The organism is Alkaliphilus metalliredigens QYMF (assembly GCF_000016985.1).
GTDB lineage: Bacteria > Bacillota > Clostridia > Peptostreptococcales > Natronincolaceae > Alkaliphilus_A > Alkaliphilus_A metalliredigens.
On sequence record NC_009633.1, the window covers coordinates 2479577 to 2536230 of the forward strand.

73 protein-coding genes, 1 pseudogene and 1 other annotated feature (2 of these 75 running past the window's edge) are annotated in these 56654 nt (G+C 35.2%); of the genes and pseudogenes, 67 read left to right on the forward strand and 7 right to left on the reverse strand.

Annotated features, from left to right (window positions below; translation table 11 throughout):
• The 23 genes from AMET_RS11960 to AMET_RS12070 form a co-directional block, all read left to right on the forward strand.
• Positions 1-317: the 3' portion of a phage tail sheath C-terminal domain-containing protein gene (locus tag AMET_RS11960; RefSeq protein ID WP_012063549.1), read on the forward strand. 739 nt of this gene lie to the left of the window's left edge; only the last 317 of its 1056 coding nucleotides appear in the window; the start codon falls outside the window, past its left edge; it ends in the stop codon at positions 315-317.
• A 15-nt stretch (positions 318-332) separates the two neighbouring features.
• Entirely contained in the window at positions 333-776 is a 444-nt protein-coding gene (locus AMET_RS11965) for a phage tail tube protein (protein ID WP_012063550.1), read from the forward strand.
• A gap of 2 nt (positions 777-778) precedes the next feature.
• Positions 779-1186: a phage tail assembly chaperone gene (locus AMET_RS11970; RefSeq protein WP_012063551.1), complete on the forward strand. Its 408-nt coding sequence runs from the start codon at positions 779-781 to the stop codon at positions 1184-1186.
• A gap of 186 nt (positions 1187-1372) precedes the next feature.
• Positions 1373-1870 carry a hypothetical protein gene (locus AMET_RS11975; RefSeq protein ID WP_012063552.1) on the forward strand — a complete coding sequence of 166 codons (498 nt, stop codon included), beginning with the start codon at positions 1373-1375 and terminating at the stop codon, positions 1868-1870.
• A 95-nt stretch (positions 1871-1965) separates the two neighbouring features.
• Positions 1966-2889: an HNH endonuclease gene (locus AMET_RS24370; RefSeq protein ID WP_012063553.1), complete on the forward strand. Its 924-nt coding sequence runs from the start codon at positions 1966-1968 to the stop codon at positions 2887-2889.
• Between the two features lie 227 nt (positions 2890-3116).
• Positions 3117-4556, forward strand: a complete 1440-nt coding sequence (locus tag AMET_RS11990) for a phage tail tape measure protein (protein ID WP_012063554.1) — start codon at positions 3117-3119, stop codon at positions 4554-4556.
• Positions 4557-4566: 10 nt separating this feature from the next.
• Entirely contained in the window at positions 4567-4983 is a 417-nt protein-coding gene (locus AMET_RS11995; RefSeq protein WP_012063555.1) for a hypothetical protein, read from the forward strand.
• 34 nt (positions 4984-5017) lie between these two features.
• Complete coding sequence (locus tag AMET_RS12000; RefSeq protein ID WP_157047245.1) at positions 5018-5971, forward strand: XkdQ/YqbQ family protein; 954 nt, start codon at positions 5018-5020, stop codon at positions 5969-5971.
• On the forward strand, positions 5972-6361 hold the full coding sequence (locus AMET_RS12005) for a DUF2577 domain-containing protein (protein WP_012063557.1): 390 nt from the start codon (positions 5972-5974) through the stop codon (positions 6359-6361).
• Positions 6361-6801 carry a DUF2634 domain-containing protein gene (locus AMET_RS12010; protein WP_012063558.1) on the forward strand — a complete coding sequence of 147 codons (441 nt, stop codon included), beginning with the start codon at positions 6361-6363 and terminating at the stop codon, positions 6799-6801. The genes AMET_RS12005 and AMET_RS12010 overlap by 1 nt, the downstream gene beginning before the upstream one ends.
• Positions 6794-7861: a baseplate J/gp47 family protein gene (locus AMET_RS12015; protein ID WP_012063559.1), complete on the forward strand. Its 1068-nt coding sequence runs from the start codon at positions 6794-6796 to the stop codon at positions 7859-7861. Before AMET_RS12010 ends, AMET_RS12015 begins: the two co-directional genes overlap by 8 nt.
• Positions 7854-8387, forward strand: a complete 534-nt coding sequence (locus tag AMET_RS12020) for a YmfQ family protein (protein WP_012063560.1) — start codon at positions 7854-7856, stop codon at positions 8385-8387. Before AMET_RS12015 ends, AMET_RS12020 begins: the two co-directional genes overlap by 8 nt.
• Complete coding sequence (locus AMET_RS12025) at positions 8387-8659, forward strand: hypothetical protein (RefSeq protein ID WP_012063561.1); 273 nt, start codon at positions 8387-8389, stop codon at positions 8657-8659. The genes AMET_RS12020 and AMET_RS12025 overlap by 1 nt, the downstream gene beginning before the upstream one ends.
• Positions 8659-9288, forward strand: a complete 630-nt coding sequence (locus AMET_RS12030; protein WP_012063562.1) for a hypothetical protein — start codon at positions 8659-8661, stop codon at positions 9286-9288. Before AMET_RS12025 ends, AMET_RS12030 begins: the two co-directional genes overlap by 1 nt.
• Before the next feature lie 12 nt (positions 9289-9300).
• Positions 9301-9696, forward strand: coding sequence for a hypothetical protein (locus AMET_RS12035; RefSeq protein WP_012063563.1), 396 nt, complete (start codon positions 9301-9303; stop codon positions 9694-9696).
• The gene (locus tag AMET_RS12040; protein WP_012063564.1) at positions 9689-9868 is read left to right on the forward strand and encodes a hypothetical protein; all 180 of its coding nucleotides are present in this window, start codon (positions 9689-9691) and stop codon (positions 9866-9868) included. The genes AMET_RS12035 and AMET_RS12040 overlap by 8 nt, the downstream gene beginning before the upstream one ends.
• Before the next feature lie 12 nt (positions 9869-9880).
• On the forward strand, positions 9881-10006 hold the full coding sequence (locus AMET_RS25805; protein WP_157047246.1) for an XkdX family protein: 126 nt from the start codon (positions 9881-9883) through the stop codon (positions 10004-10006).
• A 46-nt stretch (positions 10007-10052) separates the two neighbouring features.
• Positions 10053-10496, forward strand: coding sequence for a phage holin family protein (locus AMET_RS12045; RefSeq protein WP_012063566.1), 444 nt, complete (start codon positions 10053-10055; stop codon positions 10494-10496).
• The gene (locus AMET_RS12050; protein WP_012063567.1) at positions 10493-11215 is read left to right on the forward strand and encodes an N-acetylmuramoyl-L-alanine amidase family protein; all 723 of its coding nucleotides are present in this window, start codon (positions 10493-10495) and stop codon (positions 11213-11215) included. Before AMET_RS12045 ends, AMET_RS12050 begins: the two co-directional genes overlap by 4 nt.
• 176 nt (positions 11216-11391) lie before the next feature.
• On the forward strand, positions 11392-11640 hold the full coding sequence (locus tag AMET_RS12055; RefSeq protein WP_012063568.1) for a DUF5659 domain-containing protein: 249 nt from the start codon (positions 11392-11394) through the stop codon (positions 11638-11640).
• 67 nt (positions 11641-11707) lie between these two features.
• Positions 11708-12469, forward strand: coding sequence for a DNA adenine methylase (locus AMET_RS12060; protein WP_012063569.1), 762 nt, complete (start codon positions 11708-11710; stop codon positions 12467-12469).
• 136 nt (positions 12470-12605) lie between these two features.
• Positions 12606-13241: a hypothetical protein gene (locus AMET_RS12065; RefSeq protein WP_157047247.1), complete on the forward strand. Its 636-nt coding sequence runs from the start codon at positions 12606-12608 to the stop codon at positions 13239-13241.
• A gap of 332 nt (positions 13242-13573) precedes the next feature.
• Positions 13574-14347, forward strand: coding sequence for a hypothetical protein (locus AMET_RS12070; RefSeq protein ID WP_012063571.1), 774 nt, complete (start codon positions 13574-13576; stop codon positions 14345-14347).
• 81 nt (positions 14348-14428) lie between these two features.
• Here the strand turns inward: AMET_RS12070 and AMET_RS12075 are convergent, their stop codons facing one another.
• Both AMET_RS12075 and AMET_RS25055 read right to left on the reverse strand, forming a co-directional pair.
• The gene (locus tag AMET_RS12075) at positions 14429-14785 is read right to left on the reverse strand and encodes a DUF2512 family protein (RefSeq protein ID WP_012063572.1); all 357 of its coding nucleotides are present in this window, start codon (positions 14783-14785) and stop codon (positions 14429-14431) included.
• Positions 14786-14882: 97 nt separating this feature from the next.
• A complete protein-coding gene (locus AMET_RS25055) occupies positions 14883-15047 on the reverse strand; it encodes an aspartyl-phosphate phosphatase Spo0E family protein (protein ID WP_198135339.1) in 165 nt (54 codons plus the stop codon).
• Between the two features lie 312 nt (positions 15048-15359).
• Between AMET_RS25055 and ltaE the strand changes: the two genes are divergently transcribed.
• From ltaE to AMET_RS12090, 3 genes are all read left to right on the forward strand, one after another.
• Complete coding sequence (ltaE, locus tag AMET_RS12080; protein ID WP_012063574.1) at positions 15360-16406, forward strand: low-specificity L-threonine aldolase; 1047 nt, start codon at positions 15360-15362, stop codon at positions 16404-16406.
• Positions 16407-16432: 26 nt separating this feature from the next.
• Positions 16433-17701 carry a replication-associated recombination protein A gene (locus AMET_RS12085; RefSeq protein ID WP_012063575.1) on the forward strand — a complete coding sequence of 423 codons (1269 nt, stop codon included), beginning with the start codon at positions 16433-16435 and terminating at the stop codon, positions 17699-17701.
• Positions 17702-17846: 145 nt separating this feature from the next.
• Positions 17847-18149, forward strand: a complete 303-nt coding sequence (locus tag AMET_RS12090) for a DUF3343 domain-containing protein (RefSeq protein ID WP_041720746.1) — start codon at positions 17847-17849, stop codon at positions 18147-18149.
• Here the strand turns inward: AMET_RS12090 and AMET_RS12095 are convergent.
• Entirely contained in the window at positions 18142-19752 is a 1611-nt protein-coding gene (locus AMET_RS12095; RefSeq protein WP_012063577.1) for a hypothetical protein, read from the reverse strand. The two genes, AMET_RS12090 and AMET_RS12095, sit on opposite strands and share 8 nt — an antisense overlap.
• Positions 19753-19956: 204 nt before the next feature.
• Between AMET_RS12095 and AMET_RS12100 the strand changes: the two genes are divergently transcribed.
• Positions 19957-20622 (forward strand): hypothetical protein, encoded by a 666-nt coding sequence (locus AMET_RS12100; RefSeq protein WP_242661284.1) that lies wholly within the window; start codon positions 19957-19959, stop codon positions 20620-20622.
• Between the two features lie 98 nt (positions 20623-20720).
• On the opposite strand, the gene AMET_RS12105 is transcribed toward AMET_RS12100, so the two are convergent.
• Positions 20721-21521, reverse strand: a complete 801-nt coding sequence (locus tag AMET_RS12105; RefSeq protein ID WP_012063579.1) for a CAP domain-containing protein — start codon at positions 21519-21521, stop codon at positions 20721-20723.
• A 334-nt stretch (positions 21522-21855) separates the two neighbouring features.
• Here AMET_RS12105 and AMET_RS12110 point away from each other — a divergent pair, with 334 nt between their 5' ends.
• The 13 genes from AMET_RS12110 to AMET_RS12165 all read left to right on the forward strand — a co-directional run bounded on the left by AMET_RS12110 (position 21856) and on the right by AMET_RS12165 (position 34527).
• Entirely contained in the window at positions 21856-22692 is an 837-nt protein-coding gene (locus tag AMET_RS12110; RefSeq protein ID WP_012063580.1) for an SDR family oxidoreductase, read from the forward strand.
• A 163-nt stretch (positions 22693-22855) separates the two neighbouring features.
• A complete protein-coding gene (locus AMET_RS12115; protein ID WP_012063581.1) occupies positions 22856-23305 on the forward strand; it encodes an RrF2 family transcriptional regulator in 450 nt (149 codons plus the stop codon).
• Between the two features lie 40 nt (positions 23306-23345).
• A complete protein-coding gene (nifS, locus tag AMET_RS12120; RefSeq protein WP_012063582.1) occupies positions 23346-24533 on the forward strand; it encodes a cysteine desulfurase NifS in 1188 nt (395 codons plus the stop codon).
• Positions 24526-24966 (forward strand): Fe-S cluster assembly scaffold protein NifU, encoded by a 441-nt coding sequence (gene nifU, locus AMET_RS12125; RefSeq protein WP_012063583.1) that lies wholly within the window; start codon positions 24526-24528, stop codon positions 24964-24966. The genes nifS and nifU overlap by 8 nt, the downstream gene beginning before the upstream one ends.
• A gap of 29 nt (positions 24967-24995) precedes the next feature.
• The gene (locus tag AMET_RS12130; protein ID WP_041720749.1) at positions 24996-25628 is read left to right on the forward strand and encodes a PRC-barrel domain-containing protein; all 633 of its coding nucleotides are present in this window, start codon (positions 24996-24998) and stop codon (positions 25626-25628) included.
• 37 nt (positions 25629-25665) lie between these two features.
• The gene (locus tag AMET_RS25375) at positions 25666-25836 is read left to right on the forward strand and encodes a hypothetical protein (protein ID WP_085938808.1); all 171 of its coding nucleotides are present in this window, start codon (positions 25666-25668) and stop codon (positions 25834-25836) included.
• Positions 25837-25946: 110 nt separating this feature from the next.
• Positions 25947-27182: an AI-2E family transporter gene (locus tag AMET_RS12135; protein ID WP_012063586.1), complete on the forward strand. Its 1236-nt coding sequence runs from the start codon at positions 25947-25949 to the stop codon at positions 27180-27182.
• Positions 27183-27229: 47 nt separating this feature from the next.
• Positions 27230-27453 (forward strand) — a binding site (T-box leader).
• A 63-nt stretch (positions 27454-27516) separates the two neighbouring features.
• A complete protein-coding gene (gene alaS, locus AMET_RS12140) occupies positions 27517-30159 on the forward strand; it encodes an alanine--tRNA ligase (protein ID WP_041720751.1) in 2643 nt (880 codons plus the stop codon).
• A gap of 114 nt (positions 30160-30273) precedes the next feature.
• A complete protein-coding gene (locus tag AMET_RS12145; protein WP_012063588.1) occupies positions 30274-30531 on the forward strand; it encodes an IreB family regulatory phosphoprotein in 258 nt (85 codons plus the stop codon).
• Between the two features lie 6 nt (positions 30532-30537).
• The gene (locus AMET_RS12150; RefSeq protein WP_408626375.1) at positions 30538-32721 is read left to right on the forward strand and encodes a hypothetical protein; all 2184 of its coding nucleotides are present in this window, start codon (positions 30538-30540) and stop codon (positions 32719-32721) included.
• A gap of 43 nt (positions 32722-32764) precedes the next feature.
• Positions 32765-33715, forward strand: coding sequence for an aldo/keto reductase (locus AMET_RS12155; RefSeq protein WP_012063590.1), 951 nt, complete (start codon positions 32765-32767; stop codon positions 33713-33715).
• A gap of 10 nt (positions 33716-33725) precedes the next feature.
• On the forward strand, positions 33726-34142 hold the full coding sequence (ruvX, locus tag AMET_RS12160; RefSeq protein ID WP_012063591.1) for a Holliday junction resolvase RuvX: 417 nt from the start codon (positions 33726-33728) through the stop codon (positions 34140-34142).
• Positions 34143-34260: 118 nt separating this feature from the next.
• On the forward strand, positions 34261-34527 hold the full coding sequence (locus tag AMET_RS12165; protein WP_012063592.1) for a DUF1292 domain-containing protein: 267 nt from the start codon (positions 34261-34263) through the stop codon (positions 34525-34527).
• Between the two features lie 16 nt (positions 34528-34543).
• Here the strand turns inward: AMET_RS12165 and AMET_RS12170 are convergent, their stop codons facing one another.
• Positions 34544-34996, reverse strand: a complete 453-nt coding sequence (locus tag AMET_RS12170; protein ID WP_012063593.1) for a hypothetical protein — start codon at positions 34994-34996, stop codon at positions 34544-34546.
• A gap of 97 nt (positions 34997-35093) precedes the next feature.
• On the opposite strand from AMET_RS12170, the gene sfsA reads away from it, so the two are divergent.
• The 10 genes from sfsA to AMET_RS12220 all read left to right on the forward strand — a co-directional run bounded on the left by sfsA (position 35094) and on the right by AMET_RS12220 (position 44311).
• A complete protein-coding gene (gene sfsA, locus AMET_RS12175) occupies positions 35094-35792 on the forward strand; it encodes a DNA/RNA nuclease SfsA (protein ID WP_012063594.1) in 699 nt (232 codons plus the stop codon).
• A gap of 102 nt (positions 35793-35894) precedes the next feature.
• Positions 35895-36329 carry a Fur family transcriptional regulator gene (locus AMET_RS12180; RefSeq protein WP_012063595.1) on the forward strand — a complete coding sequence of 145 codons (435 nt, stop codon included), beginning with the start codon at positions 35895-35897 and terminating at the stop codon, positions 36327-36329.
• 231 nt (positions 36330-36560) lie between these two features.
• Positions 36561-38225 carry a ribonuclease J gene (locus AMET_RS12185; RefSeq protein ID WP_012063596.1) on the forward strand — a complete coding sequence of 555 codons (1665 nt, stop codon included), beginning with the start codon at positions 36561-36563 and terminating at the stop codon, positions 38223-38225.
• 95 nt (positions 38226-38320) lie between these two features.
• A complete protein-coding gene (locus AMET_RS12190) occupies positions 38321-38626 on the forward strand; it encodes a LysO family transporter (protein WP_012063597.1) in 306 nt (101 codons plus the stop codon).
• On the forward strand, positions 38616-39209 hold the full coding sequence (locus tag AMET_RS12195; RefSeq protein WP_012063598.1) for a lysine exporter LysO family protein: 594 nt from the start codon (positions 38616-38618) through the stop codon (positions 39207-39209). Before AMET_RS12190 ends, AMET_RS12195 begins: the two co-directional genes overlap by 11 nt.
• A 240-nt stretch (positions 39210-39449) precedes the next feature.
• Complete coding sequence (locus tag AMET_RS12200; protein ID WP_012063599.1) at positions 39450-40097, forward strand: O-methyltransferase; 648 nt, start codon at positions 39450-39452, stop codon at positions 40095-40097.
• 14 nt (positions 40098-40111) lie between these two features.
• The gene (locus AMET_RS12205; RefSeq protein ID WP_012063600.1) at positions 40112-41353 is read left to right on the forward strand and encodes a peptidase U32 family protein; all 1242 of its coding nucleotides are present in this window, start codon (positions 40112-40114) and stop codon (positions 41351-41353) included.
• On the forward strand, positions 41346-41972 hold the full coding sequence (udk, locus tag AMET_RS12210; protein WP_012063601.1) for a uridine kinase: 627 nt from the start codon (positions 41346-41348) through the stop codon (positions 41970-41972). The genes AMET_RS12205 and udk overlap by 8 nt, the downstream gene beginning before the upstream one ends.
• 72 nt (positions 41973-42044) lie before the next feature.
• On the forward strand, positions 42045-43730 hold the full coding sequence (locus tag AMET_RS12215) for a peptidoglycan D,D-transpeptidase FtsI family protein (RefSeq protein WP_012063602.1): 1686 nt from the start codon (positions 42045-42047) through the stop codon (positions 43728-43730).
• A gap of 131 nt (positions 43731-43861) precedes the next feature.
• Complete coding sequence (locus tag AMET_RS12220; protein ID WP_012063603.1) at positions 43862-44311, forward strand: sigma factor; 450 nt, start codon at positions 43862-43864, stop codon at positions 44309-44311.
• On the opposite strand, the gene AMET_RS12225 is transcribed toward AMET_RS12220, so the two are convergent.
• Positions 44221-45807, reverse strand: coding sequence for a recombinase family protein (locus AMET_RS12225; protein ID WP_012063604.1), 1587 nt, complete (start codon positions 45805-45807; stop codon positions 44221-44223). The two genes, AMET_RS12220 and AMET_RS12225, sit on opposite strands and share 91 nt — an antisense overlap.
• Before the next feature lie 149 nt (positions 45808-45956).
• On the opposite strand from AMET_RS12225, the gene AMET_RS12230 reads away from it, so the two are divergent.
• Entirely contained in the window at positions 45957-46196 is a 240-nt protein-coding gene (locus tag AMET_RS12230) for a hypothetical protein (protein WP_041720755.1), read from the forward strand.
• A gap of 343 nt (positions 46197-46539) precedes the next feature.
• Positions 46540-46719, forward strand: a complete 180-nt coding sequence (locus AMET_RS12235; RefSeq protein ID WP_041720757.1) for a hypothetical protein — start codon at positions 46540-46542, stop codon at positions 46717-46719.
• Positions 46720-46806: 87 nt separating this feature from the next.
• Here AMET_RS12235 and AMET_RS12240 read toward each other — a convergent pair whose 3' ends face one another.
• Positions 46807-47019 carry a helix-turn-helix domain-containing protein gene (locus AMET_RS12240; RefSeq protein WP_012063607.1) on the reverse strand — a complete coding sequence of 71 codons (213 nt, stop codon included), beginning with the start codon at positions 47017-47019 and terminating at the stop codon, positions 46807-46809.
• Positions 47020-47348: 329 nt separating this feature from the next.
• On the opposite strand from AMET_RS12240, the pseudogene AMET_RS12245 reads away from it, so the two are divergent.
• From AMET_RS12245 to spoIIIAB, 15 genes and pseudogenes are all read left to right on the forward strand, one after another.
• Positions 47349-47681, forward strand: a pseudogene (locus AMET_RS12245) (DinB/UmuC family translesion DNA polymerase); the annotation flags it as partial.
• Positions 47682-47841: 160 nt separating this feature from the next.
• Positions 47842-48213: a sigma-70 family RNA polymerase sigma factor gene (locus tag AMET_RS12250; protein WP_330368765.1), complete on the forward strand. Its 372-nt coding sequence runs from the start codon at positions 47842-47844 to the stop codon at positions 48211-48213.
• Between the two features lie 362 nt (positions 48214-48575).
• The gene (locus tag AMET_RS12255) at positions 48576-49013 is read left to right on the forward strand and encodes a hypothetical protein (protein ID WP_012063609.1); all 438 of its coding nucleotides are present in this window, start codon (positions 48576-48578) and stop codon (positions 49011-49013) included.
• Between the two features lie 108 nt (positions 49014-49121).
• Positions 49122-49625 carry a YqeG family HAD IIIA-type phosphatase gene (locus tag AMET_RS12260; protein ID WP_012063610.1) on the forward strand — a complete coding sequence of 168 codons (504 nt, stop codon included), beginning with the start codon at positions 49122-49124 and terminating at the stop codon, positions 49623-49625.
• Positions 49626-50163: 538 nt separating this feature from the next.
• Positions 50164-50598 (forward strand): pilus assembly FimT family protein, encoded by a 435-nt coding sequence (locus AMET_RS12265; protein ID WP_012063611.1) that lies wholly within the window; start codon positions 50164-50166, stop codon positions 50596-50598.
• A 16-nt stretch (positions 50599-50614) separates the two neighbouring features.
• Complete coding sequence (locus tag AMET_RS12270) at positions 50615-50998, forward strand: type IV pilus modification PilV family protein (protein WP_012063612.1); 384 nt, start codon at positions 50615-50617, stop codon at positions 50996-50998.
• 59 nt (positions 50999-51057) lie between these two features.
• Complete coding sequence (locus AMET_RS12275) at positions 51058-51585, forward strand: PilW family protein (protein WP_012063613.1); 528 nt, start codon at positions 51058-51060, stop codon at positions 51583-51585.
• 35 nt (positions 51586-51620) lie between these two features.
• A complete protein-coding gene (locus AMET_RS12280) occupies positions 51621-52205 on the forward strand; it encodes a hypothetical protein (protein WP_157047249.1) in 585 nt (194 codons plus the stop codon).
• Between the two features lie 80 nt (positions 52206-52285).
• On the forward strand, positions 52286-52552 hold the full coding sequence (locus AMET_RS12285; RefSeq protein WP_012063615.1) for a late competence development ComFB family protein: 267 nt from the start codon (positions 52286-52288) through the stop codon (positions 52550-52552).
• A 210-nt stretch (positions 52553-52762) separates the two neighbouring features.
• A complete protein-coding gene (locus AMET_RS12290; protein ID WP_012063616.1) occupies positions 52763-52948 on the forward strand; it encodes a hypothetical protein in 186 nt (61 codons plus the stop codon).
• Positions 52949-52975: 27 nt separating this feature from the next.
• Positions 52976-54043, forward strand: coding sequence for a M24 family metallopeptidase (locus AMET_RS12295; RefSeq protein WP_012063617.1), 1068 nt, complete (start codon positions 52976-52978; stop codon positions 54041-54043).
• Positions 54044-54078: 35 nt separating this feature from the next.
• Positions 54079-54636 (forward strand): elongation factor P, encoded by a 558-nt coding sequence (efp, locus tag AMET_RS12300; protein WP_012063618.1) that lies wholly within the window; start codon positions 54079-54081, stop codon positions 54634-54636.
• 56 nt (positions 54637-54692) lie between these two features.
• Positions 54693-55115 carry a CD1247 N-terminal domain-containing protein gene (locus AMET_RS12305; RefSeq protein ID WP_012063619.1) on the forward strand — a complete coding sequence of 141 codons (423 nt, stop codon included), beginning with the start codon at positions 54693-54695 and terminating at the stop codon, positions 55113-55115.
• A gap of 117 nt (positions 55116-55232) precedes the next feature.
• Positions 55233-56273: a stage III sporulation protein AA gene (spoIIIAA, locus tag AMET_RS12310; protein WP_012063620.1), complete on the forward strand. Its 1041-nt coding sequence runs from the start codon at positions 55233-55235 to the stop codon at positions 56271-56273.
• Positions 56274-56654 carry the 5' portion of a stage III sporulation protein SpoIIIAB gene (gene spoIIIAB, locus AMET_RS12315; RefSeq protein WP_012063621.1) on the forward strand. 141 nt of this gene lie beyond the right edge of the window, so only the first 381 of its 522 coding nucleotides appear in the window; its start codon is at positions 56274-56276; the stop codon falls past the right edge of the window.

The following is a 56654-nucleotide window of genomic DNA, read 5'->3' on the forward strand; positions in this document are numbered from 1 at the left end:
ATATAAGAGATACCTTTAACAATAATTATATCGGAAAGGTCAATAACATCTATGACAATCAAGTGCTATTCTTTACATCTGTTAATGCTTATTTTAAAGGACTTGCTGGAGACGAAATATTTGACCGTAATTTCCAAAATAAAGCGGATGTAGATGTAGAAGCCCAAAGATTAGCATGGGAAGGAATTGGGACCGATGTTAGCCAGTTAAGTGATCAAGAAGTAAAAGAAAAGTCATTTAGAAGCAATGTATATGCCAAGGCTAATGTCAAAATAGTAGATGCTATGGAAGATTTAGACTTTAGTATAGCCATTTAAGAAGGGATGATATAGATGGGTAAGAGCAAGATACCAAGCAATAAACAGATTAACGGTACCTTTGGAGCATTGTGGTTAGATGGAGAGAAACTAGCTGACGTAGATAGCTTTGAAAGCAAAATCAACATCAATTATGAGGATGTCAACATGGCAGAGGATTTAGCTACTCATAAAAAGATGACTGGGTGGGCTGGAGAAGGAACGTTAGCTCTAAAGAAAGTATATTCCACTGGTGCAAGCTTAATTGGTCAAAAGCTGAAGGAAGGCATTATGCCAGTATTCACAATGGTAAGTAAACTACAAGATCCAGATGCATATGGAGCAGAGCGTGTTTCTATGGAGGAAGTGACTTTTAATGAATTTACTCTTGCTAAGTTTGCTCAAAAAGAACTTCAAACAGAAGAACTACCATTTGCATTTGCAGATTTTGAATTAATCGATCTTATTGGAAGGAGATAAACATGGCTAAAAAACCAGTTATAAAAAAACTAACGCTAAACGATTTGATGCAGCAAAGAGAAAAGTATGAGGTGAAACAAGATACAAAAGAAGAGGTGCTTTTAAGGAGAGGTGACGACCAGGTAACAATAACAATTAAAAAGCCGACTCGATCACTTTGCTTGGAATGTATCACCTTATCTCAAGATGAAAATCGTCAAGAACAGGCAGATATTAATATGGTTTATAATATCGTAGTGGAACCCAACCTGAAGGATACGAATCTACACAAAGCTTATGGCTGTATAGAACCTATTGAAATTGTAGAGAAGATATTCGAAACTGGAGAAATTGCTCAAATATCTGGATATGGTATGGAATTGGCTGGGTATGGTAATGAAATGAAAGCGATCAAAGATATAAAAAACTAATAAGTAGTGATGGAGAGTTATATTTTATTCATCACTACTTACAAAAGGGTTTTGAAATAGACCATTTAATCAATCTTTCATGGGTTGAGCGACGATTTATGATGGCCAGTATGGAAATATATAAAGAAGAATTACAGGCAGGGTTGCAAATATGATCCTGTCTTATTCTTATAGGTAGGTGAAACTATGGCTGCTAAAAGTATAAAGGCGATATTAACTCTTAATGATAAGAATTTTTCGTCTAACATGAAGAAGGCATCGGGTGGAGTTAATGGCTTTAATAAAAGACTGAAACATAGTGGGAACCAAGTTACGAAGTTTAGAAAGAACACAGTAAATAGCTTTAAAAGAGTGGCTAAAAGCGCTGTGGGGTTAGCGGCTGCTTATGTAGGATTTAGAGCCTTGTCTAGAGGGATAAGTAGTAGTGTTGAAGCTGCTAAGGCACAGATAGATGCAGAAACGAAGTTGATTGCAGTAATGAAAAATACAAAAGGAATGACAGAACAAAATGCGCAAAGTGTGATTAAATACGCTGGTGAATTACAGAAGGTTGGTGTAATTGGTGATGAAGTAGCCTTATCAGGTGTACAACAGTTAGCTACATATCAATTACAAGAGAAGACACTTAAAAAACTAATGCCGGGTAAACATTCTTGCCCAGCTACTGAGAAATTGGTAGCTTAAAACAGAACGTGAATTCAGGGAAAATCTAAGTTTATATTAATTTAACAAATCCTTTAGTTATAATTTTATTTCAAATAGTGTAAAGGGTGGATAAGATGCCAAAGAAAATTACTTATGATTTTGTGAAAAAGTATGTTCTTGAAAATAGTAATTGTCAGCTAATGAGTAATGACTATATTAATAATAGTTCTAAACTAGAATTTAAATGTGGATGTGGGAATATCTTCGAAACTTCTTTTGCAAAGTTTAAGGATAGAAAAAAAAGACAATGCAATGAATGTGGATTTGCTTTAAGGGGACAGTATCAAAGTAAAACTCCTGAAGAATTCAGAGAAGAAGTTCAAAATATTGTAGGAAATGAATATATAGTGCTAGGATATTATTCTGGAGCTGTAGAAAAAATTAAATTTAGGCATAATTCGTGTGGTAATGAATATCTAGCAGCACCACATGATTTTTTATCAGGCAAAAGATGCCCTAAATGCAGAAGGCCTAGATACAACACTACCACAGATGAGTTCAAAAAAATTATCAAAGAACTAACCAATGGAGAGTATGATGTGGTTGGCGAATATACGAGTTCACATACACATATAAGGTTAAAACATAATCTTTGTGGAACGGAATATAAAGTAACTCCAAATAATTTTACATCTCATGGTCGAAGATGTCCTAACTATGACTGCCATATAAGAAGAGTAGGAGGGATAAATCACCACGCTTATAATCCAGATTTAACTGATGAAGAAAGAATAAATCGCAGAGATTTAAAAGAAAATATTAAATGGCGCAAATCAGTTTATAGAAAAGATGGGTATAAGTGTGTTTCTTGTGGTGATGATCAAGGAAGAAATCTTGTAGCACATCATCTAGATGGATATAACTGGTGTGTAGAAAAGAGATTTGATGTGAAAAATGGAGTCACTTTATGTGAAATATGTCATAAGGCTTTCCACCATAATTATGGATATGGAAATAATACCAAAGAGCAATTTCAAGAATTCATAAGTAGAAATTAATATAAATATGACGATCCTGAGCCAAGTCATTGAGGAAACTCATGAAAGGTGCAGAGACTAGATAAAGTAAGCTAAGTAAAAAGACATTATCGGGTGTCTTTTTTATATGCTGAAATATCCATGAGCGCGTTCTACTCTAACAGTTAAAGCTGAGGGTAATGATATAGTCCGAACTTATAGGAAACTGTAAGAGGTATAGGATAAAGAGCCTATGCGATAACAAATTGATGAATGATCTTCTAGCCCAGCAAAAAGGGCTTAATGCAACTCAACAAGATTCAGTAAATATAGGTAATATGATTGGTAAGGTTATGAATGGTCAAGTAGGTGCATTAAGTAGAGCTGGTATTAACTTTACTAAAGCACAGGAGCAAATATTAAAATATGGTACCGAAACTGAGAAGGCTGCAACATTAGCAGAGGTACTGGAAATGAATGTAGGTGGGGTTAATAAGGCCTTAGCTGAAACAGATCAAGGTAAAATTCAAAACATGACAAATGCTTGGAGTGATTATAAAGAAGAGATCGGTAGAAGGATATTACCACTTCAAGGTAAGTTTGCAGGTTGGTTTGCTAAAAAGATACCAGGCATACAGTCGATAGTTGTTAGAGCAATAGACCGAGGAGTTATGGCTTTTGATAATGTAGGTAACAAAGTAGACTTTGTAACAGCTAAAATGAAAGGCATTAAGAAATGGGGGGTAGATGCTTGGAGTAACATTAAAGGTGTGGTAGATGAAAATGCAGGAACCTTAGAAAAAGTAACAGGTGTACTTAACCATATGGGACAAGGCATTATAGGTATTAAGGATAAATTTGTAGATGCTTTTAAAAACGAAGGTGCTAGTTGGTTTAAGGATGAAGCCCTGCCGGCTATAACACAAGGGGTATTAGGTGTTCTTGACGGTGCCACAGATCTATATAACTTTGTAACTAAAAACTGGTCTAAATTTGAACCATTAATATTAGGGGTAGCGGGAGCAATCGCAACATATAAAGTAGCCGTAATAACTACTACAGCCGTGACTAAGACTGCCACTATAGTAACCAATGGAATGGCTTTAGCACAAGGAGGTTTAAATGCAGTAATGAACATGAGTCCTATTGGTTGGCTAGCACTTGGAATAGGAGCTCTTATCACAGTAGGGATTGCTCTTTATAAAAACTGGGATACCATAAAATACAAGGCATCTGAACTAGGCAAAGGAATTAAAGATAGTTTCGCTCCTATAGGAGATTTCTTTAGTGGTCTATGGGGAGGCGTAGAGTCCGGATTTAAGGGTTTTATAAACTTCTTTATAGATGGAATAAACACAGTGGTCAGTGGAGTAAATTCTATAAAATTTGATGTCCCTGATTGGATTCCTAAGTTTGGAGGAAAGTCGTTTGGTATTAACATACCCCAAATACCCGAGTTTGCTCTAGGGACATCTTATTTTAAAGGTGGAATGGCTCGTATTAATGAGCGTGGTGGGGAAATTGTTAATCTTCCTAATGGGTCACAAGTGATTCCAGCTGATAAGTCACAACAAATAATAAATAGAGATAATTCTAAGATAGAAGTAAAAGTATATATTCAAGGAAATGTAATAGGCAATGAAGAGTATGCTGAGTATGTAGGCAATACAGTAGTCAAGAAAGTTAAGTTGGCGTTAGCTAACAGTTAGGAGGGAGCTAGTGGATATATTTTTGAGTATCAATAATAGAGAACAAGTCATTCAACTTCCCATAATACCAGAAGACTTTCAAGTTGAATTTAGCAACAACAATGAAACATTTGCTACTATATCCCAAGGAGATTTGAATCTAATTGGTAATCAAGGTCTCAAATCAATTATAATTGAGACCTTTTTTCCAAACAAAGAATATCCATATGCTAAATCTAAAGAGTTTACTGGTGACGAGTTTGTTGAGCTAATGTTTCAATGGATAGAAAGAAAAGTACCTATTCGTGTTGTAATAACAAATAATAATGGGAAAGAGGTAGTAAATCTACCGGTAACAATAGATAGTTTTAACCAGGGCTATGATAGAACTGGAGATATTGGTTATTTTCTTGGTTTAAGGCAATTTAGATTTGTTAGGGTGAATTAAGATGCATGTGGTTTCGGTATATAACCAAAATGGGATGAAGAAGAGTATCACAGCACTAGTGGGAAATTTAACTTGGACGAGCCATGAAAGTACTTTAGGTGTGCAGCTGAATTTTGACACTGCATATAACAATATAATTTATTTCCCCAAGGATTTAATTGATATTGGTGATGTTGTGGTATTAAGTAATGATGGTAATGAAGTTTTTAGAGGAATCATCGTCACAGAAGAAATAAATGGTGAGTTCTCAAGGCACTATATAGCCTTTGACTATGCTTTTTATCTTAACAAGTCAAAGGGGGTATATCAGTTTAATGGTATTCAGGCATCTAAAGCTATAGAGCAACTATTGAATGATCTTAATATACCAGTTGCTAATATAGCAAGTATTACTACAATCATAAACCATATTTATTTTGATAAAGTAATAAGTGATATTATAAAAGATATTCTCCTGCAGGCTACACAGGAAACGGGCCAAAGATATAGGCTAGAGATGAGGGCAGGCAAGTTATATATCGAAAATGAAGTTGATTTGATTGTAAATGCTACTTTTAAGCTGGCCGAAAACATTGAATCTTATAATGTAACCACTGCAATTAGCAATCTAAGCAGGAGAAGATCCATAGAGGAAATGAAGAATAGTATTATAATCATATCAGAGAATGGAGAAAGCATAAAAACTGTTGGTTCAGCAAAAGAAAGTACATCTATACAAAAATATGGTTTGTTACAAGAAGTACAAAGTGTGGATGAAAAGGATATATCACAGGCTAATCATATAGCCAGGACACTTTTAAAGGACTTAAATAAAATATTTGAAGACAACAGTGTAGAACTCATTGGAAATGACAGTGTTAGAGCTGGCAGAATAATAAACATATCTGAGCCTATCACAGGAATGAATGGGCAATACAAAATTAAGTCCTGTACTCATAATGTTAGTAATGGCATACATAAAATGTCATTGGATTTGGGGGTGTTATAGATGAATGGCATTAAAGAGTTAGCTGAAATGTTTAAAGAAAGAGAGAATAAGGCTTACATGGGTCCCCAAATAGGAAAGGTGATAACTCCTCCTCCTAATATCAAGGTATCACTGGGAGATAAAATTATATTGGAGAAGAACAGATTAATTATAGCTGCCCACGTATTATCAGGTTATACAAGGCAATTTCAAGGTCAAAGTAACGGAACGATTACTACTAAAACACCACCTAGTCCAGTGAGCTATAGTGAATACACAGTATTAGAAGATTTAAACCATGCTGGAGAAATCGTCTATACTGATACATTAAAAACTGGTGATGAAGTAATTCTATTGCCTAGTACCGATGAGCAAAAATATATTATTATAGATAAGGCGGTGAGATTATAGTGCTGCCACAAATAGCAAACTTAGAAATCGATGGTGATGATCAACAACAGACTACTCAAATAGGGAAGTCTTTTTTATTTGATTTCAATAAGGGTGAATTTGTGTTTAAGGATGGAAAGTTAGTGCCAGTAGAAGGAATTGAAGCTTTAAAAGTATGGATTGAAAAGACACTGAGAACAGAAAAGTTTAGATTTAAAGTTTATGAAGGCACGGAGTATGGTGTCACCGTTGAAGATCTAATTATTGGCCATAACTATCCTATCAGTTTTGCTGAGTCAGAGGTCAAAAGAGAGGTATCCGAAGCTCTAGGTACTCACCCGTGGATAGAACGCTTGGTGGATTGGGGCTTAGAAAGAGAAAAATCAATACTTAAGATATCCTTTAGAGTGATTTTAGTAAATGGAAATTCATTTGATCAGGTGGTGAATTACAATGTATGAAGGTAAGACAAAAGAGCAGATACATGAAGAGATGTTAGACCAGATATCTAAAAAATATGATAAAACTCCTGGAGAGTTTATTTATGATGCCACTAAGCCCCCTGCAATTAAGCTTGAAGAGGTATATAAAGATTTAGATGACGTAATTGATAAATTGGATATTGAAAATTTAAAAGGTGAAGAACTAGAAAGATTTGTATATCAAAGGACAGGTATTGGACGAAAAAAGGCTACCTATTCTATCGGGAGGGTGTTAGCAAAGGGTAATGGTAGCGTTAATGCAGGCAATCTATTTGAAACGGAAGGTGGTATACAGTTTGAAGCTGTTCAAGGGGTAATAATTAATGGTGAAGGATACGTGAACATAAAATGTGCTGTTGCTGGAGGTGTTGGAAATGTGCCAGCTAATCAAATTAAATTCATGCCTGTGACCATTTCAGGAATCAATGAAGTGGTAAATACTGAGGCAACAACAGGTGGTTTTGAAGCTGAAACAGACCAAGCACTTCTTCAAAGATATTATGAGAGAAGACAAACACCAGCCACAAGTGGGAATAAGGCTCATTATAAAAATTGGGCAAAAGAGGTTCCTGGTGTGGGCGATGCAAAAGTTTTCTCTTTGTGGAATGGCGATAATACTGTAAAGGTAATTTTAATTGATGCTGAAAAGCAACCCGCAAGTCTGGAGTTAATCGAAATGGTACAAGAGTACATTGATCCAGGTATGACAGGTTTAGGTGAAGGAGAGGCGCCAATAGGCGCATATTGCACAATAAGTAGTGCTATTGGTAAAGAAATTAATATTTCATTTACAGCTATTAAGGATCCTTCTGTATCTGATTTAGAAAGACAGCAAAGTGTAGAGAAAAACATCAATAATTATCTTAAAGAAATAGCCTTTGTAGAGAACTATGTAAGTTATGGGATTGTTGGGAGTTTGATATTACAATCAGAAGGAATTGAGGATTATAGTGACTTAGTAATTAATGATGGGAGTAGTAATATTTCAATAGGAAATGAAGAGGTAGCAATATTAGGGAGTGTGGTAATCAATGAGTAATCAAATGATTACCTATCTCCCCTTATTTATGCGAAAATCGAAGATCTATAATGAGATATTCGATGCTGAAGAACATCAATTTGAGTATGTTGAAGCAGATATTAAGGACATAAGAAAGCAATTAGATATCGATACTGCAACATGGGGATTAGCTATCTATGAAAAAGAGCTAAAGATAAAAATTGATTTATCGAAACCATTATCAGAGAGAAGATCCGTGATTAAGTCCAAGGAGAGGGGCACAGGGAAAGTTGATGCAGCTCTTATTAAAGTGGTAGCAGATGCCTATACCAATGGAGAAGTTGATGTGCTATTTAATGGGAATATAAATATAAAATTCAATGGAGTTTTGGGGATTCCTCGGAACCTAAGCGATTTAGAAAATTCGCTAGAAGAGATTAAACCAGCCCATTTAGCTTTAGCTTATACATTTGCTTATCTGTTAATTAAAGATATTCATGGAGTCATGACGTTGAATGAACTCCAACAAACAAAACTTAACAAATTTGCAGGAGGTGGTAGTTAATGGCCAGTAATACACCTAATTTAGATTTATACAAAAAGGATCCAGTTCAAGATGGAGACGATACTTTTAATATTGAGACAATGTTGAATGAGAATTGGGATAAGATTGATGAAGGAATTGGTGACGCAGCTGAAAGCAAAACAGCTATTGATGCTCATAAAGCTGCAGCCATGCCTCACAAATTCATTGGAAGTGATGGCAAGGTTTATCGATGGGGATTAGGTCAACAGGGTGGGCAATTCGGTTTTATTTATGAGGAGGTGGTTGTATAATGGCTCAATTTCTACCATTGGCAGATAAGCCAACATTAGATCAAGCGAAATTCACGATTGACGAAGTTCTTGCAATACTGAATGCCAAACTTGATGCAGATGTATCAAGCAGACAAGCAGGTGTATTTACTCAAACAATGGCAAACCGCTTGGATGCAGCAGTCTCTTCACGTCAAGCAAACTGGGGCGCAACAACCACACATAGAGATAGAATTGACGCTTCAATTTCAAGTAGAGCAAGTCAACCAAGTGTAAACACTGTTAGTAATAATGTAGGTAGTAATTCTGACTCATCTAGTGCAAGTGGAAGTGTTCATGCTAAATTGAAGGAATTAAGGTCACTGGTTTTAAATAGTAGCGGAGGAATTAAGGTTCAAAGAGGAATTGCTAGTACGCCGACGATCGACAATGACCCACACATAATAAATATCACAATTTCACCAGTAGTTCTTATCAAGTCATTTGTAGTACCTGCCACTATGATGATGGGTGTTGGTGGACCTTCTTCTGCAAATTTTTTAAAAGCTAACATGACTTTAACCTCAACAACAAATTTAAGGATAGAATTGTTTGGAGGAAATTGGTTGAGGGATAAAGTGTTTGCATGGCAAATAGTAGAATTTGAATAGGAGGAATATAAAATGAAATATTATGCAGAATTAAATAAAAACAATATATGTGTCGGCGTATCGGTACTTAAGGATACCGTGGAGTATCCTAATATGATAAAAACAGACGAGTATGACGAAACGTTACTCGGTAAAATATACAGAGGAGAAGCTACAGGTTTTACGGAATTAGACTATCTAACTTTAGAGAATGAAAATAATCTCATTATTATAAAAGCCTACAATTATTTAAATGAGTTTCAAACAGAATACGAGGGTGAAATCTTGATTGACATTGGAGGAACAACTTTAACTGAACAGATGACAAGTGGAATAATCACATTTGAATTTGAAAACACAACAGGGGAGCAAGTCACAATTCAGACTATTAATGAAAATCTTAGAAATGGGGTGCTTTTAATTGAGTAAACCAATAATTGAGAAGATAGGAAACAAAATTATCGTGAGGAAATCCCAAGAACCAGATCCACAACAACTAATGGGTCAAATGCTAGTATCCCAATCTTTGAAAATTGAGGACCTAGAAGATAAACTAGATTTAATGGGGCAAATGTTGGTGGAACTATCATTAAAAGAATAGGAGGGCGTGTTTATGGATTATAACTTTTGGAAATCAGCCTACAAATTAGGATGGGCCAAGGAGTCACAGATTCAAAGAGCATTTGAAAGAGCAATGATTACAGAAGAAGAAAAGAACCAGATATTAGACACCGAGTAGGTGTTATTTTTATGTAAAAAACCAATAAGTGAAAGGAGTAATGAATATGTCTATAAATAACATAGGAAATATTATTAAAGCAACGTTGGCAACCATAGGAGGAACACTATCATATATTTTAGGAGGGTGGGATACGGCATTGCTGACACTAATGATCATGATGGCTGTTGACTTTATAAGTGGATGGACTGTTGCTGCCGTATTCAAGAGTTCTCCTAAAACTGAAAAAGGAGCACTGGAGAGTAAAGCAGGATTAAAGGGATTACTGAGAAAGGGACAGGTGTTACTGATTGTACTGGTTGCCACTAGACTAGACATATTAATAGGGACAGGAGAATTGGTTAGAAATACAGCTATAGTAGGGTTTTGTTTAAATGAATTAGTTAGCATTGTAGAGAACACTGGTTTGATGGGGGTACCACTACCTCCTATTATTACTCATGCTATTGATATTTTAGAAAAGAAGAATGATGAGGTGAAGATACGATGAAAATAGTAATTGACAATGGTCATGGATTGAATACTCCTGGAAAGAGAACACCAATACTTCCTGATGGAACACAGATACGAGAATGGCAGTTCAACTTTCCCACAGCAAAGAAGCTAGGAGAGCTGTTAATACACAATGGATTTGACATAGTCTATGTCAGCGATACAGAAGAGGATACCCCACTAGGAACAAGAACAACTCGAGCCAATGAGGCAGGAGCCGATATTTTCGTGTCGATTCACTACAACGCCTTTCAAGGTACATGGGGTACCCATGGGGGAATTGAAACCTATCACTATCCCAATTCAAGCAATGGGCAAAGCTTAGCTCAGGAAATACAAAGAGAGTTGATTCAAGAGACAGGGTTGAGGGATAGAGGAGTGAAGTCAGCCAACTTTCAAGTTTTACGAGAAACTGCTATTCCAGCTGTGCTTTGTGAATGTGGGTTCATGGATAACTTGGAAGAAGCTAGTTTGATGTTGGATGAAGCGTATCAATGGAAATGTGCCAGAGGAATAGCGAAAGGAATATGTAGTTATTTAGGTGTTGAGTACCAGGAACTAACTGAGAACGAAAATGAAGATTCACCACAATGGGCTATTGATGCTAGAGCATGGGCCATAGAGAATGATATTTCTGATGGTAGTCGGCCCAAGGATCCAGCTACCAGAGAAGAGGTTTGGAGGATGTTGCAGAAGAATGCAGAAAGGGTGGATTAATTTCCACCTTTTTTTTTTGCTCTTTACTCCGAACGTACGTTCTGATATAATGATACCAAAATATTCTAAGAAAAGGCGATGAGAACTTTTGAAAAGGAAAATATATTAGCAGCTACTATTCCAAAATCAAAGGGAAGTCATAGTATAGAAAATACAAATGTAGGAGTGTAAGGAGCATGATGAAGGCTAACATTAAATTAACCGATAAAGATTTAATCACATACTTGGCAGCTAGAGGGTTTGAAATTGTAGATACATATAAAGAAGCAAGTAAAGATCGAAGTATTGTATTATTCAAAAATAGTAAGGAATTAGATCGAGCAATTTTAGATTATGCAAATAAAAGGGGGGATATCAATATTGCAGATTATTTAGCCACAGAAAAAAGAGTTAAGAACCTATTTTATGCTAATAAAATGAGGTAAGATATCATAATTCAACTATCAGCTGTATCTTTCATCACTTAAAAATATACTTTAAGGAGTGATGGAAATGTTAAAAAGTCCGTTATCATGGATGGGCGGTAAATATCGTCTCAGGAAACAAATCATTGAATTAATACCAGAGCATACATGTTATGTAGAGATCTTTGGTGGAGCTGCTTGGGTCCTGTTTGGAAAGGAATCTTCAAAGGTAGAGGTATACAATGATATTAATAGTGAATTGGTGAACTTCTTTAGGATATTGAAGTATCATGCAGAGGAATTCAAATCTTGGATTGAGAAGGACGTTGTAAGTAGAGAAATATTTGAAGAATACCATGAGAGTCCATCTAAATACATGACCGATATTCAAAGAGCAGTGAGATTTTTTTATCTAATTAAATACAGCTTTGCTAGTAAAGGTGATCACTTTGGATATGGAACGAACAAGGATCCTAATAAGGCAATTTTTAATACAGATTTTATCCAGGAAGTAAGAGGAAGACTAAAGCATTGTTATGTTGAGAACCTCTCCTTTGATCAATTGATAAATAAGTACGATAGGAAAGAGACTTTTTTCTTTTGTGATCCTCCTTATTATGAACTGACTCAGTATAAAGATAAGTTCTATAAAGAAGATCACCTGCACCTGGTTGAATTACTCAAAAATATAGAAGGAAAGTTTCTTGTAACTATAAATGACCATCCTGAGGTGAGGGAGTGGTATAAGGGTTTTAATATGAAAAGTACTGAAGTGAATTATTCAGTAAGCAGAAATATTGAAGGGCGGAAGAATTATAAAGAGTTGATTATAACTAACTATGGATTATAATAAATTAATTACTCAAAGTATCGGGTTGGATTAAGTTCCAGCCTGTTTTTACTTTTTGTAACATTTTGTCGAGTGATTATTGAAGGATATTGTACATTTATGGTAAATAATAGAATATATAGTGATGAGAGGAGTGATGATGGTGAAAAAAGTATTGAAATTTTTAGTAATAGGCATTGTTGCGCTAGTAATTATAGGAGCACTTTTAGGAGATGGCGAAGAAGGGACGGAGGAAATAGCTAAAGAGCCGAGTGTAGGAAGTGCTGCTATAGAAGTCGAAGAAGAGACCGAGACAGAGAAAGAACCTGAAGCTGAAGTACAAAAGGCGAGTTATTTATTAGATAGTGGTATGTATAAAATAGGAACCGAACTGCCTGCTGGGGAGTACATGTTAGTAGCAGATGGAATGGCCTACTATGAAACGACTAAAGATTCTAAAGGAACTTTTGAGAGTATACTTACAAATGATAATTTCTTTGTTAATAGATACATTACTGTGAAAGATGGAGAATATTTAAAGTTACAGAGTTGCAAACTATATGAACTTAATAATGTTCCTACGTTGGAAAAGCAAGAAATGTATAAAATAGGGTTAGACTTGGAGCCTGGAGAATATAAAGTTGCTGCAGAAGGCATGGGTTACATAGAAGTTTCAACAGATTCAAGAGGTGGATTAGAAAGTATAGTTACTAATGATAACTTTGAAGGTGAAAAATATATTACGGTTCAAGATGGGCAATACTTAAAACTTATGAGTGCTGCTTTGGAATAAATAATAAACAACATTGATACAGTTAGGGTAGCTTAATTGCTACCCTTCACCCTAGAGGATGGCTTATCATTGAAAGAGCATGCCAGTCTTAATATAGTCAACTGTGGGAACCAGTACGCTAAGCTTATAACTAAGTTACCCCAAACATAGAAAGAGGGTGTAAAACCCTTTTATCTGTATTATAATACTATTAATGAATAGACAATCTAACTATCAGTAGTTTCGTACATATAGATGAACCATGCTGCATTGCTGATACAGGTTGTTTTTTTGATGGACATATAAAAAATGTAGTAGGAGAATGTATATTTGTAGACAAGGTATATGACTCAGTGGTTTTCAACCTACAGGGAATTCAAGCTGTATCAAAGGCACCTTTTGGAAGATTACCAATAGCAAAGTGTGGACCTAGATCAAGAATCGTTGCCATTAGGGACATTAGGGCTCGAAAGTTTTTTAACCCCAAAAATATTAACGATTGTAAAAATCTGGATGTAACTCCTACTACAAATTTATCTGGTGCGGAATTTGTACTTGATGAAAGAGGAAATCCTGTCGTTGTACCTGGCCCTGCAGGACTATTACAGTATTTAATTTACACAGATACCAGTGATTGTGACGACGAAGGCTTAGGAACACCAATCTTTGGAACACAGGAAATTCAAATTACAGGGAATGTATTTGTAGAAATTGATGTAGACTTTATTGATGCTCAAGGAAATACCCAAATGGCTACATTGACAGGGTTAGTTCCTGTTAGCCAAACATTAACAAACTTCTTTGAATTATGTATGCCTTCAGTATTTGACTCTGCATTTTTACCACAATTCACAGAGTTTTGTAATATCGCATTTGAAGCTAGATTAGCGACACAAAGTATCCAAAGAGACATTGCCTTCAATCCTGCAACTGGAGAAGTGTTTATTAATCTAATTATTGCTTTATGTTTAACCTGCGAAAAGAAAATCAAAGTACCTGTACAATTATGCGTATTGAGCACAGGCTTCTGTGAGCAAGTACCAAGACCTAGACCAATTTGTGGCGAATTTCCACCATTATTCCCACCTCAAGTAAATGTACCTTTTGTCAATCCACCAGATTGTTAATGGGTGAAGACAAGATGAAATGTAAGTAATAAAGGCTCAAGACCCGATGCATCTGTATCGGGTCTTGAGCCTTATAAGTAGTTATTCTTTTTCCTCATTCTTTATTGTTTTATTGGTTTTAAGTAAAAAGATATGTTGAATGTACTCTGTAATGGTTAGAAGGGTAGCAGTTAGAATCGCTCCTGCAAAATTAAGTGGTGCGTTTATAAAAAGATATTGAACAAAATAAATCACTGCAAAGGCTCCAAGAAAATCCATGATTGTACTAATCCAGAATGTTCCTTTTCTTAAAATAAGCACTTCCATGAGATGCGCCGCAAAGGCTAAGAATAGACCTGTGATGATGGCTTGAAATGAAGTGAATCGTAAATCAAACAAATAGCTTGAAATCAAAACCGTTATGGGACACACAATGATTTTTATAATTAATCCAATCATATCTTTCGGACTCCTTTTTAGTATAGGTTTTCCAGTAACTAAATTAGTATACTTGTACAGTAGGTTAAATCATTTTTATGCGTTTAACAATATAATGCTACTCTTTGTCATTAGCATATTTAACGACTAAACTATCAAGATATTCACTTAAATCTAATACTTTAGAGTCAAGTAAATTCCCTTCTTTACTTTTGATTAATTCTTGCAATTGATGTCTAACATTTTGGATCTCAAGATTTATATAATCACTATTTTTGGACAACGTGTTCACCTCCTTTCTGAAAATTTGATATAATAAACTAATGATGTTTCAAATTTAACCTACTGTACTGTTTTATTTTAATGCATTGGGATAAAAATGAATAATGTATAGTAATATACAATAATGCAAAATAATGTAAAGTGACCATAGTTATTATGTCGAATTTATTTTTAAATTGTACTCTATGTTCAAGAGATTCCTAACAGCTTGATATGGAAGGTGATTAAAACCATACTTGCATTTCACAAATCAAATATATTTAAAAAAACATAAAAATACATTATAATAATGAAATAAGGGGAGATGAGATCTATGAAAATGATAGACTTAAGAAGTGATACAGTCACACTGCCTAGTGAAAAAATGTTACAAGCCATTCAAGTAGCACAGCTGGGTGACGACGTCTATGGAGATGATGTGACCACCAATGAATTAGAAGCACTGGCGGCAAATATAACAGGGAAAGAAGCAGGTCTTTTTGTTCCTACGGGAACAATGGGCAATCTAATAGCGGTGATGACACATACGAAACCAGGTCAAGAAATTATCTTAGAAGAAAGCTGCCATATCTATTTGTTTGAAGTGGGGGGCATTGCCAGAATTGCGGGGGTGCAAGCTAGACCGATTCAAGGGAGTGATGGGAAAATTTGCTGTGAAAAAATACAGAAGGCTATGAGAACAGAAAATATTCATTTTCCTGAAACCGGTTTAATTTGTTTGGAGAATACCCATAATATGGCCGGGGGAACAGTGGTACCATTGGAAAATATGAAGGAAATTTATGAGCTTGGACAAAGCATTGGTGTACCCATTCATTTAGATGGGGCAAGGGTGTTCAATGCCGCTACCCACCTAGGGGTCCAAGTCAAAGAGATTGCTCAATATGTGGACTCTATGATGTTCTGCTTATCAAAAGGATTAGGAGCACCCATTGGAAGTATGCTTGTGGGAAGCAATACATTCATCAGTCAAGCGAGGAAATATAGAAAGATGTTAGGTGGAGGGATGAGACAAGTGGGTGTCATCGCTGCCCCAGGCCGAATTGCCATTGAAGAAATGGTAGAAAGGCTTGAACTGGACCATAAAAATGCTAAAAAACTAGCTGAGGGATTGAATTCTATTAAGGGAGTCTCTGTAGAATTAAGTAAGGTTCACACAAACATTGTGAATGTAGATTTTTCTGAGACTGGATTGGCATGTACGGATATAGTAGAAAGTCTAAAGAAAAAGGGAATACTGGCCAATGTCCGTGGCCAACAAGAAATTAGATTTGTCACCCATAAGGATGTAACAACTGAAGAGATATCAAATACTATCAAAGTCATTAAAGAAATGATAAAAGCGATTTCAATACAATAGAAGAAAAAAGGAATTTGGTGAGAGAAATGAATAAACCACTGGCAGATCGCATGAGACCAATTAAATTGGAAGATGTAGTTGGTCAAGAGCATATATTAAGTAAAAATCAAATACTAAATAAGACTCTACAGGCTGGGCACATTACCAATATGATTTTTTATGGGCCACCTGGGGTTGGGAAGACAACCGTAGCTAATATTATTTCTAATATGACAAATAAAAAATTATACAAACTAAATGCCACCAATGCTAGTATTAAAGACATACAAAGGATCGTGGCAGAATTAGACAGCTTTATGACAATGAATGGGGTACTATTATATCTAGACGAAATTCAAAATTTCAATAAAAAACAACAACAGTCCCTATTGGAATACATAGAGAATGGCAAAATTACACTGATCGCCAGTACAACAGAAAATCCATATCATTATATTTATAATGCCATTTTAAGTCGTTCAACAGTTTTTGAATTCAAGCTATTAACGAAATCAAATGTAATAGAGGGTCTAAAGCAAGTGATTAAGCGGATTAATGATGAGGGGAAAACCCTGGTTGAATATGAAGAGGAAGCCCTAGACTATATTGCTACAGCTAGCAATGGTGATCTTAGAAGGGCTATGAATGCTTTGGAGCTAGCAATGTATGCAGCGGAATCAGAAAATAAAGAGCAGGTCTTTTTAACAATCCATATTGCCCAAGAATCAACTCAAAAAAAGGTAATTAGCTATGATAAATTTGGTGACCAGCACTATGACATTTTAAGTGCTTTTCAGAAAAGTATCAGGGGGACGGATCCCGATGCTGCAATCCACTATCTGGCAAGACTGGTGAAGGCAGGGGATTTGAACTCTATTTGTAGAAGACTTTTAGTGATTGCCTCGGAGGATATTGGTCTAGCCTATCCCACTGCCATTACCATTGTGAAAAGTTGTGTAGATGCAGCAATGCAGGTGGGATTTCCTGAAGCTCGAATCAATTTAGCACAGGCCACACTGGTTTTGGCTACAGCGCCAAAATCTAACTCGGTTATTGAAGCCATGGATCGGGCCTTAGCAGATTTAGATCAGAAGGACATCGGAGAGATCCCCACTTCTTTAAAGGACGCACACTATAAAGGGGCAAGTGATTTAGGAAGAGGGGTAACATACAAATACCCTCATCATTATGAAAACAATTATATCCAACAACAGTATTTACCTGAAAACATTAAAAATGAAAAATACTATGGCTCACAAAATAACAAGATGGAGCAAAGGATATTTTCTTACTTAGAGCAGTTGAAAAAACAATAGGCTAATTTTAAATGAATAGCCCTATGACTAACGCGCAACATGGAGATCTTAGAGAACAAGACCTCCATGTTTTTTTGTGTAAAAAATCACATCAAATTTAAAAGGGCATATATTATATAATCATATATTGTCAGGAGGAGATCAAATGTATGAAAAACTGATTCACCAAGAATATTATCTCATGGTTTTTCATTCTAAAAGCTATGTGGTACAGCTATACCAATATTTAAGGAGAAATTATGAAAATAAATTTGACCTAATTTCTACTCCATGCAGATTGAAGGCAGGATGTAGTTATTCCCTACGGTTTTACCAGCTAGATGATTTAAATATTATCAAAAATATATTAGCAGAACAGCCACAGCATTTTTCTACCACCAAAGGAGTGGTCTATTTAAGTCAAAGAGTCAATAAACGTAGAACATTTACAAAAATAGAGACTATTTAAAGAAGGTCTTGATTCGATTAAGAATACTTGGATCGTTGCAGCTATAATCACATATTTCTTCCTGTAGGGTGAGAAGGCTTTTCTTAAGCTCGATAAATTTATCTTCTATTTGACATAATTTCTTTTGACAGGTTTCTACTTCTCGTTGGAGTAGAAATTTTTCATGATCTAACTCCGTTAATTGACTTCCTACTTTCTTTAATTCATGTGATAAGGAGTCAATTGATATGGTAGAGGAATGGCTATTCATGTTCGGGGATAATTCATTGTCTAAATCACCCTTTATATTATCTATCTTATCAATTTCAACAACGATTTTATTAATATAATCTTGAACCTCTGTGATTAATTTTTTAAAGTTTTCATCAGTGGTTACATACTGCTCATGTATAGGGGGTTTGATAGCTTCTTCCGTTACCTTTTCAGGGTTTTGATTTGAATCCATATCCATATCCTCTGGAGGATCTGTATGGGTTTTCAGGGGTGGAGGATCTTGTGCCTCAGTTGATTTGAGGGTTTCAGACTTTGTGTTGGGTGGTTTTTTCTTAAATGTTTCTGTGGAGACCGGATTTTTTGTGCGAAGACCTAGTAAGATTAATTGGTTTTCAGCTTCTCCATAGATACTATTCACTGAATAATTGGACTCAGATGGATTCAGTTGACAGTATTTCATTAGTATTGGATCTTCTAATTTGTGTAGTGTGCTTTTCTCCACAGCAGACCAAGTTTCACCAAAGTCCTTGGAATAAATCTCGTTAATATGCTGATTTTGCATGCTAAAGACCATCAGCTTCTCTTCATTTTCCATTATAACCGGCGATAGGTGGTTAGCATTTCTATTTGTCAAAGTATAAAGCCTTGACCATTTAGATTTAGAACGTGAAACCTGGGGTTTTCTTTTGTACTTGATAATAAAATTATTTTCCTCCAATGAGCACCATACAATGTGAAGGGTATGATTACGATCAATTAGCATGTGAGGATGAGAATGATCCTCCTGGGAGTTCGTGATCAGCTCTCCAGAGGTCCACTTTTTATGGAGTATATTAAATTTACTAAAATAAAACTGGTAATTACTTTTATAAAATACTTTATAAAGGATATATAAATTATCGCCACTGTCTACTACAATTTGGTAGGGACTGGGATACTTTCCATGGAGATATGTGGTCATTGTAGATTTATTAATGCCTTTATCATCCCAATACATATGTTCTATAGAAGAAACCATTGCATTAAGCAAATTAGTCTTTGTACAGAATACATGGGTATACCTACCTTTAACAAAAATGGATAAGTAGCGATAAATATTAGAGCGAATGTCTAATTTTGAAATGATTCGATAATCCCAATGCTGGTTTTGATATATGTAGTATCGTAATTCACCTTCCTGTGTAATACAGATCAGGTGAATTTTATTTTGCGTATCAATATCCACTGAAAAAGTAGATATATTGGTGGCAACCATTTCATTTTGTGTGACTAACCTGTTGTCCTCTTTGTAAATATTGGAAATGATTTGCTTATTTTGATCTAAATAAAAGTAGTATAACTGATTGTCCTTATACTCAACAAGATAATGCTGCAAAGAAGTAGATCTCATTATTTCACTTCCCTTAATTAATATTTTAAAATAGGCACTAACAAGAGCTTACTTCATATTATGATAAGATCAGCACATTTATTAGTAATTATTAAGGGGGAAAATAAAATGAAAAGCAGAACACTTCATACATATTTGTAACACAATTTTGATCGCTTCATATATTAATACTGTATAGAAAGTTATCTTAGTATAGGAGGTAAAATGATGGAAAATAACTTTGATTTAAGTCCAGGGGCGACGGTATCACTAGATCACAAATTTTCTGACCTTATAGCTGAATGCATTATAGTCGATAAAGTGTATGCCCATTGCCAGCAACGGGAATGCTTTGAAGACATCAGGGTGAGTGTACCTCAATGTGGGAAACTTGAGCTTGTAGACATTACATTTAATCCAGGGGAAATCATAGATCAAACCCTGGTCATCACCCCGATTCCTCATAGGCCACATTTTAGTAGAGTAAGATTTAGAGTTTTAATCACATTTGTACTGCATGTACGAGATATTAAGACAGGAGTGATTACACCAATTGTGGGGCAACTACCAGAAATTCAGAAGGATATTGTGATATTCATTCCACAAGCCAGAGACGAGTTTGCTTTTGAAATTGTAATTGAAACAGCTTCCCAATTATTGAATCAGCCAATCCAAGATGGTGAAGAATTGGTATTTGCAGTGGGAACATTTATCATTGTTAAGGTTGTAGGAAGAGTACAATTGTTTGTGCCAGCCTTTGGATTCTGTCCAGAGCCCCCGGATTGTGAAGAGTTTGCACCTGATGCGATTTGTGATGATTTTGATCAAGAACCATTTCCAGAGTTTTTTCCACGGCAGCTCCAAGACATTCCAGAGGATGAATTATTCTAAGGATTTGACACCAAAATAATGGAGAAACTCAAAAAACTGCCAAAGGGCAGTTTTTTGAGTTTCTTATGGAACGGATTGATTAAATGTACTTTTTTCCCCTATTTGCTGATAAACATTTGTGTATAGTATCCGTTGTAGATACCAATACCAATATGAGTCAAGTTAGGGTTCAATATATTCTTGCGATGGCCTTCGGAGTTCATGAACCCATTGTGGGCTGACTGAACACTTGATGTTCTCGCTATGTTTTCTGCTGCTGCTCTATAGCTAATGCCAAAATGACGCATCATATCAAATGGAGAACCATATGTTGGTGATGTATGAGAGAAGTATTGGTTATCATGCATATCCTGTGATTTAACCCTAGCTACATAGGATAAGTCTACATCAATAACTAATGCCGTAAGACCTGCATCTTTTCTAGCTTGATTAACATATTCAACTAATTGAATTTCAGACTGTGTTAAGGAATGTCTGGCATTAGAAGTGTTTCCTACATTTATATTTGGAGTCGCCGGAGGAACTGGCTGTGGAGCCGGTTGTGGAGTTGGTTGTGGTGCTGGAGTTGGTGCTGGCGTCTCTTTTACTACTTCTTGTTGCGGAGTTGGAGTCGTGTCTTTCGTAGGTTGAATATCCTTTTCCGCTTGTTCCACAGGAGTAGGGACTGCTTTTTCAGTTGTTTCTCTATTGAAATTTTGTGGGTTGAAGGTTAGAAAGGGAAGCCTAAACCGATAGCTTGTACCATACTGTGATAATTGTTGAGTTGAGTTGACGTTAAATACAAACCTTTGACCATAAGAAGAACGATCTACTGTATAAGCACTAGCTGTTGTTGCAGATAGCAATAACGTCGCCATAACAGTTGGTATTACCAATTTTTTATAAAGTTGCTTACTCATTTACATTTCCTCCTTTAATATTTAAGGGTTGATAAGGGTTTGTCAATATAATATAGGAAGTGAGTTATAATTTCAACAAATTTCGACAATATATATGTATGTAATATATGGGTAGCTACCCATATAAAGATCCCGGAGGCTTTAGATGGACATATTGCATGATATAGCAAAGGAAAATAGTTGAATTTTCTACCCCATAGAAATCAATTTAGCATTATGTATCATAACCAGTACATTATGCACATACAATGGGTTTAATAGAGAAACCGATGATCATTATTTACAAAAATAAGAAATTGTCAAGGTTCTACTTTAACCAATGGAGGTGATCAGGGTGAAGGTTTGTATTGTAGGAGGCAAGGGAACACTAGGTCATGAATTGACTGCACAGCTTAAAGTGCTTAGCCCATTTAAAACATATTTGCTAGAAATTGAAAATGTAGATATTGAAAGCTTCGAACGTGTTAATAAGACATTGAAAGAAATTGTACCAGGAGTTGTGATTTACGCAGCCGAATTTAATGATGTAGAAGCTTGTGAATTGAGATCAGATGATGCTTTCATCGTGAATGCCCATGGGGCAGGAATGGTTGCAAGTATATGTGCTGGTATTGGAGCGAAGATGGTTTATATCAGTAGTGATTTTGTTTTTAGTGGTGAGAAATCATCATCATATAACGAGAAGGATCCACCGAAACCCATTAACATTTATGGGTGGTCTAAGTACTTTGGAGAACACGAGGTGGAAAAGAATTTGCAGAAACACTTTATTATAAGAACCGCAAGGATTTTTGGGGAAAGACAAACTAGCTTTATCAATACCGTGTTGAATTTACCCACAAGTAATTCTATATTTAAAGTAATAGGAGATCAAAGAGGATCATGTACATATACGAAAGATTTAGCCCTGGGGATTAATCGTCTATTATCTGAAAATAGCATTAAAAAATATGGTATCTATCATTTTGTAAATTCGGGTTCATGTACTTGGTATGAAATGGCGCTAAAAATTTGCAAGATAAAAAACCTCAATATAAGATTAGAAAACGTTTCGGCAGCGCAATTAAATAAAAAAGCTTTATATCCCACTAATCTTACATTAGCAAATCATTCTCCGTTTCAATTCAGGCCATGGGAAGAAGCTTTAGAAGAATATATTTTAAAGAGATAAGAAGCTGTCTTATCTCTTTTATTTTGGGCATAAATCCATGTGAATGAGGATTAAAATCACAAAAAAATTAAATTCATTGGTGAATGTTGACAAAAATACTGGGGTATAATATAATTATTATGAATTCCAACTGATTCACTTGGGATTGAAAGGGAGGAAGGATATGAAACTTTCAACTAAAGGAAGATATGGTCTTAAAGCAATGTTTGATCTGGCCATTCATCAAGGTGAGGGACCAATACCTCTTAAACATATTGCAGAAAGACAAAAGATTTCAGATCATTATTTAGAGCAGTTAATTGCAAGTTTAAGAAAGGCTGGTCTAGTGAAAAGTGTAAGAGGAGCCCAGGGAGGATATATGTTAGCAAATTCTCCTGATAAGGTTGTGGTGGGAGAAATTATTCGGGTACTGGAAGGTCCATTGGGTCCTTCGGAATGTGTACTAGAAGAAGATCCAACGGCATGTGCTCGGGCTGACTATTGTGTGACCAGAGTGATTTGGGAAAAAATTAGAGTCAGTATTAGTGATGTGATTGATAACATTACTCTGCAAGATATGGTGGATGATTATCATAAATTAAACAATAAAGACAATTACATGTTTTATATTTAATAGTTGAACATATGACAAATACAATTAAGGAGAGGATTACATGAAAGAAAATGTTTACTTAGATTATTCAGGGACGTCACCTATGAAAAAGGAAATATTAGATGAAATGCTACCTTATTTCACTTTAGACTACGGAAATCCTTCAAGTATTCATGCTTTTGGTCGCACATCAAAAAAAGCTGTAGACACAGCCAGAGATCGACTAGCTAAAACGTTGAATGCAGGTGCAAATGAGATATTTTTTACTGGTGGGGGAACTGAGGCGGATAATTGGGCAATCAAGGGTGTCGCCTATGCTTTGCAAAATAAAGGGAAACATATTATTACTTCTAAAATAGAACATCATGCGGTTTTACACGCTTGTGAGTACTTGGAAAAGCAAGGCTTTCAAGTAACTTATCTAGATGTAGATCAGTATGGTTTGATTAACTTAGAACAATTGAAACAATCAATTACAAGTGACACAATTTTAATTACAATTATGTATGCAAACAATGAAATTGGAACTGTACAATCAATTAAAGAAATTGGTCAGATTGCTAAAGAGCGAGGTGTACTTTTTCATACCGATGGGGTACAGGCATATGGAAATATACCCATTGATGTACAGGACTTAGGAATTGACTTAATGTCTATTTCAGCTCATAAATTATATGGACCCAAAGGGGTAGGTGCTCTCTATATTCGTAAAGGCACCAAAATAGATCCCCTCATACATGGTGGAGCCCAAGAGAAAAAGAGAAGAGCAGGGACTGAAAATGTACCTGGAATTGTTGGTTTTGGAAAAGCAGCACTATTAGCTTATGAAGGATTAGAGGAACATCAGTTGACTATGATTAGATTAAGAGATAAAATGATCAATGGAATAATGGAAACAATCCCATATGTAAGGTTAAATGGACATCCGAGTCAAAGATTACCGGGAAATGTAAATGTATCGATTGAATTTATTGAAGGTGAATCATTACTACTAAGCTTAGACCTGGTAGGGATTGCAGCTTCCAGTGGTTCAGCATGCACTTCTGGGTCCTTAGATCCATCTCATGTACTGATGAATATCGGACTTACCCATGAACTTGCCCATGGATCCCTAAGACTATCATTAGGGGACTTTAACACAGAAGAAGAGATTGATTATGTTTTAGAAAAATTACCACCAATTGTGACTCGATTAAGAGCGATGTCTCCGTTATATGAAAAGATAAAGGGAGGAATTGAAAATGTATAGTGAAAAGGTAATGGACCACTTTACGAATCCTAGAAATGTAGGAGAAATTGAAAATGCTGATGGTGTAGGACAGGTTGGAAATCCTAAGTGTGGCGATATTATGAAAATGTATTTAAAAATAGATAATGATATGATAACCGATGTGAAATTCAAAACATTCGGATGCGGCTCTGCCATTGCTACTTCTAGTATGGCAACTGAAATGATACAAGGGAAAACAGTAAAGGAAGTACTACAGCTTACAAATAAGGCAGTTGCTGAGGCATTAGATGGATTGCCACCTGTGAAGATGCATTGTTCTGTATTGGCTGAGCAAGCCGTTAAAGCAGCTATTTATGATTATGCTCAAAAAAACAATCTGCATTATGAAGATTTAGATGATTTCAATCCTAATGACGATCATGACCATCATGACGACATTGAGGAGGAATAAAAAGAAAATAATGATAAAATTAATTAATAATGACCAATAATGCAGGGATTCCCTGCATTATTTTTTTGACTTCGATTCAAAATAGTAATAGAACGGTGAAAAGAGGGATTGCCATGGTTAAAGGAAGCGAATTGATAGATCAGGCATTGATGAAATCAAATGGCCATTTAACTGGATATAGAGTGAAAAGGAATCTATATTTGAATCGGAAATTAGAATTAGGGGCATTTCAGCTATATAATATTGAAAATAAAAAAGAGGAAGATAAATATATTTTTTACAAAAGAATCAAAAACATAACCCAAAAAGGATTGGAAATATATTCTGAAAATGATATCATACATCATTTTCAAATGCCTACTCTAGAAAGTGCTTTAAAAAAGGTGATTCATGTAATTGGGTTTGAGATATATAACGAAAGCAAGGATTTAATGGGAGTTGTTAAAGATACGGTTATTAATAAAAAGACAGGAAAAATAATGGCTTTATTGGTGAGTGAAGGCTATTTTGATGATCTAATCAATGGATATGCCATTCTGCCTTTAAATGAAAAGATCAAACTGGAAAAACACAACATCATATTTAATAGTGAGGATATTCGTTCAATCAGCCACAATAGCGGTGGATTGAAAAAATTACTTGGTATAGAACCACCTAATTAACAAAAAATAATAATGCAACTGGAAAGGAGTGAATATAATGAATAGAAACATGATGACAGGTCTTGTTACAGGAAGTCTAATTGGAGCAACAATAGGCATGTATGCTGTCACTCAGATGAATAATGGCGATAGAAGGAGACTTATGCGTCAAAGAAATAGAATGATGAAAAAAGCGTCAAATGTTGTTAAAGGAATGAATATGTTTTAATAAAAGCAGCTTAGGCTGCTTTTATTAATAAAAATTTAATTTTATTTTCAAGAAATATATGGTAACATAGTGCCAAACACAATTAATATTAGCATGATTGGGGGTTCAATATGGGTGAAAATGCAATTGAAGTTATTTCAACAGGTTTCAGGAGTATTGCACAGGGAGGCGAATTTACTAGATTAATTTCATTTTTAACTCAATTCATTGTTTTTGCTCTACTGATCTTTTTATTATATTACTTAATCCATATCGGGAATCACTATGTTGATGATAGGCAGAAGGTTAATGTGGGTCGTAAGCAATTATTCTTTTTAGTATTGGGACTCTTCCTCTTTACTCTATTATTATTATTGTTTCAAATTAGAGTTTTGTTAATGGAAATTTTATCTCCATTTATAATTGCCATTGTCATTGCATATATATTGAATCCGCTGATTCATTACTTACAGGTCAAGGGTATTGACAGAATGTGGGGGGTCTTACTTGTCTACTTATTTATCTCCTGTATGATATTAATTCTCTCCCTAACACTAGTACCTAGAATAACAGAGGAAGTAAGGAACTTAATGGCGTTTTTACCCCAGTATAGTAATGACTCCTACGAGCATCTTCATAATCTATATCTAAGGTACAATCAGAACCTCGAAAGTTTACCAACGGAATTTGAGTCAGTAAAGGAACTACTAAGACTTAATATTGATCGTATTCAAGAGATTGTATTTGGTATTGCCAGCTCATTTACCAGCACGCTTTTAGGTTTATTTTCAAGACTTGTAAACCTAGTACTGATACCTATATTGGTTTTTTACTTTTTAAAGGATGCAAAGGGGTTTAAAAAAGCGATTATTTTATTAATCCCTAGATATCTTAGAAAGAATGTAATGCATATTGCAAAGGATGTAGACAGTGTACTTGGTGGGTTTATTCGAGGGCAACTGATTGTTGCAGGGTTTGTTGGGATTTTAACAATGATATCATTATTGGTTTTACGAGTAGAATTTGCTGTATTAGTTGGATTGATTGCAGGAATTGCAAATATTGTACCCTACTTTGGTCCTGTAGTTGGAATTGTTCCTGGTGTCTTATTTGCATTGTTGGATGGTCCAATCAAAGCAATTTGGGTGGTGGTTGTCTTTACTGTGATTCAACAAATTGAGAGCGCCATATTAGCACCTAAAATAGTAGGAAAAAGCGTGGGACTACATCCGGTATTAGTTATTTTGGCACTCCTTGTGGGAGGACGGTTTTTAGGAATTGTAGGACTATTAATTGCAGTCCCCGTTGCAGGAACCATTAAAGTACTGGGAAAACATTTAATCAGTCATGTGACTAAAATTTCTTAAATGTTGACAAAATTGATGATTTTCTATATAATTCTAATAAAAAATGACAATAAGCGATGATGAGAAGGAGTAATGTTATTCGATTCTTACAGAAAGGGAGCACTAGGCTGAGAGGCTCCTAGATAGATGATATGAAGCAGTCTCTAAGCTATAACCTTGAACAATAAGAGTAGAGGTTATCGGTTAATCCGTTATCTTAAAGGTTTTCCTGAGCGGCCGTATCAAACGGTAATTAGGGTGGTACCGCGAGAATATAACTCTCGTCCCTACTATATGATGTATGGATGGGAGTTTTTTGCATTTTTGTAGTTTAACTAAGGAGGATACGATTAAAATGAAAAAAATGGGATTAAATGAAATTAGAAAATTGTTTTTAGACTTCTATGAAGAAAAAGAGCATTATGTACAATCAAGCTATCCACTTGTACCTCATAACGACAAAAGTTTACTGTTGATTAATGCTGGCATGGCACCGTTAAAAAATTATTTTTCAGGTGTGGAAACGCCCCCTAGTAAAAGAATGGCAACGTGTCAGAAATGTATTCGTACTGGGGACATAGAAAATGTAGGGAAGACTTCTCGACATGCAACCTTTTTTGAAATGTTAGGAAGTTTTGCATTTGGAGACTATTTTAAAACGGAGTCTATCCAGTGGGGATGGGAGTTCGCAACTAAATACTTAGAAATGCCAGAGGATAAGATATGGGCCTCTGTATATGAAGAAGATGATGAAGCCTATGGGATATGGGAAAATCAAATAAAGATGCCTAAGGAAAGAATTGTGCGCTTAGGGAAAGAAGATAATTTTTGGGAAATTGGAGTGGGTCCTTGTGGTCCTTGCTCAGAACTGTACTTTGATAGAGGTGATAAATACAGCTGTGGTCATGATGATTGTAAACCGGGATGTGATTGTGATCGTTTTGTAGAGTTCTGGAATCATGTATTTACTCAATTTGATAAGGATGAAGCTGGTAATTACAACCTGCTACCCAATCCAAACATCGATACTGGGATGGGCCTTGAAAGAGTTGCCTGCATTATGCAGGATGTGGATTCAATTTTTGAAGTGGATACCATGAAACATATTTTAAATAGCGTATGTACAGCAACAAATACACAATATAATAAAGATGTTAAGACAAATATATCTCTACGAATTATTACAGATCACCTGCGTTCAATTACTTTCATGATTGGAGATGGCATTTTACCAAGTAATGAAGGAAGAGGATATGTATTAAGAAGGCTATTGAGAAGAGCGGCCAGACACGGTAAGCTATTGGGTGTGTCTAAAAGCTTTTTATATGAATTAATGGATACTGTTACAGAAACATATGGAGGGGCATATTCTGAACTTGTTGAGAAAAAAGATTATATTAAAAAAATCATTCAAGTAGAAGAGGATCGATTTCAAGAGACGATTCACCAAGGACTGGAGATTTTAAACCAGCATATTGAAGAAATGATAGGAAAATCTGAAAACATGTTGAATGGTACATATGCTTTTAAGCTTTATGATACCTATGGCTTTCCTTTGGATCTAACTAAGGAAATTTTAGAAGAAAGAGAAATGACTGTTGATGAGAGTGAATTTGAATCTGAGATGGAAAAGCAAAGAAATCGTGCAAGGAAAGCAAGATCTGGGGGAGACACCGAAGGCTGGAAGGAAGATGCATTTGACGCCCTAGATAAAAACATTCAAACGTCATTTAAAGGATATGAAACCCTAAGAGCTGAAGGGAAAGTGTTGGCGATTATTGAAGAAAATCAATCGGTTAACTTAACTTCAGCAGGAAAAGAAGTTGTGATTGTTTTAGATAAAACACCTTTCTACCCAGAAAGTGGTGGACAAATAGGGGATATAGGTCATATTTTTAAGGATGAATTTGAGGGTCAAGTATTAGATACAAAACAAGGCAAAAATCAACGTATTCATCAATACATTAAAATTCTAAGAGGAATATTACAAGTAGGTGACTCTATACAAGGAGAAGTAGATAAAGAACCAAGACATAATACTGAAAGAAATCATACTGCTACCCATCTTTTACACAAGGCATTAAAAGGAATTATAGGAGAGCATGTGGAGCAGGCAGGATCTCTTGTGACTCCTGAAAAATTAAGATTTGACTTCTCTCACTTTGAAGGGCTTTCTTCAGCAGATTTATCTAAGGTGGAATTAGAAGTGAATCAAGAGATACTGAATGCATTAAACGTTGACACTGTAGAGGCATCCTTAGAAGAAGCAAAAAAGATGGGCGCTATGGCATTGTTCGGCGAAAAGTATGGAGATGATGTACGGGTTGTCAAAACAGGGGATTATAGTGTTGAATTGTGTGGAGGAACCCATGTTAAAAATAGTAGTGAAATTGGAACATTCCTAATCTTAAGTGAGACTGGTGTTGCAGCCGGAGTCAGACGAATAGAGGCAGTAACTGGACAAGAAGCCTATCATCATATTAAGCGGGAACAAGGATTAATTCAAGACATAGAAAGCTTATTGAAAACCAAAGGTGAGCAATTAACTAAAAGGGTAGAAGAACTATTAAAAGAAACAAAGGAAAAAGACAAGGAGCTTCAACAATTAAAAAGCAAACTAGCAAACCAATCCATTGATGAAATTCTAAATCAGATTGAGGTCATTGAAGGGACAAATCTTCTTGTTCATCACTTTGGAGAACAAAGCATGGAGGACCTAAGAAATATTGGAGATTCACTTAAACAAAAAATTGGCTCTGGAGTCATTGCATTAGGAGCAGAAAGCAACGATAAAGCAAGCTTCTTTGTGACCGCTACAAAGGACGTTGTGGAAAAAGGAGTTCATTCGGGTAATATGATAAGAGAAGTAGCTAAAATTGCAGGAGGCGGCGGTGGAGGCAGACCGGATATGGCACAAGCTGGCGGAAAAAATCCTGAAAAAATCCAATCGGCCCTGTCAATTGTTAAGGGATTGTTGAAAAATCAATTAAATGGTTAAAATAATAAGGGCATGGTTTCCATGCTCTTATTGATTATTTAATTCATTGGAGATACGAGAATAATATGGTAAAATAAAACTAAATCAATCAAATCAGTTGAAAGGGGAATAGAGATGACTGAAAAAATAAATTTAACAATGAAATTCAGTTTAGATAAGGAGAAAGAAGAGCAAGCTAGAGATATTATACTAACTGTTTTTCAGGCACTACAAGAAAAAGGCTACAATCCCACAAATCAATTTGTAGGCTATATTTTATCAGGAGATCCAACTTATATTACAAATCATAATGATGCAAGAAGCTTAATTAGAAAAATAGAAAGAGATGAATTGCTAGAAGAATTACTAAAGTCATACTTAACAAACCAATAGGAGCGAGTGCACTTGAAGAGGAAAACATTTGTTGTGATTACTGTTTTCATCATACTATATATGAATATAATTTTTAGTTTTGCAAAGGTAGAAAGTCAATTCTTAGAAACTGGTTTGCCCAATCAGAAAGTAATTATGATTGTGGTCAATCGGGTGACCTATGATGATCTACAACAAATGGATTTCATCCAGGAAATGATGGAAAAAAGCTATGTTGGTTTAATGAATACCAGGGCATCGGGAAGCAATAATGAGTATAAATCATATGCTACCCTTGGAATGGGAACCCGTGGAGAAGCAACCTACTCAACTTCTTTTTTTCAAAATGCAAATGATGAGGTTGCTGCTAAGTACCAGCGTAGAACCGGAGTGTATTTAATTGATAATGGGGGTGTAATCAACCCATTTATCAATCAATTGATCCGACAAAACAATCAGGGTGAATACGGTGCCATTCCCGGACTGCTAGGAGGGCATTTAAGAGATAATGGATATAAAACAGCTGTAGTAGGCAATAGTGATACAAATGATGCTGAACTGCGATCAGCTGGTTTAATTGCCATGGATCGAAGTGGTTATATTGACTATGGAAATGTAGGCGCCTTGTTGAATATTGAGGATGATACAAGACCCTTTGGAATCAGAACCGATTTTTCAAAGCTGTTGGAAGACTTTAAAGAGGTCTATGGACAGGCTAACTTTATTGTCGTCGAAGCTGGAGAAATAACACGACTAGAAAGATACAGAGATAACTTAAATGAAAAAATGTATGTTCTACATAGACAAGCTATGTTAAATGATGTAGATGCTTTTATAGAGGATCTAATGAACTGGATAGAGGGGGATATGGCACAAGTGATGATTATCGCCCCTTATCCTTCTGATGACGCGGCCAGGAGAGGAGATCGTTTGACACCTATCATTCTTTATGATGGAGAAAATAGGGGCGTCTTATGGTCTGAGACAACCAGGAGACTTGGGATTCTAGGGAATGTAGATATCGCTTCAACGATTTTATCGTATTTTGAATTACAATCCAATGAAATGGCTGGCAAAGTCTTGATTAATCAACAACATGAAGATTCATTAGATTATATTACTGATTTAAATAGACAGGTTGTCAATACATCTCAATTTAGATACAGGGTGTTACATACTTTTGCAATTTATCAAATGATTGTATCAGTTTTGGCATTACTGTATATCATTTTTAGAGAAAAACTTTCTAGTAAGTTGAAAGCATATATTAATTTTTCCTTAGTTTCTGCAATTGTGGCACCCTTCACACTTTTGGTTTTACCCTTACTTGGTGTGTTGTCTTTAACAACTACATATCTACTGTTGATTATTATTACTTTTGCATTGGTAACTACTTTGCAGATTATTTCTAAGAAAAATCCCTTAAACATGCTGATTTATAGTACTGGATTAATTGTATTCGGACTATTATTGGATATTATACTAGGGCAAAACTTAATTAAGCAATCTTTATTTGGATATGATCCCATTATTGGTGCTAGATATTATGGAATTGGCAACGAATATATGGGAATATTGATCGGAAGTATTCTATTATTTACAACATCAATGGTTGAACGATATAAAGTTCATTCCTATAACATTATGTTGTTTTATTTAATTTCCGTAGGCATTATTGGCTTTCCCACCCTTGGGGCTAATGTGGGAGGAACAATTACTGCAGTTTTTGCCTTCTTCTTTACTTCCTTTAGACTTTCAAATCAAAGGGTTACCTTTAAGAAGTTCATTTATATTGGTATTACTGTTATAGGAGTCGTTTCTTTACTCGCAATTATTGATCTTTTTATGATAGAGAGTCAGTCTCATCTTGCTGGGGCAATTGAACAAGTTATTGCTAGAGGTCCAGCTGTTGTCATTGAGATTATTTCTAGAAAGGTCCTGATGAACATAAGGATTATGGGAGTTACTTTTTGGAGTAGAGTGCTTTTGTTATCAGTGATCATATTAGGAATTTTATTTTATAAACCAGTGGGCATGATTAAAAAAACAGCCATGGAATATCCTAATATTTCAAAAGGATGGAGTGGCATATTAATGGCCTGTGCCATTGGGTTTCTTGTCAATGACTCGGGGGTTGTGGCTGCGGCTACAAGTGTTATATTTCTCACCACATCAATGCTTTATTTAATTATGAATTTTGATCATTTTTGAAAAATCAACAGTGTGGTATGCTGATAAAATTGGAGTGGTGTTTATGGAGATGAGAGAACTTGGTGAGACACAGCTGAAGGTGTCTCGTCTTTGTTTTGGTAGTTTGACCATGGGACCCTTGCAAGCTAATTTAACCCCTAAAGACGGTGGCAATTTATTGCTTCATGGTTTTGAACGTGGTATTAATTTTATTGATACAGCTGAATTATACGAAAGCTATGCCCACATTAAAGAAGCATTAAAAGCCTTCGATAGAAAAAAAATTGTTTTATCTACAAAATCATATGCCTACTCTAAGGAGACGGCAGAGGCAAGCTTAAATAAGGCACTAAAGGAGCTTGGAACAGACTACATAGATGTTTTCATGTTACATGAGCAAGAAAGTGAACATACATTAAGGGGACATGAAGAAGCATTAAAGTACTTTTTCAAAATGAAAGATAAGGGTTTAATACGAGCAGTAGGGATCTCTACCCATACAATAGCTGCGGTGAAGTCAAGTTTACACATAAAGGAGATTGAAGTTTTGCACCCTATTGTCAATCTCAATGGCCTTGGAATACAGGACGGAACAATAGAAGAAATGCTAACATATCTTGAACAAGCCCGTCAATTAGGAAAGGGAATTTATGCAATGAAGCCTCTTGGGGGTGGTAACCTACTCAAGAACTTTGAAGAATGCTTCGATTTTGTACTAAACATACCTTATCTGGATTCCATCGCCGTGGGAATGCAAAGTATTGAAGAAATTGATATGAATTGTCTTGTTTTTAACCACAAGCCAGTTGATAAAGACCTATTAACAAAGGTGATGAATAAAAAGAGGCAATTGCGTATTGCCCATTGGTGTGAGGCATGCGGTAAATGTGTAGAGGCCTGTGGACATGGGGCATTACGGATTGAAAAGGATCAGGTAGTAGTGGATCACAGGAAATGTGTTCTCTGTGGTTACTGTTCTAAATACTGTCCGCAGTTTTGTATAAAAGTAGTATAGGAGGAAGTATATGAATAGAATAATAGGCTTGGATGTTGGGGATCGTACAATTGGGATTGCTATCAGTGATTTGATGGGATGGACAGCACAGGGAGTGGAAACCATTCAGCGGATAAGCATCAAGAAAGATTTACAAAGGCTTGAAGAACTAATTGCACAATATGAAGTTAAGAAAATTTTAGTAGGACTTCCTAAAAATATGAACGGAACCATTGGACCTCAAGGAGAAAAAGTGTTATTATTTGTAGAGCGGTTAGAAAAACGCTTTAAATTAGAGGTTGTTACTTGGGATGAAAGACTATCTACTGTGGCAGCAGAAAAGTTCTTGATTGGAGCAGATGTCAGTAGAAAAAAGCGCAAGCAAGTCATTGATAAGTTAGCTGCGGTTCATATTTTACAAGGATATTTAGATAGCATATCTAAATAAGGAGTTTTCAAGTGGTCAAGTCATAGGGAACATAAAAATGGGTATTCATGGGGTTTTAATTTTAATCTCATTCGTATATACTAAAATATAATAGATCAATTACACGAAAGGAGCGTTTATGATGGAAGAAAGAGAAAATATAGTAACATTAGTTGATGAGGAAGGTAAAGAACAGGATTTTGAGGTGATTATGACCTTAGAGGTAGAAGAAAGTGAATATGCAATTTTAGCACCTTTAAGCGAAGAAGATGAAGATGCATATGCATTTAAGATCGTCCACGAAGGTGATGATGAGTATACTTTAGTCGCAATTGAAGACGATGAAGAGTATGAAAATGTTTTGGCCGCCTATGATGCACTAACAGATGAAGACCTTTTACAATAAAAATGAGAGATGGACTTTACCAGGTCCATCTCCTTTTTTTATTGATTGTTCGACTAGATAAATAAGAAAAGAAAAGTCCGCCTATGAATATGACAATGAGCAAAATACTGCCTGTCTCCATGGTAATGCCTTTAATACCTAGCCCTAGCAAAAAGATCTGTGGTGCCAGAGAGAGAAATAAGTCTGTTCCAAATAAGTAATACAAAAATGAAATCATAAAAATAGGGATGAGGATTGTACCAACTGTAGAGAATATAAAAGAGAGAAGTCCTGCATGGTTTTTCATTCCCTTGATGAATGCAATAATCCCCACAAGAATAGAGATAACGGGATAAATTTTTGCGGGATGAAAATAACCATAGATTTCTGGTACATATTCATATGCAATGATTGAAATGGTCAGTCCAATGACAAACCCTAGAAATAGACCGTGGATTACATGATAAATAATTAGATGTGTCTTTCGCAAAGGGATCCTCCTCTACTTGCTATTAAAATATATTGGGTGAAAACAATTATTTCTATAATTAAAACTAGTATTAGTATAACAAAAGAAGGTGATATTTATGAAAATTTACATAGAAGGAGAGAAGATTAGAGGCACATTTCAAAAAAGAGTCAATCGCTTTATAGCGGAAGTAAAGGTGGGAAGCCAGTTAGTAGTCGTTCATGTGGCTAATACTGGCAGGATGAAGGAGCTTTTGACTCCTGGAGCAGAGGTATTACTGAGGCGGGTAAATGAACCACATAGGAAAACGAATTATGATTTACTGATGGTCTACCACAAGGGGATACTGGTCTCAATTGATTCTAAGCTTCCTAATCGCTTGTTATACCAAGGATTCATAAATAAAGAGATTGTTGCTTTTGATAAATTCAATGAAGTGAAACGAGAAGTAACCTATGGGAAAAGTAGACTGGACTTAGCCCTAATCAATGAAGAAAAAGAACTTGTACTAATAGAAGCTAAATGTGTCACATTAGTTAAAGAAGGTGAATTGGCTTCTTTCCCAGATGCACCAACAGAACGAGGAACACGGCATGTAAGAGAGTTAACTGAAGCTGTGAAGCAAAACATACGAGGGGCGGTATTCTTCATTGTGCAAAGAGAAGATGCAGTCAGATTCACTCCGAATAAAGAGATGGATCCACAATTTCAACAGGCGGTTACAGAAGCAAAAAAGGCAGGGGTAGAATTTTATGCTTATAACTGTATTGTCACAGAAGATTATATTGCTATCAATGATGAGTTAGAAATATTTTAGTGATATTAATTAGAAAAATTTAGAAAAACGTTGACATTTATATGAAGGTTGTCTATAATATTACTTGAAAAGAATTATTATTTGAGAAGCGAAGGTGAAGAAATGGAAAATCTAATGGATTCTTTGAAAGAAAGATTAAAAGAACGAGGGTATAAGCTGACGCCACAAAGAAGAGCAACATTAGACATCATTATGCAAACCCAAGGAAAGCATTTGAATACAGAAGAGATATATGATTTAGTAAAAGAAAAATGTCCAGAAATCGGCTTGGCTACCGTCTACAGAACGCTACAATTATTGGATGATATGAATGTCATCTCCAAATTGAATCTAGATGATGGCTGTATCAGGTATGAACTCAATACACATGAAGATGACCATCAGCATCATCACTTGATTTGCCAAAGCTGTGGAACCATCATTGAAGTAGATATAGATTTACTAGATCACTTGGAAGCGGAAATAGAAAAATGCTATAATTTTGTTATAAAAGATCATAAGGTAAAGTTTTTTGGTATTTGTTCTAAATGTGATTAACCTTGCAGAATACTGCAAGGTTTTTATATTAAAAATAGACTATTTAGGTTAAAATACATATAAGGTAGATATGAAATTAAATACATATAAGGTAGATATGAAATTAAAGACTTATTACTTCTATGTAGCGCATAAATATGGTAAAATAGTTAATGTATGTTTAGTGCGGAAAATAAAGTTTTAACTAAATAGATGACAAACAAAACATTATTGTAAAAGGAGAGAGAAATATTGGGAAGAAAACCAACCAAAATTAGAATCATACCTCTAGGAGGATTAAGCGAGATCGGGAGAAACATGACTGCAATTGAATACAAGGATGAAATATTAATTATAGACTGTGGTCTCAGTTTTCCAGAAGACGAAATGTTAGGAATTGATATCGTTATTCCAGACATTACTTTTTTAATTAAGAACAAAGAAAAGATTAAGGGGATTGTATTAACCCACGGACATGAAGATCATATTGGTGCACTACCTTATGTGCTCAAAAAAATTAATGTACCTGTATACGGAAGTCGGTTAACACTGGGCTTAGTAGAAAACAAATTAAAGGAACATAAGATTCCTGAGGTTCATTTACAAAGGGTTAATGCGGGAGACATGATTAACTTAGGTGTCTTTGATGTAGAATTTATTCAATCATGTCATAGTATTCCAGATGCATACGCTATTGCCGTGCATACTTCATTGGGTATTATCTTTCATACGGGAGACTTTAAGATTGATTATACCCCCATTGATGGTCAGTTTATTGACTTGCATAGGATTGCAGAGCTAGGTAAAAAAGGAGTACTTGTCATGTTAGCAGACAGTACGAATGTTGAGCGTGCTGGGTCAACTATGTCTGAAAAAAGCGTAGGAGCTACTTTTGAAAATATATTCAGTAAGGCCAAAAAAAGAATTATTGTAGCTACATTTGCATCAAATGTACATCGAGTACAGCAAATTATCGATGCAGCACATAAACACAGTCGAAAAGTAGTCACTTCTGGTAGAAGTATGATCAATATCATCGCTGTTGCCCAAGAGGTAGGCGCCTTAAACGTACCAGAGGGCCTAATCATTGATATTAATGAGATGGACCAATATGAAGATCATCAACTGGCAATTTTAACAACAGGAAGTCAAGGAGAGCCTATGGCAGCTCTATCAAGAATGGCAAGCTCTGAGCATAGAAAGCTTGATATTAAAGCTGGGGATTTAGTTGTATTCTCAGCGACACCGATTCCTGGAAATGAGAAATCTGTGACAAAGGTCATTAATCAGCTTTTTGAAAAGGGTGCTGAAGTGATTTATGAAAGCTTAGCAGAGGTTCATGTTTCTGGACATGCATGCCAAGAGGAATTAAAGTTGATGCATAGACTGGCTAATCCTCAATACTTTATTCCTGTTCATGGAGAGCCTAGACATTTAAGACAACATGGGAAACTAGCTGAAAAACTAGGAATGAAGAGTGAAAATGTATTTGTAATCCAAAATGGTTCTGTAGTGGAGTTCACTAAGGACCATGCTAAATTAGCAGGTTCTGTTCCTTCAGGAAGAGTGCTTGTGGATGGCTTAGGTGTAGGTGATGTGGGGAATATTGTATTACGAGATCGAAAGCATTTAGCTGAGGATGGTCTCATGGTAGTTGTCGTCACAATTTCTAAGGAAACTGGAAAAATTGCCGCAGGTCCAGATATCATTTCAAGGGGCTTCGTTTATGTACGAGAGTCTGAAGTCCTTATAGATGATGCAAAGAAAGTAGTCAGAAAAGCATTAGATGGCTGCGAGCAACAAAATATTAGAGAATGGGCAGTTTTAAAAAGTGCCATAAGAGATAGCTTAAAGGAATTACTTTACGAAAAAACCAAACGTAGACCAATGATTTTACCAGTGATAATGGAAGTTTAAACCATAGCCACTCTCTTTAGGGGGAGTGGTTTTATGATACATAGAGGTAAAAATGCGTTTATTCATAAAAATAGAAACCCAGGGGGGAGATCTAGGTGAATATTTTGTTTTACTTGATTATTTTAGTATTAGGAGCAACGGTGGGATATAAGAAGTTATTATCTGAACAATCTCTTGAAAAATTAAGTAAGTTACAAAATGTAGCGTTACTGTTTTTATTATTCATTATGGGGATTAATATTGGGCTAGATAGGGACATCATTGCTTCCTTTGGTGTAATTGGTTTTCAGGCAGTTTTATTAGCTGTTTCTTCGATTATATTCAGTGTCATTGGTGTAAGGCTTGTGTCAAAACGAATTGATGTGGGCCAGAAAGGTGAAGAGGTGGGTCATGACCATTAAAATTCTCATGGCAGTATTAGTTGGCATCTTCACTGGACGATTCTTCCTTCCACAAGAATTTACAGCATATATGGGCCTGCTAATTGATGTAGGGCTTTCCCTGCTGCTATTTTTTGTAGGCATTGATATCGGTAGACAAGGAAACTTGTATGATAAAATGAAAAAAATAGGATTCAAGGTGTTATTGATTCCAGCCATGGTTGCTGTGGGAAGCATATTAGGAGCAATGGTTGCTGGAGGATTCTTAGGAATACCTTTACAGGAGGCAGGGGCCATTGGCGCAGGATTTGGTTGGTATTCATTGTCTGCTATCGAGCTCTCCAAGCATAGTGCCCAGCTAGGTACATTGGCCTTTTTAACAAATATAACAAGAGAAGTGCTTGCCTTGCTGACAATTCCCATCATTGCAAAGTATGTTGGTATGTTAGAATCCATTGCACCAGCAGGAGCCACTGCTATGGATGTAACCCTACCCATTATTTCGGAATCAACCAATGCAAATGTTGCGGTTGTCTCCTTTATTACAGGTGTTGTACTCTCTTCATTGGTGCCTATTCTTGTGCCTTTAATCATGTCATTTTAGAAAAATAGCCAAAGATAACTGATGTATATATTTTGTTTTTTTGTCAAAAAGATCATGAAATTCATGAAACTTGTAAAAACTATCTTTTGATAATATAATATAAGTTAAGATTGTTGGGAAAGTAAAAAATGAGACTCAATTTAGTATGAGTCTTTAGCAATATACCAAAGACAAAAGTGAGCAAAATTAATACGTGGTGTTCACCACGTATTAATTTATGATTGAAGGAGTTGTTTCGTAGTGAGTCAAATTACCACTTCCCATGTTGAAGACTACATTCACCAACTACTGCCAGAGCATAGTGGATTACTAAAAGAGCTGGAAATATATGCAGAAGAGCATAGTGTACCCATTGTACATAAAGAGGTAGCTGCATTTTTGAAAGTAACAATCAAGGCCACTAAGGCCCAACGAATTTTAGAAGTAGGAACTGCCATTGCATATTCGGCAATTCTTTTTTGTCATGCCATGGGAGAAGATGGCCAAGTGACAACAATAGAGAGAAATGAAAAAATGATTGAACAGGCAAACCGTAATATTATACGATCTGGGCTAGAAAAGAATATTAGAATCATTCAGGATGATGCACAAGAGGCCTTGAAGTTTCTTGATGGCCAATATGATATTATTTTTTTAGATGGTGCCAAGGGACAGTATAAGGAATTTTTCAACGACTGTATTCGGTTACTTAAGGTAGGCGGTATTTTGATATCTGATAATATATTGTTTCACGGAATGATAGCTAATGATGAGTTAGTTCAACGGAGTAAACGAACAATTGTGAATCGGATGAGAGATTATCTACAATACATTTGCCATCATGAACAATTAGAAACCAGCATCATTCCCATAGGTGACGGCGTGACAATTAGCTATAAGAAGAAATAGTAGGAGGTACGAAAATGAACAAAGTTGAATTATTGGCACCTGCTGGAGATTTAGAGCGGTTAAAAATTGCTGTCATTTACGGAGCGGATGCTATCTATGTGGGTGGGCAGATTTTTGGCTTAAGAGCAGCCGCTAAAAACTTTACACTAGAAGAATTAAAAGAAGGGGTGGATTTTGCCCATGAACATGGTGTAAAGGTTTTTGTAACGGCTAACATTATTCCTCATAATGAAGATCTAAAGGGTCTACATGAATATTTAATAGAACTAGATAAAGTAGGGATCGATGCCATTATTGTTTCTGACCCCGGGACATTTATGATTGTGAAAGAAACAGTACCCAATATGGAGGTCCATATTAGCACACAAGCCAACAGTGTTAACTACGAGACTGTTAACTTTTGGTATAAGTTAGGTGCAAGTCGCGTGGTGTTAGCCAGAGAATTAAATTTTACTGAAATTAAAGAAATTAAAGAAAAGATACCGGCTGAAGTTGAACTAGAAGCCTTTGTGCATGGTGCCATGTGTATGTCTTACTCAGGGAGATGCTTATTAAGTAACTATATGGCAAATAGAGATGCTAATAGAGGGGAATGTGCTCAGCCCTGCAGATGGAAATATCATTTGGTAGAGGAGACAAGACCAGGAGAGTACATGCCTATTTATGAAGACGAAAGAGGCACATATTTTATGAACTCAAAGGATTTATGTATGATTGAGTACATTCCTGAAATTATTGAGTCGGGAATTACAAGCTTGAAAATTGAAGGGCGAATGAAAACAACCTATTATGTTGCCACAGTGCTGAGAGCATATCGAACTGCAATCGACCGTTATTATGAGAATCCACAAGATTGGGAGTTTCAAGAAGAATGGTTGGAGGAAATTAAAAAGGCGAGTCATCGAGACTTCACAACTGGATTTTATCTTGATAAACCTGGTCGAAATGAGCATATTTATGGGAATAAATCCTATATAAGAGGATATGATTTTATTGGGCTCATAAACAAGTATGACCCTATCAGCCAAATTGCAACTGTTGAACAACGTAATCGCTTTTTCTTGGGAGATGAAATCGAAATTATTGGACCTAAGGAAATCTTAATTAAAATGAAAATAGAACAAATGTGGGATGAACATGATGAACCACTGGAAGTAGCTCCTCACCCTCAACAAATCATTAAAATGAAGATGACAGAAAAAGTAGCGGAAAACTATATTTTACGAAAAGAAAGAGCAGGTGGAGAGGATGAATAGGCCCATATTCATTGGGATTACAGGTGGAACTGGTTCGGGAAAGAGTACGGTAGCTCGGGCTATCTTTGAAAGTTTACCAGAAAAAAACATTGCCATTATTGAGCAAGACTCTTATTATCGGGACCAAAGTCATCTAGCGCTTGAAGAAAGAGTGAAAACAAACTATGATCATCCTCTAGCATTTGATACAGCACTTTTAACAGAACATTTGATGCTACTGGCACAAAATAAAACGATAGAGAAACCGATCTATGACTTTGAAAGACATACGAGAAAAAAGGAATTTGAAGTGATTGAACCTAGAGACATTATGATCTTAGAGGGAATTATGATTTTAGATGATCCAGCCCTTCGAGATATGTTAGACATTAAAATTTTTGTGGATACAGATGCTGATGTGAGAATTATAAGGCGGATTCGAAGGGATATGGAGGAGAGAGGCAGAACTCTGACCTCTGTAATCCAACAATATCTGACAACAGTAAGGCCTGCACATTTACAGTTTGTTGAACCGAATAAAAGGTATGCCAATATCATTATTCCAGAAGGTGGAGACAATCAAGTGGCCATAGATATTATGGTGGCAAAGATCAAAACCATTATCCAGGAGCGATCCTAATAGAAAAAGCATATTGAATACCCCCAAAATCATTTGGTAATAATATAAAAAATGGGTAAGGGGGTTCTTTTCATGTCTAGGGTAAATCAAAAATTAGGAAAAATAGAAAGTGTTTATATAAAAAGATTATGGTGCATAGGTCTGCTGGCGACGCTGTGCTTAGTTTTATTACTGATGAGACTATTTTACATTCAATGGTTTAAACATGATCTTTATACCACGGAGGTCAACAGACAACGTAGTGTATCAATTGCTCTGGATACGGGGAGAGGGACAATACTAGACCGAAATTTTATTCCTCTGACAGGACAAGAACGACAAGCCGTGGCAGTGATTATTCCTCAAGTATTAGAAGGTAATCCTAATACTTTAAGTAAGATTGAAAAAATAACTGAAATTAATAGTGCTGATATGCTAGAACAATTGAGCACCAAAAATCAACCGCTGGTTATTCCAATTGATGTAGAAGTCAACTGGGAAGAGAGACATGGCCTTAACAGAATGGGTGTGTTTATTGTAGATAAAGAGTTTAGGTATAAGGATAGTCCTATGTTAGCACATGTGGTTGGATATACTCATGAAATAGATCATAGGGGGCTCACAGGGTTAGAAAAGGCTTTAGATGAATATTTATATAGTATGGGTAGTAAGGCGCTAAATATTATTGTAGATGGAAAAAAGCGTCTTTTACCAGGGGAAGGAATTGGAATTTTAAAACAGCCAGGTTTAAGTCAGCATGTCAAATTAACCATTGACTATCAAGTTCAAAAAATAATAGAAGAAATCATGGATCAACAGAATCGAGAAGGTGCTATCATTGTGTCAAACGTCCAAACTGGAGAGATTTTAGGTATGAGCAGTAGACCTAATTTTAACCCCAATGAGATTACAGCACATATCAACAGCCAAGGCGATGAACTGTATAATCGAGCTACTCAAATGGCATTCCCACCAGGATCTATCTTTAAAATAGTGATAGCTGCAGAAGCATTGAGACAAAATAAATTAGATTTTAATGAAACATTTTTTTGCAAAGGGTTTGAACAAGTAGGAGAGTCCATTATTCGCTGCACCTCATATAATCAGGGAGGACATGGTGAAATAAAGTTTGAAGATGCCTTTGCGAAGTCATGCAACTCTGTTTTTATTCAAATGGGACAAAGGTTAGGTGCTGGAAATATCATAGAGATGGCAAAACAATTAGGATTAAATGAAAAAGTTGGCATTGGATTAGAAGAGACTCAGGGCAATTTACCACTAGGTGATGGGCTTTTAGGTCCCGTAATCGGGAATATATCAATTGGTCAAGGTGAGATAGAGGTCACACCGCTTCAAATAAATCAAATGACTCAAATTATTGCTAATAGTGGCGTTAAAAAACCATTATTTATTGTAGACGAAATAATAGATGATCAATATGGCACAATAGAAGCAGTAAAGAGACAACATGCACCAGAAAGCACAGTAATTGATCAAGAAATCACTATGGAGTTACAAAATATGATGGCAATGGTAATGGCAGAGGGGACTGGCGGGAGAAGTAATGAACTGAGGTACGATACAGCAGGAAAAACTGGAACAGCTCAGGCTAGAAACAGAGGAGAAGACCAATTACATGCATGGTTTACAGGATATTATCCACTAAATACACCACAATATGCGATTACAGTATTGATTGAAAATGGAGGTTCAGGTGGTGCTGTAGCCGTACCTATTTTTAGAGAGATTCTTGAAGAAATGCTCTTGGTGGGGTATTAAAGTGGACAATATATAGAAATAAAGCCAAGGATGGCTTATACCAATGCGTTAAGTACATGCACATCTTATGATCTTCAAACATATTATTTAAAGTGACCTAGTATATAGGTTTTTAGGGAGGAGATGGTGCTATGTGGACAGTAATTGCCAGTGGACTACCTATGATTGCAAAACCTTTGTTATTTTTTGTGTCGTATATCTCAAGTAACACTTCTTTTCCACAACCATTAAGCCCGGAAGAAGAAGCAATGTATTTAGAAAGATATGAACAAGGAGACGAGGAAGCCAGAAATATCTTAGTTGAAAGGAATTTAAGGTTGGTTGCCCATGTTGTCAAAAAGTATAGTAATGTAAATAGAGACGCTGATGATTTGATTTCTATAGGGACAATTGGTTTAATTAAGGCAATTACCACATTCAATCGAGGTAAAGGAACGAGACTAGCAACCTATGCTGCACGGTGTATAGAAAAAGCTATGCTCCCAAAGTGCTATATGTTCAACAGATGTATATCAAGACTTTCGCCATCCCATACAATCTTCTCAATAATACCGTTAATAAAATTACGTTTACTTTCATAGAGAGTCCCATCGACTATTTCAGAAAAACCTACAGAGGGCATTTTCAACAAATCAATATTTAGTAATTGTATTTCCTTGTGATCATTTTCAAGCTCTTGAGAAAGCACTTTGTTTGCTTGTATGAGTCGCTTTATTTCATTCAAAATATAATCAGATACAAACTCATCATCTGATTTAGATAGCTGTTTCACTAAATTATCGATGGCCTTATGTTTGTTATGGATTTTATTTTGTAGTTCCTTAACTTCTAGTTTCTTCGTATTAATATTCACATTGTACTGATCTAAAGATTTAAGCACATCATTAGCTAACAGTACCTTCAGCTCTTCCATAATTCCTTTATCTACTTTCATCCCTTGTAGATTAGGACATTTGCATTTTACGCCTCGGGAAATGTTTTTATTGTTACAAACATAGTAATATATCCTTTTACCGGTTTCTTTGCTAACTTGACCATACTTAATCCCCATAAAGGACCCGCAACCAGCACATCGAATCAATCCTGACAGTAGGGCAGTATGAGAAGTTCCTTGTCTAGGGGCTTTGTCTTTGTTTATATGCATCATATGCTGTACCTGGATCCATTCTCTGCCATCTATAATTCCTTTATGTTTACCGATAGCAACAATCCATTCAGACATATCCTTTCGTTTAACCGACTTCCCTTTTTTCACTAGATTCTTGTTATAGACCATAGCCCCATGTTGTCCAGTCCATTCTGACTTCTCGTTGGCAATTTGGGCTCCATTAGATGAAAAATATGCATATAGGGCTCCATCGGTTTGAGCATACACAGGATTGGTTAGGATTGTGCGTAAAGAGTGTTTTTGAAAACACTTTCCTGTTTTAGTTGTTAGATCATTTTGAATTAAGTAAGTTTCTAATTTACTAAGGGACTTAAATTCTAGATATTTATCGAATAATAATGTAACCAAGGTCAATTCTTCATCAATGGGAGAGAGCTTAAACATTTTCTTTTCCTTCATGGCGGTATCCATATAGATAATGGATTCAGATTCAAACCCAGTGGGAGTGTTACCTCCTAACCACCTACCTGTACGAGCTAACTGTAGCATATTGTCTCTGATGCGCTCAGCGATGGTTTCTCTCTCTAATTGAGCAAAGACAGATGCAATATAAAGCATGGCACGTCCCATGGGAGTAGCGGTATCAAACTGTTCTTTAACAGATACAAAAGAGATGTTATTGTTTTCCAACATTTCTATAGTTCTTGCAAAGTTAGATATATTTCTACTGATACGATCCAGTCTATAGCAGATTAAGACATCAAACCTTTTAGCCCGAGCTTCTTTGATTAGCCTTTGAAATTGTGGACGGTCAGTATCTCCACCAGAAAATCCTTCATCTTCATATACATTAATCTCAGCTTTTTCAAAGTGTTTCTCGATGTATTCCCTACAAATCGTTATTTGATTTTCAACTGATTCTCCTTGTCCGGTGAATTTAGATTTTCTCGAGTATATTGCTATATTCATAATAAATTGCCCCCTATATGTGAATCACTACCGTTCTAAGGTAAATGAGCTATATTATTAAATCATTATATTATATTAAACAAGACAGAGATTTAAAACAAAGAGACAAGATCTATTATAATAATCTGCATGAGGAGGTATTCCGTATTATGATCAAATCAATTAATGAGCATGATAATGTAAGTATTGTGATTGGAATTTTTTCAATACTGGTGGGCGTTTTATTTCCACTTGTGGGGACAACAGTGGGTATAGTTGGATTACTCGTTGCAATTAAGGGGGGTTCAATTCTTAATAAAAAGAAAAGGAAAATTGGGATCATATTGAACTTATTAGGGATTAGTACAATTCTTTTAGTGGTATTCTCTTTGAATCTACAGTTTTTATAGGTAAAATGAATAGATACATAATTTTTAATATCAGAGGAAGAACAAATACTAGAAGAGATTAAAAAACAGAGCAGATACCTACTGGAGAAATATATCTTAGTAGGCATCTGCTTATTCACATGCAATTTACATTAAGAATAAACCATTTTTGAAAGGATTAATATATAGGAACTAGTCCTTTATGCTATCTATCTCATTTTGGATATTTTGTAGTCGACGTAGCATTTCTGGTGCAAGATAAACGATAGAAGTCGAAAAATAATGATAAGGGAAAGTGAAAAGAGATTTTATTGTGAATAGTACAATCTATGACTTCCATATGTTTTATTGCGGGGGTGGTGGAATGAATATTAGAACATTGTACAAAGGTGTTTTATATAAAAACCTAAGTAAAGTAGAAAAGGATTACTTAAGGAAAAAAGTAACAGATAAATGTGAGAAGATTATTTCTCAAGAAGTAATCCGCATGATCGAGGAAGGAAAGTCAATGGAAGAGATTAAGCATTTTTTAAAAATTAACTAATTAAAGGTTGAGTTAAAAGCCTAGGATTACTGATGATTATCCTAGGAAGTATATTTTGGGGGTAGACAGGATTTTCTTTTATCAGTACTACCAAGGGATTTTGTCCCATTGGTCACCACTTAATATGGGTAATATTTTGTTTTTTAGCGATTCAGGCACATCTTTTAATTGTACATTGTCTATTTTACTGATAATGGAAGAATCTAGTTTCAATTGTGTAGCTAACATTTTAGCTGTGAGTCCTTTGTTTTTTCTAAGCTCTTTGACTGTTTTATTTTTATTTCTCAACATAAAAAACATGTGATCACCTCATTTGAATTTACTATTATAATTCAATATTGATTTAAATAAATCCTTCTTGATTAGATAATATGATAATACAAAAAGGCTAAAAAAATATTAAATAGCTATATTGGGACATTGTGAGTAGAAGTCTTATTTTTGGTTCTTTACACAGAACTTATGTTCGGGTAAAATAAGGATATACGAGGTGAGGTGTCATTTTATGAAAGAGAGGATTATTTTTCATATTGATGTAAATTCAGCATATTTATCATGGGAAGCTGCCTATAGATTACAAAAAGGCGAAACACTGGATCTGAGAGAGGTTCCTTCATGAGTTTCAAAAGTATTCCCATCAAAGAAAGCTTTTAACTGCCATGGATTGTACCAATACATTATATGAAATTTCTAAGGAACTCTTTAATGAGTGCTGGAAGGGTGAACCCATACGGCATTTAGGGATCCGCCTTGGGGAATTATCTTCAAATAAAAGTAGTCAACAGTCTTTTTTTGAAGTGAATGATGAAAAAAGTAGAGAATTAGACCGTGCTATTGATAATATCAGATTAAAATATGGTTCTCGATCTATTATAAGGGCAAAGTTTATCAACTCAGAAATCAAACCTTTAATCGGTGGAGTAGGTCAGGATGATTATCCCATGATGTCCAGTTTATTATAGAAACACGACAAATAGCATTAAGTAAAATTGAATAATAGATTGACGGATAGAGTATAGGGGATACCTGATGGGGATCGGGAGTGTAGACCCATATTATTTCCTATGTTAATATATATAATATGAAGTATAGGAAATAATATGAAGTTGCACTTTCGTAAGCATAGAAAATGAAATACTAATGACAATCCGTTCGAATAAAAAAACAAAGGCAGAGGTTTCACTACAGGATCCGATTGGTGTTGATAAGGAAGGCAATGAAATATCACTGCTCGATATACTAGGCACTGAGTCTGATGGTGTTGTAGATGAAGTGGAATTAAAGATTCAAATTAGAAAACTATATCAGAAAATGTCTAAAGTTTTAAAAAGCAGAGAAAAAATGGTGATAGAATTAAGATATGGAATTGCTGGTTGTGGTAGCAAAACCCAACGTGAAATTGCCAAAATGTTAGGGATTTCACGGTCATATGTGTCGCGGATAGAAAAGAGGGCTATTAATAAGTTGCATAAAGCCTTTGAGAGTAATGATTAGTAGCGTAGAGTAGTTAAAGAATCCTTTCATAAATCCCTCTTTAAATGATAGGGGGATTTTAAAATACCTAAAGACACTGATGCAAATAAGAAGATATTGAAAAGTAGCGAAAAAGCGTTGTTAAGGGTCGAATAAAAGATGAAAATATATTATCGTGTAAGAACCATGATGTAATTCGCGGTAAATGTTGAAATGATACTATTTCCAAGGGAATAATTAATTAAAAATATTAATCATAAGAGATGTTATCATAGTTGATAAGTTGTTATCTATAAATTTAATATAGATAATAATCCTTTTTTATCTGATCTTACTATTAAGCCTATGATATAATATAATACATTCAGGAAGGAAGGAGAATTATGGTAAAAAACAAAACAGTTAAAGGGTTCAGAGCATGCAAAAAGTGTAAATCCCCTGTACAGGAAAGTGCACTTTACGATTATTGTGACAATTGCTATCAAAAAATAGAAGAGGTATTCGATAAAATTAGAGCGTATTTAATAGAATACCCTGGAGCAACAGGGTTTGAGATGGAGCAACGATTAGGGATACCTATTCATGTCATCAACAATTTCGTTAATGATGGAAGGCTAGAGGAAATACCTAATGAATATTTACATGTTGATTGTCAACGGTGTGGGTGTCTATTGCTTTCTGCCCACCACAAGTATTGCCCTAAATGTGAAATTGATGTAATTAGGGAACTGAATCAAGCAAAAGACAGCTTTAAAATCGTACCACCAAATAATACATTACAAGGGAAAATGAGATTCCGTAAATATGCTAGGGAAGAATAATAATAGGTAATTTTGTTTTTTGTAGATAAATTTCATGTGAGTGGAAATATTAAATAATAGAAATTAAAACATAAGATAAAGAAAGAATATATAAGAGGTGAAGTAGAGATGAAATTACTAACTCCTGATTTATATGCAGAATCTATATTAGAGATAGATTTAAATAAATTAAAGGAACGAAATATTAAAGGACTTATTATTGATATTGATAATACCTTAGTTGCTTGGGATATTAAATATGCAAGTGAAAGAACAAAGGAATGGTTGATGAACTTAGAGAAGGAAGGTTTTAAGGTTTGTTTAGTATCAAATAATACTGAAGACAGAGTTGTTACCTTTAATGAACATCTCAAATTACCAGCCATTCATAGGGCAACTAAACCTCGAAGAGGTGCCTTTAGGAAGGCAATGCAAATGATGGGAACAGATATACAAAATACTGCTATTATTGGTGATCAAATCTTTACAGATGTATTAGGTGGCAATCGAATGGGTATTGCAACTGTTTTAGTTGTGCCTATTGAAAGTAAAGAGTTTTGGTGGACTACATGTGTAAGAAAGGTCGAAAGACATGTCCTAAGGATTGTACTGAAAGATCATAGGGATGATTAAAAAATAAATAGAACCTGATGTATGGGCAAAACCATGTCTCAAATTATTTTCATATTCAAAAATAATATAAAAACACAAAGAAAGTACAGTATCTTATGGGCGTACTGGCTTTGTGTTTTTATATTGAAGAGTTGTGAAAGGTATAAATATAATATTTTAGTGAAAAAATAGAAAATTGTAGCAGGAAATGACGAAAAGAGATAGAATACATAAAAAAACAGGACAGTAGTTCTATCTAGTTTCGCTATTTTGAGACAGATACATACAATGGAGTAACCGACTAATAATATTTGTGATATTATTAGCTTTTTTTGTTGGTCATATATTAAATTTTCAAAAAAATAAAAAAAGAGGTATGTCATTTGCTGAAAGAAGTCATATAAAGGGAGTGCAGATGATTATGATGCTAAAATTTCAATTATATCTATTAAAACAAAGTAAGTAGGTGAAACAATGAGGGACTATAACTTTTTTGAATCCTATGATAAACAGTTACAATTATTTGAGGGTTTGGGATCTTACTAAAGGAGTCCATTATATGAATAATAATGAAAAGGGATTCACATTGATAGAAATTATAATTACGCTATCCATTATTGCGATTATGGGAGCAATGGCATTCCCAAGTTATAGAGGTTTTTATAATGAAATTGCATTAAAGACTACGGCTCAGGAGATAGAGAGTGCCCTCCACCTAGCCCAACAGCGAAGCATAGATGAATCAAGAGAATTTTGTGTTGAATTAATTGGAAATGAAATAAGAGTTAGGGAATATGTATTTGGAGGTAAAGTTGTATTTCTTCAAGAGATGTCTCCGAAGATTAAAGTTTCAACAGAGTCCCTGAGTCGAATTAGTTATACTCGGGATGGCGTAAGTAGGTATGGTGCCTTTGTCATTACTAATGGAAAGAATAAGGCGAAAGTTGATACCTTAATTGGGACGGGAAGGGTCAGAATTTCTTATTTTAAATAATAGGGAGGGTGGCAAAGTGAAAAATAATGGGTTTACCTTTGTGGAGGTATTGATAGCACTTATGATATTAACAATTGCAATAGCACCTGGAATGAGAATGTTTACCCATGCTATGAAAGTCAGTGAGCTGAGTCAACATACTTACAGGAGTCATAAACAAATGCAGGAAGTGATGGAGACTATAAAAGCGTTAAAGTCTGTGGAAAATGAATTAACCCTTCAACTAGATGAAGCAGTGAAAATTCAACTAAAAAATGTAGATGCAATTTATGACTTCTATCAAGTGGATTTATACATAGAAGGCAAAGACAATCAATATTTATCTAGTTATTTGTTGGGAGAAACCGCCTACTCTTTATTGAATAAAAGATATCAAGAGTTACCTGTTACCCTAAATTGAGAAAGCGTAAGGAGTGGTAATGATCATAATGGTTGATGAGTACCTAGGAGGTAGGTGAAATGACTAAAAGATTACATCGCCAAGAAGGACTGACATTAATCGAAGTATTAATAGCAATGACAATCGGTTCAATGATTGTCATTCTATCTATTTCTTATTTGAATATTGTAGTAAGGGGGTATATTACTCAACAAGATACATTACGAGTTGAACGAAATATGAGGTTCGCCCTAAACTATATAGAGAAGCGCATAAGGGAATGTGATCAAAATCAAATCATTTATCATAGTGATACCCGAACTATTGAAGGGAGAAACTATGATAATCAGAGTATCTGGATTGATTTAAGTGGCAATAAAAGATCTCAACCGAATACGTTAATCTATTTTTATAAGGATACAGGAGAATTGAGAGTTAATAAAAATAATGAAAATAATGTACTAGTCAATATGATTAATGATATTATTGTAAATGAATTGGTTGAAGGAAAATTAATTGAGATCGAAATTTTTGGACATGGCAGTAGCCATCCTATTAAAACCATTCTTAGACTAACAAATCCTCTAGATGGAGTGGAACCGCAATGATAAAAGGATATTGTACTTCCTCAAGAGGCATGGTTATGATTACGGTTATTATGATTATCTCAGTAGTTTTGTTATTAGCATTGTCTATGGTCACAGTATCAACCAATCATTATCAGATGGTGCATTCAAGTTCAAGTGGAATCAAGGCATATTACCTTGCTGAATCCGCCATTGATATAACAACTTATGAATTACTTATCATGAGTGAACAAGCAATTTTTTATTTTTTAACGGATCTACAATCATATAAGATACAATATATTCTAGAAGGAGAAGAAGGTGATACAATCTTATTGAAGGATTATCATCCGCCAATTCTAGAGAATTATCTTGAGGACAAAGTAGTAGATCATTTAAGTATTATTGAAAGAAGGATCACTCAGCCATTTGAAGAATATCATGCAAGTCATTACTATGAGATTTTAATTGAGGGGGTTAGCTTAAGTACAAATCATATTCAGATGATGGGAATCGGTTCTTATGATGAAGCTAGACGATTTATTAAGTTTGTGGTGCAGCTTCCAGAAGTAATCGAAGTTGGTGTAGATGCATTGGGTTTACCTGAAATAGAAGTGGTGCCCCTGAGGGTCGTATCTTATTATCAAACTTTTGGAGAATAAGCATGTTTATATAACAAATGAATTTTATATAGCTCAAATTGTATCATGAAATTTTGATTCGTGAGGGGAAGGGTTTAATAATGGTAAAGAACTATATGGAAGAAGTTGTAAATCAGGAAATAATGAAGATTTTAAAAAACTATCCACAACAGTGTCAATGTGTTAGGTGCATTAATGATATGAAGGCTATTACCTTAAATGATTTGCCACCTAAATATATCGCCACAGATCAAGGCGAGGTATACACTAAGGTGAGTGAACTGTCAATACAGTTTGCAACAGATGTAACGAGGGCACTGATTGATGCCATTAATCGAGTAGGTGAATACCCAAGACATAGAAAATAATGCAAAATATTCTAAGTAGTTTCAAGGATGTAGTGTCTATGTAGGGTTACTCGAAGTTGTAATAAATTCTATTCAAAGCAATAAAAGTGTGATATGATATAGAGGAATTTATTAACAAGGAAGTGTTTGTCAGAACTGGGAAAATACATAGTGGTTCTATGGTTCTAGCCTTAATTCATGATGTAAAGAGAGCCTGAATTCTATAGAAAATTGACATTAGCTGAGATCAATGAAATATTATTGACAGAAGTTGCAAAAAACAATGTGCAATTGGACATAATACAAACAAATAGACAACACTCTGCCACAGCATGTGCATGTCTTGGACAAGTAGGTGGGTTTGCCGTTTCAAGTTATGTGCTGGCTCTTAAGGCCCTAGTGGAATATACCCAGTGATAAATTGCTTGGCTAAGGGGGAACTAGATGGAAAGCCGTATTCAAAAAATAAGAGAAACATTAAAAGACAAGAATTTAGACTGTATGCTGCTGTATAAACCTGAGAATCGACGGTATGTCTCTGGATTTACTGGAACAACTGGTTATGTGGTGGTCACTCATGATGAAGCTAAATTCATGACAGATTTTAGATATATCGAGCAAGCAAAAACGCAGTGTCAAGGTTTTGAAATTATTGAAATCAGTAAAGAAAAACCACTTACTTATGTCTTAAATCAATTTCAAATCAGTAAATTAGGTATAGAAGAAGACCATGTAACCTATGGGCAATATAAAGATTATTCTATGAAGTTAGACCAGATAGAGCTAATTGCCTTAGATGGCGCTTTGACAAAGCTGAGGGTTATAAAAGATGAAGATGAAATTAACAATATTACTCAAGCAGCTAGAATTGCAGATAAAGCTTTTATACATATATTAAAATATGTTAAACCCGGAATAATGGAAATTGAAGTTGCTTTAGAAATTGAATCTTTTATGAAGCAAAAGGGTGCAAGTAAATTGAGTTTCGATATGATTGTCGCTTCAGGAGAAAGGTCTGCTTTGCCCCATGGGGTTGCTTCTAATAAGACGTTATCCCTAGGTGATACCATTACGTTAGATTTTGGTTGTGTATACAATGGCTATTGCTCTGATATGACTCGGACCTTTATACTGGGTCAAGCTACTGAAAAACAAAAAGAAATTTATGCTATTGTATTAGAAGCACAAAACAAAGCATTACAATCTGTCAGACCTGGTATTACAGGAGCAGAGTTAGATGAGATTGCTAGGGATGTGATTTCTAAGAAAGGCTATGGTGCCTACTTTGGACATGGTTTAGGACATGGAGTTGGCTTAGAAATTCATGAGCTCCCTCACATTAACCAGTTAGGCAAAGAGCCCTTAGCGCCCGGCATGGTTATCACAATTGAACCAGGTATATATGTGCCTGGATTTTCAGGGGTGAGAATTGAAGACTTAGTCGTTGTGACACATGATGGATATGAAGTCTTGTCCAAATCAACTAAAGAGTTCATAGAGCTAAACAGATAGCAATATAGACAAATGAATATGGAGGGATTTACTTTATGATTTCAGCAGGTGATTTTAGAAAAGGTGTTACATTTGTAATGGATGGGCATCCATATGTGGTAATAGATTTCCAGCATGTGAAGCCTGGAAAAGGAGCAGCATTTGTCCGAACTAAATATAAAAATTTAAAAACTGGATCCACTAGGGAAGAAGCTTTTAATCCTTCTGATAAATTTCCAAGGGCTCATATTGAAACAAAGGAAATGCAATATTTATATAACGATAGTGATCTTTACTACTTTATGGATAATGAAACCTATGAACAAGTTCCTTTAACATTAGTTGAAGTAGAAGACGCTATTAAATACCTAAAAGAAAATGATAGTGCAATAATTAAATTTTACGAAGGAAGACCTTTTCAAGTTGAACCACCCATTTTTGTTGAATTAAAAGTTATTGAAACAGAACCTGGTGTCAAGGGAGATACTGCCACCAATGTAACAAAAGCTGCTACTGTTGAAACAGGAGCAATTGTATATGTTCCAGTGTTTGTCAATGAAGGAAATATAATTAAAGTTGACACCCGTACTGGAGAATATATGTCAAGGGTATAAAATATCTAAAAAAGGAAATATTAAAATCGTATGATAAAAAGAGGAGGAGATATATAATGAACCATTTATATGAAAGAGTAGCGTACTTAAAAGGCTTAGCAGAAGGATTAAATGTAGAAGAGAACTCTAAGGACGGTAAGCTATTAATGGGCATCATCGAAACATTAGAGGATTTTGCAGATGGGTTAGTTGAACTAAGTGAGGACCAAGATGATTTAGCTGAGTATGTAGAATCATTAGATGAAGATTTAGCAGAAGTAGAAGAAGAATTATTTGAATGTGATGAGGAAGACTTAGAAGATGAAGAGGATATTGATTTTGTTGAGGTAGAATGTCCAAACTGTCACGAAGATGTTTATGTTGATGAAGACTTGATATACGAAGATGACGTAGATATTGTTTGCCCTCGTTGTCATGAGCATGTCGACCTAGTAGAAGAAGCCTATGATATTGAAGATTTAGACGATATAAAAGAATAAAATAATAATAATTCTAAAAACCAATGATAAAATCATTGGTTTTTTTCTTTTTTTTGATAAAGAAAGCATATTTTGATAGAAAGGTAAATATCTATTTATATAAAGGAGGGACATGTTGTGAGACATCAAAACCAGAGTATTAATTTTATCAAAAAAGAACTTATAAATAGTGCTGTTGAGCAACTTCAACAATACCTATGTCCTGAGATCAGAGAAGTCATCAATAAAATACCCTTGGAATTTAAAGAAGTGATGGAAGAAATAAGATTAAGAGCTAATCAGCCATTGATGGTAGGTGGGAATGGACAAGACTATTTTGTAACAGAACAAGGTCAATTAGAGCGCAATGAGTATTTAGGCCATGTAGTCAAGAGGATTAATATTCAAAATACACTACAATTCATATCAAATTATTCAATTTACTCCGTAGAAGATGAATTGAGAAATGGTTATATTACAGTTGAAGGAGGTCACCGGATCGGTATCGTTGGAAAAGCTGTAAAAGATAAAACAGGGGTAAAAACCCTAAAGGATTTTACAGGACTGAATATTAGAGTTGCAAGAGAGAAAAAAGGTATTGCTTTACCATTACTATCCCATCTAATTGACCATAATCATGAGATGTTAAATACCCTCATTGTTTCGCCACCACAATGTGGGAAAACAACATTACTAAGAGATATCATCAGAAATATTAGCAGAGGTGTTGAAGAGATTTCTTTAAAAGGACACAAGGTAGGCGTTGTGGATGAACGTTCTGAAATTGCAGCATCCTTCCAAGGAGTCGCACAAAATGATTTAGGCCCAAGAACGGATGTATTAGATGCCTGTCCAAAGGCCATAGGCATGATGATGTTAATACGTGCCATGTCACCAGATGTCATCGCTACTGATGAAATTGGGAGACACGAGGATGGCATGGCAATAGAAGAAGCAATCATGGCTGGAATAAAACTAATTACAACTGTGCATGGCAATTCACTAGATGAAATATTAGGTAGAAAAGTAATTGGTCATTTGATTCAAGATAAAATTTTCCATCGAATCATATTTCTATCCAATAAAAATGGCCCTGGGACCATAGAAAAAATCCTTGATGGTGAAAGTTTATCTCAATTAAAAATGTCACCCTTATTATTAAAAGGAGTGGTGGGTTAAATGATACTTAAGCTGTTATTATCTATACTTATCGTAATCTGTAGTGGATTAATCGGAATCATATATGCCAAAGCATATATAGATCGGAGCAAATTACTAAGAGATTTGATTTCTACATTACAAATGTTAGAGACAGAAATCATGTATGGAGCCACGCCCTTACCAGAACTAATGGTTTTATTGGCTGCAAAATCAGAAAGGGAAATCGCAAGATTGTTTCAGATGACAGCTCACAATTTACAAAAACATGATGGACATACCTTCGCGTCAGTATGGCGGAAATCTGTTAATGTCATGGGAAAAGAAACAGTGTTGAAAGAAAGGGATATTGCTTTATTGGTCTCTTTAGGAAATAATCTTGGGATTTCTGATCAAGAAAAT

Coding starts and splice junctions, on each gene's coding strand:
- nifS (WP_012063582.1), top strand. CDS start 23,346: ATGAAAGAAAATGTTTACTTAGATTATTCAGGGACGTCACCTATGAAA.
- AMET_RS12095 (WP_012063577.1), bottom strand. CDS start 19,752: ATGAGATCTACTTCTTTGCAGCATTATCTTGTTGAGTATAAGGACAAT.
- AMET_RS12195 (WP_012063598.1), top strand. CDS start 38,616: ATGACCATTAAAATTCTCATGGCAGTATTAGTTGGCATCTTCACTGGA.
- AMET_RS12005 (WP_012063557.1), top strand. CDS start 5,972: ATGAATGGCATTAAAGAGTTAGCTGAAATGTTTAAAGAAAGAGAGAAT.
- efp (WP_012063618.1), top strand. CDS start 54,079: ATGATTTCAGCAGGTGATTTTAGAAAAGGTGTTACATTTGTAATGGAT.
- AMET_RS12015 (WP_012063559.1), top strand. CDS start 6,794: ATGTATGAAGGTAAGACAAAAGAGCAGATACATGAAGAGATGTTAGAC.
- AMET_RS12240 (WP_012063607.1), bottom strand. CDS start 47,019: ATGTTTTTTATGTTGAGAAATAAAAATAAAACAGTCAAAGAGCTTAGA.
- AMET_RS12060 (WP_012063569.1), top strand. CDS start 11,708: ATGTTAAAAAGTCCGTTATCATGGATGGGCGGTAAATATCGTCTCAGG.
- AMET_RS12100 (WP_242661284.1), top strand. CDS start 19,957: ATGATGGAAAATAACTTTGATTTAAGTCCAGGGGCGACGGTATCACTA.
- AMET_RS12260 (WP_012063610.1), top strand. CDS start 49,122: ATGAAATTACTAACTCCTGATTTATATGCAGAATCTATATTAGAGATA.
- AMET_RS12090 (WP_041720746.1), top strand. CDS start 17,847: ATGTATGAAAAACTGATTCACCAAGAATATTATCTCATGGTTTTTCAT.
- AMET_RS12130 (WP_041720749.1), top strand. CDS start 24,996: ATGACCAATAATGCAGGGATTCCCTGCATTATTTTTTTGACTTCGATT.
- AMET_RS12275 (WP_012063613.1), top strand. CDS start 51,058: ATGACTAAAAGATTACATCGCCAAGAAGGACTGACATTAATCGAAGTA.
- AMET_RS12020 (WP_012063560.1), top strand. CDS start 7,854: ATGAGTAATCAAATGATTACCTATCTCCCCTTATTTATGCGAAAATCG.
- AMET_RS12295 (WP_012063617.1), top strand. CDS start 52,976: ATGGAAAGCCGTATTCAAAAAATAAGAGAAACATTAAAAGACAAGAAT.
- AMET_RS24370 (WP_012063553.1), top strand. CDS start 1,966: ATGCCAAAGAAAATTACTTATGATTTTGTGAAAAAGTATGTTCTTGAA.
- AMET_RS12035 (WP_012063563.1), top strand. CDS start 9,301: ATGAAATATTATGCAGAATTAAATAAAAACAATATATGTGTCGGCGTA.
- AMET_RS11965 (WP_012063550.1), top strand. CDS start 333: ATGGGTAAGAGCAAGATACCAAGCAATAAACAGATTAACGGTACCTTT.
- AMET_RS12205 (WP_012063600.1), top strand. CDS start 40,112: ATGAACAAAGTTGAATTATTGGCACCTGCTGGAGATTTAGAGCGGTTA.
- AMET_RS11990 (WP_012063554.1), top strand. CDS start 3,117: ATGAATGATCTTCTAGCCCAGCAAAAAGGGCTTAATGCAACTCAACAA.
- AMET_RS12265 (WP_012063611.1), top strand. CDS start 50,164: ATGAATAATAATGAAAAGGGATTCACATTGATAGAAATTATAATTACG.
- sfsA (WP_012063594.1), top strand. CDS start 35,094: ATGAAAATTTACATAGAAGGAGAGAAGATTAGAGGCACATTTCAAAAA.
- alaS (WP_041720751.1), top strand. CDS start 27,517: ATGAAAAAAATGGGATTAAATGAAATTAGAAAATTGTTTTTAGACTTC.
- AMET_RS12025 (WP_012063561.1), top strand. CDS start 8,387: ATGGCCAGTAATACACCTAATTTAGATTTATACAAAAAGGATCCAGTT.
- AMET_RS12085 (WP_012063575.1), top strand. CDS start 16,433: ATGAATAAACCACTGGCAGATCGCATGAGACCAATTAAATTGGAAGAT.
- AMET_RS12285 (WP_012063615.1), top strand. CDS start 52,286: ATGGTAAAGAACTATATGGAAGAAGTTGTAAATCAGGAAATAATGAAG.
- AMET_RS12305 (WP_012063619.1), top strand. CDS start 54,693: ATGAACCATTTATATGAAAGAGTAGCGTACTTAAAAGGCTTAGCAGAA.
- AMET_RS12225 (WP_012063604.1), bottom strand. CDS start 45,807: ATGAATATAGCAATATACTCGAGAAAATCTAAATTCACCGGACAAGGA.
- udk (WP_012063601.1), top strand. CDS start 41,346: ATGAATAGGCCCATATTCATTGGGATTACAGGTGGAACTGGTTCGGGA.
- AMET_RS11970 (WP_012063551.1), top strand. CDS start 779: ATGGCTAAAAAACCAGTTATAAAAAAACTAACGCTAAACGATTTGATG.
- AMET_RS12050 (WP_012063567.1), top strand. CDS start 10,493: ATGAAAATAGTAATTGACAATGGTCATGGATTGAATACTCCTGGAAAG.
- AMET_RS12155 (WP_012063590.1), top strand. CDS start 32,765: ATGGAGATGAGAGAACTTGGTGAGACACAGCTGAAGGTGTCTCGTCTT.
- AMET_RS11975 (WP_012063552.1), top strand. CDS start 1,373: ATGGCTGCTAAAAGTATAAAGGCGATATTAACTCTTAATGATAAGAAT.
- AMET_RS12235 (WP_041720757.1), top strand. CDS start 46,540: ATGAATATTAGAACATTGTACAAAGGTGTTTTATATAAAAACCTAAGT.
- AMET_RS12045 (WP_012063566.1), top strand. CDS start 10,053: ATGTCTATAAATAACATAGGAAATATTATTAAAGCAACGTTGGCAACC.
- AMET_RS12215 (WP_012063602.1), top strand. CDS start 42,045: ATGTCTAGGGTAAATCAAAAATTAGGAAAAATAGAAAGTGTTTATATA.
- AMET_RS12065 (WP_157047247.1), top strand. CDS start 12,606: ATGATGGTGAAAAAAGTATTGAAATTTTTAGTAATAGGCATTGTTGCG.
- AMET_RS25375 (WP_085938808.1), top strand. CDS start 25,666: ATGAATAGAAACATGATGACAGGTCTTGTTACAGGAAGTCTAATTGGA.
- AMET_RS12165 (WP_012063592.1), top strand. CDS start 34,261: ATGATGGAAGAAAGAGAAAATATAGTAACATTAGTTGATGAGGAAGGT.
- AMET_RS25805 (WP_157047246.1), top strand. CDS start 9,881: ATGGATTATAACTTTTGGAAATCAGCCTACAAATTAGGATGGGCCAAG.
- AMET_RS12230 (WP_041720755.1), top strand. CDS start 45,957: ATGATCAAATCAATTAATGAGCATGATAATGTAAGTATTGTGATTGGA.
- AMET_RS12255 (WP_012063609.1), top strand. CDS start 48,576: ATGGTAAAAAACAAAACAGTTAAAGGGTTCAGAGCATGCAAAAAGTGT.
- AMET_RS12145 (WP_012063588.1), top strand. CDS start 30,274: ATGACTGAAAAAATAAATTTAACAATGAAATTCAGTTTAGATAAGGAG.
- AMET_RS12180 (WP_012063595.1), top strand. CDS start 35,895: ATGGAAAATCTAATGGATTCTTTGAAAGAAAGATTAAAAGAACGAGGG.
- ruvX (WP_012063591.1), top strand. CDS start 33,726: ATGAATAGAATAATAGGCTTGGATGTTGGGGATCGTACAATTGGGATT.
- ltaE (WP_012063574.1), top strand. CDS start 15,360: ATGAAAATGATAGACTTAAGAAGTGATACAGTCACACTGCCTAGTGAA.
- AMET_RS12055 (WP_012063568.1), top strand. CDS start 11,392: ATGATGAAGGCTAACATTAAATTAACCGATAAAGATTTAATCACATAC.
- AMET_RS12135 (WP_012063586.1), top strand. CDS start 25,947: ATGGGTGAAAATGCAATTGAAGTTATTTCAACAGGTTTCAGGAGTATT.
- AMET_RS12030 (WP_012063562.1), top strand. CDS start 8,659: ATGGCTCAATTTCTACCATTGGCAGATAAGCCAACATTAGATCAAGCG.
- AMET_RS12000 (WP_157047245.1), top strand. CDS start 5,018: ATGAAGAAGAGTATCACAGCACTAGTGGGAAATTTAACTTGGACGAGC.
- AMET_RS12220 (WP_012063603.1), top strand. CDS start 43,862: ATGTGGACAGTAATTGCCAGTGGACTACCTATGATTGCAAAACCTTTG.
- AMET_RS12075 (WP_012063572.1), bottom strand. CDS start 14,785: ATGATTGGATTAATTATAAAAATCATTGTGTGTCCCATAACGGTTTTG.
- AMET_RS12105 (WP_012063579.1), bottom strand. CDS start 21,521: ATGAGTAAGCAACTTTATAAAAAATTGGTAATACCAACTGTTATGGCG.
- AMET_RS12115 (WP_012063581.1), top strand. CDS start 22,856: ATGAAACTTTCAACTAAAGGAAGATATGGTCTTAAAGCAATGTTTGAT.
- nifU (WP_012063583.1), top strand. CDS start 24,526: ATGTATAGTGAAAAGGTAATGGACCACTTTACGAATCCTAGAAATGTA.
- AMET_RS12280 (WP_157047249.1), top strand. CDS start 51,621: ATGATTACGGTTATTATGATTATCTCAGTAGTTTTGTTATTAGCATTG.